The sequence below is a fragment of the Robertkochia marina genome (assembly GCF_004799345.1).
GTDB lineage: Bacteria > Bacteroidota > Bacteroidia > Flavobacteriales > Flavobacteriaceae > Robertkochia > Robertkochia marina.
The window spans coordinates 1,326,256-1,383,926 of the sequence record NZ_SSMC01000001.1 but is presented as its reverse complement, the minus strand read 5'-3'; the positions used below and the strand labels follow the sequence as shown (position 1 = coordinate 1,383,926).

The 57,671-nt window shown below is 45.3% G+C and carries 51 protein-coding genes (2 of these 51 only partly in view); 31 read left to right on the top strand and 20 right to left on the bottom strand.

Going from position 1 to position 57,671, the window contains the following annotated elements:
- Together E7Z59_RS05695 and E7Z59_RS05690 are read right to left on the bottom strand one after the other, a co-directional pair.
- Positions 1-415: the 5' portion of a sugar porter family MFS transporter gene (locus tag E7Z59_RS05695; RefSeq protein WP_136335309.1), read on the bottom strand. It extends 923 nt beyond the left edge of the window; the window shows 415 of its 1,338 coding nt (coding positions 1-415); its start codon is at positions 413-415; the stop codon falls past the left edge of the window.
- A gap of 10 nt (positions 416-425) precedes the next feature.
- Positions 426-1,964 (bottom strand): glycoside hydrolase family 32 protein, encoded by a 1,539-nt coding sequence (locus E7Z59_RS05690; RefSeq protein WP_242015603.1) that lies wholly within the window; start codon positions 1,962-1,964, stop codon positions 426-428.
- 235 nt (positions 1,965-2,199) lie between these two features.
- On the opposite strand from E7Z59_RS05690, the gene E7Z59_RS05685 reads away from it, so the two are divergent.
- The 13 genes from E7Z59_RS05685 to E7Z59_RS05625 all read left to right on the top strand — a co-directional run bounded on the left by E7Z59_RS05685 (position 2,200) and on the right by E7Z59_RS05625 (position 12,852).
- Positions 2,200-2,535 carry an arsenosugar biosynthesis-associated peroxidase-like protein gene (locus tag E7Z59_RS05685; RefSeq protein WP_136335308.1) on the top strand — a complete coding sequence of 112 codons (336 nt, stop codon included), beginning with the start codon at positions 2,200-2,202 and terminating at the stop codon, positions 2,533-2,535.
- An 18-nt stretch (positions 2,536-2,553) separates the two neighbouring features.
- Positions 2,554-3,609: an arsenosugar biosynthesis radical SAM (seleno)protein ArsS gene (gene arsS / locus E7Z59_RS05680; protein ID WP_136335307.1), complete on the top strand. Its 1,056-nt coding sequence runs from the start codon at positions 2,554-2,556 to the stop codon at positions 3,607-3,609.
- A gap of 9 nt (positions 3,610-3,618) precedes the next feature.
- On the top strand, positions 3,619-4,242 hold the full coding sequence (locus E7Z59_RS05675) for a TIGR04282 family arsenosugar biosynthesis glycosyltransferase (protein WP_136335306.1): 624 nt from the start codon (positions 3,619-3,621) through the stop codon (positions 4,240-4,242).
- Complete coding sequence (locus E7Z59_RS05670) at positions 4,205-5,041, top strand: purine-nucleoside phosphorylase (protein WP_394346649.1); 837 nt, start codon at positions 4,205-4,207, stop codon at positions 5,039-5,041. Before E7Z59_RS05675 ends, E7Z59_RS05670 begins: the two co-directional genes overlap by 38 nt.
- Positions 5,038-6,006, top strand: coding sequence for an arsenosugar biosynthesis arsenite methyltransferase ArsM (gene arsM / locus E7Z59_RS05665; RefSeq protein WP_136335305.1), 969 nt, complete (start codon positions 5,038-5,040; stop codon positions 6,004-6,006). Before E7Z59_RS05670 ends, arsM begins: the two co-directional genes overlap by 4 nt.
- A gap of 56 nt (positions 6,007-6,062) precedes the next feature.
- Positions 6,063-6,953 (top strand): sterol desaturase family protein, encoded by an 891-nt coding sequence (locus E7Z59_RS05660; protein ID WP_136335304.1) that lies wholly within the window; start codon positions 6,063-6,065, stop codon positions 6,951-6,953.
- 40 nt (positions 6,954-6,993) lie between these two features.
- Complete coding sequence (locus tag E7Z59_RS05655) at positions 6,994-7,647, top strand: DUF547 domain-containing protein (RefSeq protein ID WP_242015604.1); 654 nt, start codon at positions 6,994-6,996, stop codon at positions 7,645-7,647.
- Complete coding sequence (locus E7Z59_RS05650) at positions 7,637-8,347, top strand: TIGR04283 family arsenosugar biosynthesis glycosyltransferase (protein ID WP_136335302.1); 711 nt, start codon at positions 7,637-7,639, stop codon at positions 8,345-8,347. Before E7Z59_RS05655 ends, E7Z59_RS05650 begins: the two co-directional genes overlap by 11 nt.
- Before the next feature lie 93 nt (positions 8,348-8,440).
- Positions 8,441-9,316, top strand: coding sequence for an alpha/beta fold hydrolase (locus tag E7Z59_RS05645; protein ID WP_136335301.1), 876 nt, complete (start codon positions 8,441-8,443; stop codon positions 9,314-9,316).
- Positions 9,317-9,363: 47 nt separating this feature from the next.
- Positions 9,364-9,819 (top strand): DUF4440 domain-containing protein, encoded by a 456-nt coding sequence (locus E7Z59_RS05640; RefSeq protein WP_136335300.1) that lies wholly within the window; start codon positions 9,364-9,366, stop codon positions 9,817-9,819.
- 472 nt (positions 9,820-10,291) lie between these two features.
- Complete coding sequence (locus E7Z59_RS05635; protein ID WP_242015605.1) at positions 10,292-11,065, top strand: RMD1 family protein; 774 nt, start codon at positions 10,292-10,294, stop codon at positions 11,063-11,065.
- 6 nt (positions 11,066-11,071) lie between these two features.
- On the top strand, positions 11,072-12,385 hold the full coding sequence (locus E7Z59_RS05630) for a phosphoribosylamine--glycine ligase (protein WP_136335298.1): 1,314 nt from the start codon (positions 11,072-11,074) through the stop codon (positions 12,383-12,385).
- An 11-nt stretch (positions 12,386-12,396) separates the two neighbouring features.
- The gene (locus E7Z59_RS05625; RefSeq protein ID WP_136335297.1) at positions 12,397-12,852 is read left to right on the top strand and encodes a GNAT family N-acetyltransferase; all 456 of its coding nucleotides are present in this window, start codon (positions 12,397-12,399) and stop codon (positions 12,850-12,852) included.
- An 83-nt stretch (positions 12,853-12,935) separates the two neighbouring features.
- Here E7Z59_RS05625 and E7Z59_RS05620 read toward each other — a convergent pair whose 3' ends face one another.
- The 4 genes from E7Z59_RS05620 to E7Z59_RS05605 all read right to left on the bottom strand — a co-directional run bounded on the left by E7Z59_RS05620 (position 12,936) and on the right by E7Z59_RS05605 (position 19,453).
- Complete coding sequence (locus tag E7Z59_RS05620) at positions 12,936-13,820, bottom strand: dienelactone hydrolase family protein (protein ID WP_136335296.1); 885 nt, start codon at positions 13,818-13,820, stop codon at positions 12,936-12,938.
- Between the two features lie 562 nt (positions 13,821-14,382).
- Positions 14,383-16,626: a xanthine dehydrogenase family protein molybdopterin-binding subunit gene (locus E7Z59_RS05615; protein ID WP_136335295.1), complete on the bottom strand. Its 2,244-nt coding sequence runs from the start codon at positions 16,624-16,626 to the stop codon at positions 14,383-14,385.
- A gap of 37 nt (positions 16,627-16,663) precedes the next feature.
- Positions 16,664-17,131 (bottom strand): (2Fe-2S)-binding protein, encoded by a 468-nt coding sequence (locus tag E7Z59_RS05610; RefSeq protein ID WP_136335294.1) that lies wholly within the window; start codon positions 17,129-17,131, stop codon positions 16,664-16,666.
- Positions 17,132-17,644: 513 nt separating this feature from the next.
- Positions 17,645-19,453 (bottom strand): acyl-CoA dehydrogenase, encoded by a 1,809-nt coding sequence (locus E7Z59_RS05605; protein WP_242015606.1) that lies wholly within the window; start codon positions 19,451-19,453, stop codon positions 17,645-17,647.
- 384 nt (positions 19,454-19,837) lie between these two features.
- Between E7Z59_RS05605 and E7Z59_RS05600 the strand changes: the two genes are divergently transcribed.
- The 4 genes from E7Z59_RS05600 (at position 19,838) to E7Z59_RS05585 (ending at position 23,548) form a co-directional block, all read left to right on the top strand.
- Positions 19,838-20,122, top strand: a complete 285-nt coding sequence (locus tag E7Z59_RS05600) for a hypothetical protein (protein ID WP_136335292.1) — start codon at positions 19,838-19,840, stop codon at positions 20,120-20,122.
- A 42-nt stretch (positions 20,123-20,164) separates the two neighbouring features.
- Complete coding sequence (locus tag E7Z59_RS05595) at positions 20,165-20,599, top strand: cupin domain-containing protein (RefSeq protein ID WP_136335291.1); 435 nt, start codon at positions 20,165-20,167, stop codon at positions 20,597-20,599.
- Between the two features lie 276 nt (positions 20,600-20,875).
- Positions 20,876-21,985, top strand: a complete 1,110-nt coding sequence (locus tag E7Z59_RS05590; protein ID WP_136335290.1) for a lipid II:glycine glycyltransferase FemX — start codon at positions 20,876-20,878, stop codon at positions 21,983-21,985.
- A 144-nt stretch (positions 21,986-22,129) separates the two neighbouring features.
- The gene (locus E7Z59_RS05585) at positions 22,130-23,548 is read left to right on the top strand and encodes an amidohydrolase family protein (protein WP_136335289.1); all 1,419 of its coding nucleotides are present in this window, start codon (positions 22,130-22,132) and stop codon (positions 23,546-23,548) included.
- Positions 23,549-23,756: 208 nt separating this feature from the next.
- On the opposite strand, the gene E7Z59_RS05580 is transcribed toward E7Z59_RS05585, so the two are convergent.
- Both E7Z59_RS05580 and E7Z59_RS05575 read right to left on the bottom strand, forming a co-directional pair.
- On the bottom strand, positions 23,757-24,665 hold the full coding sequence (locus E7Z59_RS05580; protein ID WP_136335288.1) for a hypothetical protein: 909 nt from the start codon (positions 24,663-24,665) through the stop codon (positions 23,757-23,759).
- Positions 24,666-25,357: 692 nt separating this feature from the next.
- Positions 25,358-27,517 carry a penicillin acylase family protein gene (locus tag E7Z59_RS05575; RefSeq protein ID WP_136335287.1) on the bottom strand — a complete coding sequence of 720 codons (2,160 nt, stop codon included), beginning with the start codon at positions 27,515-27,517 and terminating at the stop codon, positions 25,358-25,360.
- A gap of 142 nt (positions 27,518-27,659) precedes the next feature.
- Between E7Z59_RS05575 and bla the strand changes: the two genes are divergently transcribed.
- The 6 genes from bla to E7Z59_RS05545 all read left to right on the top strand — a co-directional run bounded on the left by bla (position 27,660) and on the right by E7Z59_RS05545 (position 34,287).
- On the top strand, positions 27,660-28,406 hold the full coding sequence (bla, locus tag E7Z59_RS05570) for a subclass B1 metallo-beta-lactamase (protein ID WP_136335286.1): 747 nt from the start codon (positions 27,660-27,662) through the stop codon (positions 28,404-28,406).
- 75 nt (positions 28,407-28,481) lie between these two features.
- The gene (locus tag E7Z59_RS05565) at positions 28,482-29,024 is read left to right on the top strand and encodes a DUF4287 domain-containing protein (RefSeq protein ID WP_136335285.1); all 543 of its coding nucleotides are present in this window, start codon (positions 28,482-28,484) and stop codon (positions 29,022-29,024) included.
- Between the two features lie 196 nt (positions 29,025-29,220).
- Positions 29,221-30,000, top strand: a complete 780-nt coding sequence (locus tag E7Z59_RS05560) for a DUF6090 family protein (protein WP_242015607.1) — start codon at positions 29,221-29,223, stop codon at positions 29,998-30,000.
- 11 nt (positions 30,001-30,011) lie between these two features.
- Positions 30,012-31,034 carry a Kelch repeat-containing protein gene (locus tag E7Z59_RS05555; protein WP_136335284.1) on the top strand — a complete coding sequence of 341 codons (1,023 nt, stop codon included), beginning with the start codon at positions 30,012-30,014 and terminating at the stop codon, positions 31,032-31,034.
- Between the two features lie 334 nt (positions 31,035-31,368).
- Complete coding sequence (locus tag E7Z59_RS05550; RefSeq protein ID WP_136335283.1) at positions 31,369-31,710, top strand: zinc ribbon domain-containing protein YjdM; 342 nt, start codon at positions 31,369-31,371, stop codon at positions 31,708-31,710.
- A gap of 390 nt (positions 31,711-32,100) precedes the next feature.
- The gene (locus tag E7Z59_RS05545; RefSeq protein ID WP_136335282.1) at positions 32,101-34,287 is read left to right on the top strand and encodes an amino acid permease; all 2,187 of its coding nucleotides are present in this window, start codon (positions 32,101-32,103) and stop codon (positions 34,285-34,287) included.
- A 71-nt stretch (positions 34,288-34,358) separates the two neighbouring features.
- Here E7Z59_RS05545 and E7Z59_RS05540 read toward each other — a convergent pair whose 3' ends face one another.
- Positions 34,359-35,300: an aldo/keto reductase gene (locus E7Z59_RS05540; RefSeq protein WP_136335281.1), complete on the bottom strand. Its 942-nt coding sequence runs from the start codon at positions 35,298-35,300 to the stop codon at positions 34,359-34,361.
- A 91-nt stretch (positions 35,301-35,391) separates the two neighbouring features.
- Positions 35,392-36,024, bottom strand: a complete 633-nt coding sequence (locus tag E7Z59_RS05535) for a transglutaminase-like domain-containing protein (RefSeq protein WP_136335280.1) — start codon at positions 36,022-36,024, stop codon at positions 35,392-35,394.
- Between the two features lie 193 nt (positions 36,025-36,217).
- Here E7Z59_RS05535 and E7Z59_RS05530 point away from each other — a divergent pair, with 193 nt between their 5' ends.
- Entirely contained in the window at positions 36,218-36,760 is a 543-nt protein-coding gene (locus tag E7Z59_RS05530; protein ID WP_136335279.1) for a ClpP family protease, read from the top strand.
- A gap of 45 nt (positions 36,761-36,805) precedes the next feature.
- Here the strand turns inward: E7Z59_RS05530 and E7Z59_RS05525 are convergent, their stop codons facing one another.
- Positions 36,806-37,816: a glycoside hydrolase family 113 gene (locus E7Z59_RS05525; RefSeq protein WP_136335278.1), complete on the bottom strand. Its 1,011-nt coding sequence runs from the start codon at positions 37,814-37,816 to the stop codon at positions 36,806-36,808.
- A 118-nt stretch (positions 37,817-37,934) separates the two neighbouring features.
- Here E7Z59_RS05525 and E7Z59_RS05520 point away from each other — a divergent pair, with 118 nt between their 5' ends.
- The 5 genes from E7Z59_RS05520 to E7Z59_RS05500 are packed head-to-tail and all read left to right on the top strand — an operon-like array spanning position 37,935 to position 44,381.
- Entirely contained in the window at positions 37,935-39,230 is a 1,296-nt protein-coding gene (locus tag E7Z59_RS05520; RefSeq protein ID WP_136335277.1) for an NAD(P)/FAD-dependent oxidoreductase, read from the top strand.
- Between the two features lie 22 nt (positions 39,231-39,252).
- Complete coding sequence (locus E7Z59_RS05515; protein WP_242015608.1) at positions 39,253-40,833, top strand: 4Fe-4S binding protein; 1,581 nt, start codon at positions 39,253-39,255, stop codon at positions 40,831-40,833.
- A gap of 13 nt (positions 40,834-40,846) precedes the next feature.
- Entirely contained in the window at positions 40,847-41,539 is a 693-nt protein-coding gene (locus tag E7Z59_RS05510) for a glycosyltransferase family 2 protein (protein WP_136335275.1), read from the top strand.
- Entirely contained in the window at positions 41,536-43,020 is a 1,485-nt protein-coding gene (locus E7Z59_RS05505; RefSeq protein ID WP_136335274.1) for a cellulose synthase family protein, read from the top strand. The genes E7Z59_RS05510 and E7Z59_RS05505 overlap by 4 nt, the downstream gene beginning before the upstream one ends.
- The gene (locus tag E7Z59_RS05500) at positions 43,017-44,381 is read left to right on the top strand and encodes a glycosyltransferase 87 family protein (protein WP_136335273.1); all 1,365 of its coding nucleotides are present in this window, start codon (positions 43,017-43,019) and stop codon (positions 44,379-44,381) included. Before E7Z59_RS05505 ends, E7Z59_RS05500 begins: the two co-directional genes overlap by 4 nt.
- On the opposite strand, the gene E7Z59_RS05495 is transcribed toward E7Z59_RS05500, so the two are convergent.
- The 4 genes from E7Z59_RS05495 to E7Z59_RS05480 form a co-directional block, all read right to left on the bottom strand.
- Positions 44,368-45,243, bottom strand: a complete 876-nt coding sequence (locus E7Z59_RS05495; protein WP_136335272.1) for a pseudouridine synthase — start codon at positions 45,241-45,243, stop codon at positions 44,368-44,370. The two genes, E7Z59_RS05500 and E7Z59_RS05495, sit on opposite strands and share 14 nt — an antisense overlap.
- An 811-nt stretch (positions 45,244-46,054) precedes the next feature.
- The gene (locus E7Z59_RS05490) at positions 46,055-46,960 is read right to left on the bottom strand and encodes a geranylgeranylglycerol-phosphate geranylgeranyltransferase (RefSeq protein ID WP_136335271.1); all 906 of its coding nucleotides are present in this window, start codon (positions 46,958-46,960) and stop codon (positions 46,055-46,057) included.
- A gap of 19 nt (positions 46,961-46,979) precedes the next feature.
- A complete protein-coding gene (locus E7Z59_RS05485; protein WP_136335270.1) occupies positions 46,980-47,918 on the bottom strand; it encodes a mevalonate kinase family protein in 939 nt (312 codons plus the stop codon).
- A 131-nt stretch (positions 47,919-48,049) separates the two neighbouring features.
- Positions 48,050-49,123: a diphosphomevalonate/mevalonate 3,5-bisphosphate decarboxylase family protein gene (locus E7Z59_RS05480; RefSeq protein ID WP_136335269.1), complete on the bottom strand. Its 1,074-nt coding sequence runs from the start codon at positions 49,121-49,123 to the stop codon at positions 48,050-48,052.
- Between the two features lie 194 nt (positions 49,124-49,317).
- On the opposite strand from E7Z59_RS05480, the gene E7Z59_RS05475 reads away from it, so the two are divergent.
- The gene (locus E7Z59_RS05475; RefSeq protein WP_136335268.1) at positions 49,318-49,791 is read left to right on the top strand and encodes a TspO/MBR family protein; all 474 of its coding nucleotides are present in this window, start codon (positions 49,318-49,320) and stop codon (positions 49,789-49,791) included.
- Here the strand turns inward: E7Z59_RS05475 and E7Z59_RS05470 are convergent.
- Both E7Z59_RS05470 and E7Z59_RS05465 read right to left on the bottom strand, forming a co-directional pair.
- Positions 49,788-51,002 carry a BaiN/RdsA family NAD(P)/FAD-dependent oxidoreductase gene (locus tag E7Z59_RS05470; RefSeq protein ID WP_136335267.1) on the bottom strand — a complete coding sequence of 405 codons (1,215 nt, stop codon included), beginning with the start codon at positions 51,000-51,002 and terminating at the stop codon, positions 49,788-49,790. The genes E7Z59_RS05475 and E7Z59_RS05470 overlap by 4 nt on opposite strands.
- A gap of 4 nt (positions 51,003-51,006) precedes the next feature.
- Positions 51,007-51,747 carry a glycerophosphodiester phosphodiesterase gene (locus E7Z59_RS05465; RefSeq protein WP_394346648.1) on the bottom strand — a complete coding sequence of 247 codons (741 nt, stop codon included), beginning with the start codon at positions 51,745-51,747 and terminating at the stop codon, positions 51,007-51,009.
- Between the two features lie 164 nt (positions 51,748-51,911).
- Between E7Z59_RS05465 and E7Z59_RS05460 the strand changes: the two genes are divergently transcribed.
- Positions 51,912-52,340: a hypothetical protein gene (locus tag E7Z59_RS05460; RefSeq protein WP_136335265.1), complete on the top strand. Its 429-nt coding sequence runs from the start codon at positions 51,912-51,914 to the stop codon at positions 52,338-52,340.
- Positions 52,341-52,397: 57 nt separating this feature from the next.
- Here the strand turns inward: E7Z59_RS05460 and E7Z59_RS05455 are convergent, their stop codons facing one another.
- The 3 genes in view from E7Z59_RS05455 to E7Z59_RS05445 are tightly spaced (at most 7 nt apart) and all read right to left on the bottom strand, a layout consistent with a single transcriptional unit that may run on beyond the window.
- A complete protein-coding gene (locus tag E7Z59_RS05455; RefSeq protein ID WP_136335264.1) occupies positions 52,398-54,281 on the bottom strand; it encodes an alpha-amylase family glycosyl hydrolase in 1,884 nt (627 codons plus the stop codon).
- A gap of 5 nt (positions 54,282-54,286) precedes the next feature.
- Positions 54,287-56,578 (bottom strand): alpha-amylase family glycosyl hydrolase, encoded by a 2,292-nt coding sequence (locus E7Z59_RS05450; protein ID WP_136335263.1) that lies wholly within the window; start codon positions 56,576-56,578, stop codon positions 54,287-54,289.
- 7 nt (positions 56,579-56,585) lie between these two features.
- On the bottom strand, positions 56,586-57,671 hold the 3' portion of the coding sequence (locus E7Z59_RS05445; protein ID WP_136335262.1) for a glycoside hydrolase family 13 protein. 750 nt of this gene lie beyond the right edge of the window; 1,086 of the gene's 1,836 nt are visible here — the last part of the coding sequence; the start codon falls outside the window, past its right edge — the gene reads right to left on this strand; the stop codon is at positions 56,586-56,588.

The window sequence follows — 57,671 nt, the reverse complement described above, 5'->3', positions numbered from 1 at the left end:
TAAACTGGTAAAGGGCAACCAACCTTCCCCGGTCTTTGGCGGGGGCGATCTCTGACACATAGGCCGGAGCAGCAATGGTAGAGGCCCCTACCCCTAAACCTCCGAGAAATCGGAATACAGCGAATACATACGGATCGTTCGCCATGGCTGAACCCACAGCCGAAACAAAATAGAAGAGTCCGATCCATATCAATGTCTTCTTCCTTCCTAATTTATCAGTGGGAATACCTCCGAACATGGCACCGATCACAGTGCCCCAGAGCGCCATAGACATAACCACGATACCGTGAAAGGCATCTGAGGAGCCCCACAAAGCTTGTAATTTTTTATCGGCTCCGGAAATGACCACGGTATCGAATCCAAATAAAAATCCGGCAAGGGCCACGGTTATTGACCAGAAAAGTAATTTATTCATAGCAGGTGGTTTACCATACCCTTTCTACCTTGTTGATGATCACATCACCAGGGACAGAGGTTCCTTTCATGGAAAAACGGGTATAGGGATTATCAGGAAATAGTTGTTCTGTCATTACGTATTGGCCTTTATTGAGGAAGATCTCAACCGAGGATTCATCCAAAATAATACGCACCTCGAATTCGCTTCCGGGAAGATTCCCGATCGGGGTTGTGTGTACCTGATCGGCAAAAGATTCATGAAATTCGGTTTGTCCGCTGCGGGAACGGTCAATACTTAAGAGTTTCTTATCAGCATCAAGAATGATCAGCAATTCCTCTCCTTCCTCATTATAGAATCGCCATTCACTAGTCGAAAAACCGGTGGTGAATTTTATGTCGGCCGCATTAAAGTTTTCCGTCTTGTATTCGGCTTTTCCGGCCTCGACCTCCATTGATTCTGCCAAAGTGTCGAACGCTTCTATCGGATAGTTTTTCAATTCATACTCCCCATTGATCTTATGAAGAGACAGTTCTCTCGGAAGGGTCATTGCACTTCTCCAAACTTCTGTAGGCGTGTTGCGGGCATAGTTCCAATTGCTCATCCAACCTATAAAGACCCGCTCACCGTCCGGTACATTATTATAAGTAACCCCGGCATAATTATCCGCTCCCCAGTCTACCCACTTCTCTTCTTGCTGGTCTGAGGTAAAGGTGGTGCCATCAAATTCTCCTACGAAATACTGGGTCGCGGAGCCTCCGTTAGGTCCTCCCGGGTTTATAGAAATAAGCAAAACCCATTTTACCTCATCACTGCCCTCCACCTGAAGCGGGAACATATCAGGACACTCCCACACCCCACCGTGAGCCCCCTGCTCCTTTCCGAAATCACTAAGATAGGTCCAGTCGATCAGATTCTCAGAACTGTAGATCTGCAGATGATCGCCGGCCACCAACAACATCAGCCAACGGTTGCCATCGTCGTCCCAAAACACCTTAGGGTCTCTGAAATCAAGAAATTCATTATTATCGATAACCGGATTACCTTCATATTTTGTCCAGGTATCACCGTTATCAAGACTGTAGGCAATGCCCTGGGTCTGGTGGTCGTTATTACCGGAATTCTCCTTCTCGGGATCGTGATAGGTATAGATGGCTACCAGGGGAGGATTTTCTATACTCCCCAACCCACTGGAATTATTGGTATCCACCACGGCACTTCCTGAAAAGATATATCCCAATTCATCGGGGTAGAGAGCGATAGGTTTATGCTCCCAATGCAACAGATCTTTACTAACGGCATGCCCCCAGTGCATAGGCCCCCAGACAATATCATCGGGGTAATATTGATAGAAAAGGTGATATAACCCCTGGTGAAATACGAGACCATTAGGATCGTTCATCCACTTCTCAGCAGGACTGAAATGAAATTGAGGTCGGAACTTTTCGGTATACATAGCAGTTTCCATATTCGTTGTATCCTGCTCCGGCTCTTTGGTCTTATTCTCTTGCTTACAGGAATAAGAGACAAGTAACAGTGCAGGAAGCAGGTAATGTTTTAAACAGTTCACTTGTATTTGGTATTAATTCAAAGGGAGAAAAGGAATTTCATACAACCGATTTTCAGTAACTACCTGAGTAGTAACATCAACTCATCGAAAAATACTGTTCTATCGGCAATTATTATTCTTATACCTTTACTGCCCGGATTCCTAATTTACAATAATATATTAGGACAATTTGTAATGAAATTACAGCAAAACCGTCAAAAACCAAGACTAACCTAACAAAATCAAGATCAACAAAATGAGTAAATCATACTACGATCCCGCCGACCTGAGAAAATTCGGAAGCATTACCGAATGGAGTGAAGAATTAGGAGAAAAGTTTTTCGAATACTACAACAAGGTCTTTGAAGAAGGCAGCCTCAGCGCCAGAGAAAAGTCGTTGATCGCCCTTGCTGTGGCACATGTTCGACAATGTCCTTATTGCATCGACGCCTATACCAAAGACGGATTACAACGCGGCATTACCAAGGAAGAAATGATGGAAGCCGTTCATGTGGGAGCTGCCATAGAAAGCGGAGCCACCCTGGTACATGGGGTTCAAATGATGAATAAGTACAACAAACTTTCTATGTAGATCGTTGAAAAAATTGCTATGTCTGTACAATCTTTAAAAAAGAGAAATAATGCCCTGGCCGATCCGGTAAAGCAATTGGAATACCTGAGCAGTGGTATTTTTGCCAACGGGGAGCTGCCTACCTTTAAAGAGTCGCTAAAAAAACATAAGATCGAGACCCTCAGACCCACAGGACTTGAGATCCTGCAGATCAACCTTGGCTATATGTGTAACCAGGTTTGTGAGCACTGTCATGTAGATGCGGGCCCGGACCGAAAGGAGATCATGACGCGGGAGACCATGCAACACTGCCTGGAAGTGTTGCGCACTACAGGTGCCCATACGCTTGATCTAACCGGGGGTGCCCCCGAAATGAACCCACACTTTCGGTGGTTCGTTGAAGAGGCTTCGAAGATCGGAGTAAAAGATCTTATCGTGAGGAGTAACCTGACCATTCTTAATGCCAACAAGAAATATTACGACCTTCCTGATTTTTTCAAAGATCACGGGGTCCATGTGGTTTCGTCAATGCCTCACTGGACCAGGGGTAAAACCGACCGGCAACGGGGAGACGGGGTGTTTGACCGAAGCATCAAAGCCCTCAAAGCATTGAATGAAAGAGGGTACGGTATGCCCGGGAGCGACTTAAAGCTCGACCTGGTCTATAACCCGGCAGGGGCTTTTTTGCCTGCCAACCAGGACGATATGGAAAAGGATTTTAAAAAGGCGCTCAAGGAGGATTTTGATATCTCTTTCAACCAACTCTTTGCCATTACCAACCTGCCTATATCCCGGTTTTTGGAATACCTGATCGCCTCTGAGAATTACGAAGACTATATGTATAGCCTGGTGGAAGCTTTTAATCCGGCTGCAGCTCGTGGAGTTATGTGTACAAACACCATTTCGGTAAGCTGGGACGGCTTCCTCTATGACTGTGATTTTAATCAAATGCTCGACCTTAAGGTCAACCACCCTATTAAACACATCAGCGATTATCAGGAAAAAGAGTTACTGGAACGCGACATTATCCTTTCTCAACACTGTTATGGTTGTACCGCCGGTTCAGGAAGCAGTTGCCAGGGAACCGTTGCTTAATTACCGCTCATGGAAAAAGAACTATTGGTATTTGTAAAGAATCCTGTAGCAGGAAAGGTAAAAACCCGTCTGGCTAAAGATATTGGAAAGGAAAATGCCCTGAGTATTTACCGGAGTTTACTCCAGCATACCGCCTCCGTTTGCATCAAGGTAACTGCGCCTAAAAGCATCTATTTTTCTGAGAAGATCATCGAAAATCCGCTGTGGAATCACCCTACCTTTTCAAGGTACGTACAGGAAGGTGAAAACCTGGGAATTCGTATGGAAAATGCTTTCCGGGAAGCGTTTAAACGGGGGCGTAAAAAGGTGGTCATTATTGGTAGTGACCTGTATGATCTAAGAGAAGACCTGATAGAAGATGCCTTCTTAAAACTTGAGAATAACGATGTGGTTATAGGCCCCGCAGCAGATGGCGGTTACTACCTTTTAGGATTGAAGGAAGTGGTTCCGGGAATCTTCGACAACAAAACCTGGGGAAGCTCTTTAGTTTTAGAGGCTACTTTAGAAGATTTAAAGGGCTATAACGTAGCTTTGCTAAGGGAGCTTAATGATGTTGACAATTTAGATGATCTTAAGATGCATCCCGAATTAATGAATGAAATACATATTCAAAAAGATGGTAAAACAACTTGAAGAAACGGTAAACTACCTTAAAAACAAAGGTTTTGACAAGGCTGATGTAGGCATCGTTCTGGGTACCGGCCTGGGAAAGATCGTTGACGATATTGAAGACAGTATAACAGCTCACTATCACCATATTCCGCATTTCCCGCTTTCTACGGTAGAATTTCATAGCGGCAAGCTCATTTACGGAACTCTATATGGAAAAAAAGTAGTGGTGATGCAAGGGCGCTTTCATCATTATGAGGGCTATGACTTTTTTGAGATCACCTACCCCATAAGGGCCATGGCAGGTCTCGGAGTCAAGAACTTTTTTATTTCCAATGCTGCCGGAGCCATCAATACCTCCTACAATAAAGGCGAATTGATGATGCTTGATGATCATATCAATCTTCAAGGGGGCTCACCCCTGGCCTTTAAAGAGGTGTCGGCCTTCGGAGAGCGCTTTGTAGATATGTATCAGCCTTATGACCCTGAGCTCAGTAAAAAAGCCTTATCTGTTGCCGAAAACAAAGGCATCAAATTACATAAAGGCGTTTATGCGGCGGTGGTTGGGCCCCAACTGGAAACGAGAGCAGAGTATCGTTACCTGAAAATCATCGGTGCCGATGCTGTAGGCATGAGTACCATACCTGAAGTTATCGTAGCCAATCAGTTAAAAATTCCGGTACTGGCAATTTCCGTGCTTACCGATGAGTGCGATCCTGACAATCTGCAACCGGTAAGTGTTCAGGATATTATTGCCACTGCAGCGAAAGCTGAACCACAAATGATCACCCTTTTTGAAGAACTTATAAGAAATTTATCATGAGTTATCTTGATACCACCATTGATGTGTACAAAGAGGCAGCACTCCGCCCGGACGTTGGGCTATGCTGTACTACCAATCCTGTTTGGGAGCTTCCCGGGCTGAAGATCCCCACCATCATGCAGGAAATGAATTATGGCTGCGGAAGCACTGTTAATGCACGCGACCTGGTCAATAACCCCAGAATTCTCTATGTAGGTGTTGGCGGAGGTATGGAACTCCTGCAATTCGCTTATTTCTCCAGACAAAAGGGAGGAGTTATCGGGGTTGACGTTGTAGACGAAATGCTGGAAGCCTCCAAAAAGAATTTCCTGGAAGCAGAAGCACAAAATCCGTGGTTCAAAAGCGAGTTTGTTGACCTTAAAAAAGGGAATGCCCTTGCACTTCCGGTAGCAGATGAATCTGTAGATGTTGCCGCCCAGAACTGCCTTTTTAATATTTTTAAGGAAGAAGAACTGAAGCAGGCTATAAAGGAAATGTACAGGGTATTGAAACCCCATGGACGCCTGGTAATGAGTGACCCTGTTTGTGAGCAGGAAATGAACGAATCTCTTCGGGAAGATGAACGCCTTAGAGCACTTTGCCTCAGCGGAAGCCTGCCCTTAAATGACTATGTGAAAATGCTTACCGATGCCGGGTTCGGAACTATTGAGATCCGGGCAAAACGCCCATACAGGGTACTTGCACCGGGGCAATACGACACCGATGAATTGATCTATATTGAATCTGTAGAGGTTTGTGCCATTAAAGATCCGATGCCTGAAGACGGCCCCTGTGTGTTTACCGGGAAGGCTGCCATCTACTTTGGAGAAGAAGAGTACTTCGATGATAAAAATGGACATGTATTGCTTAAAAATCAGCCCCTGGCGGTTTGCGATAAAACAGCCGGAGCCCTGGAAAGCCTGGACAGAAATGATATCTTTATCTCAGAGTCGACCTATCATTACGACGGGGGCGGATGCTGCTGAAAATGAAAGGAATGCCTCGATATTCCGACCATTAAAGACAGAAAACCACATTTATTATGCATGAATATCTGGAGATCATAAAGAATGCCTACACCGGGTATTTTGGCTACCTCATTGATGAGATCACCCGGTTTCACTGGTCGAACTATTTCTACGGACTGATCATTATTTCTCTCCTGGTTTGGGGGCTTGAACTGTTATTCCCCTGGAGGAAAGATCAGAAAATGTTTCGCAAGGACTTCTTTTTAGACACCTTCTATATGTTCTTCAACTTCTTCCTGCTCAACCTGATCGTGTTGATCGCCTTGAGTGAGGTGGCAGCGAAGTTTTTAAATGATATTCTGGGTGTAGTGGGTCTTGAATTAAGTGATCTGCAGCTCGTTGATGTCTCCAGTATGCCCATGTGGGCAGGACTGCTGATCTTTTTCCTGGTTTCCGATTTCGTGCAGTGGAACACCCATCGATTACTGCATCGGGTGCCTTTCCTCTGGAACTTCCACAAAGTACATCACTCTGTAAAGGAAATGGGCTTTGCCGCCCACCTGCGCTATCACTGGATGGAGCCTGTGGTATACAAAAGTCTTTTGTACATTCCTATTGCCCTGATCGGAGGATTTGCCGTGGAACAAGTTGCCATTGTGCACTTTACCGCTATTTCCATAGGCCATCTCAACCATGCTAATCTTGGGTGGGATTACGGTCCTTTCAAATACATCTTCAACAACCCAAAGATGCATATCTGGCATCACGGGAAAGAGTTACCTAATCGTTACGGGGTGAATTTCGGAATCAGCCTGAGCCTTTGGGATTACCTCTTTAAAACCGACTACATCCCACACAGCGGAAAAGACCTGGAGCTCGGATTTGAAGGCGATGAAGATTTCCCGGAAGATTTCCTCGGACAGGAACTTTACCCCCTGGATATTCATAAAAAAGATGCTTCCTGAGATGCGATTCCTTTTGTTTTTTCTAATCTTCTCAGCCGCCATGGCACAAAAGCCGAACCATGATCTTTTTACCCCGGTATTGCAGGAAGTGGTTGGTGAAGCAGGAATGGTTGATTACGAGAAACTCGTATCAAACCGGGAACCTCTCAGGAATTATCTCAATGAACTGATCACCCACCCTCCGAAAGAAGACTGGAAGAAGGAAGAGGTGCTGGCGTACTGGATCAACACCTATAATGCGTTCACCCTGAAACTTATTGCCGATAACTATCCGGTGAAAAGCATCAGAGACATCAAATCGCCCTGGGAGCAGAAGATCATTCCATACAAGGGGCAAAATATCAGCCTGAATCATGTGGAACACCAGATCCTGAGAACCATGAACGAACCCAGGATCCATTTTGCCATTAATTGTGCCTCGATCTCCTGCCCTGTTCTTGCAGACGAGGCTTACCTTGCCGAAAACCTGAATGAGCAACTGGATAATGCAACAAGGAATTTCCTGAACGACACCTCAAGAAACCTGATCAGCAAGAATAGCCTGCAACTATCAAAGATCTTCAAATGGTTCAAAAAGGATTTTACCGCCAAAGGAGATCTCACTGATTTTTTAAATACCTATACAGAGATCGTTCTCACCCCTGACACCCCTATCAAGTACCTTGAATATAATTGGGACCTCAATGAACAATAAGATCTCTGTCATCATCCCGGTATTGAACGAAGCAGAAGGTATCGCCTCCCTGCTGAAACACCTTGACGACTGTATTACAGGAAACCATATCGCCGAAGTGATCATCGCCGACGGAGGCAGTTCAGATGGCACCCCGGCGTTTGCAGGCAAGTTCCGGGCAAGACATTTTGAGATGAAGGTCGTTCACGCACCCAAAGGAAGGGCTGCTCAACAGAACCATGGTGCCAAAAGGGCCATGGGAGATATCTTATACTTTCTGCATGCCGACTCTTTTCCTCCTGAGGGTTTTGACCAAAAGATCATCCATGCAGTCCATTCCGGTTACCGGGCAGGGTGTTTTCGCATGGAATTTGATGATGATCATGTACTATTAAAATGTTCACAGTGGTTCACCCAATTCAATTTTCCTCTATGCCGCGGTGGCGACCAGTCCCTATTTATCAAAAAGGATCTTTTCGAATCGCTAAACGGGTTTAATGAAGCCTATGTGATCTACGAAGACGGGGAGTTTCATAGCCGCCTGTATAAACAAGGCATACCCTTTAAGATATTAAAACCTGCCATTACCACCTCAGCACGGCGTTACCGAAAAAACGGTTTTTGGAGGTTGCAATATCATTTTACCCGGGTCCATCTGATGCACCGTTTGGGGCATGGACCGGAGGCTTTGAAAAATTATTATAGCAAACATATTGCCTGAATCCCCTGAAGGCTTTTACGTACTCTTTCTATTATAAATTAATAGTTTAGCCATATAATTCCTTAAATTAATAGGATATAAATTCATTTTACAATGAAAACCATCCTATACAGCTTTCTATTGCTTTTTTCGACTTTCGTCTCTGCACAGGAATTGTCGCAGGTTACCCTAAACAATGCCACCCTGAATTACACAGTTACCGGAGAGGGCGAAAAGATCGTCTTTGTTCACGGGCTACAGGAAGACTATCGGGTCTTTCTTACCACCCTGGACCTGCTGGATGAGAACTTCCTGGGCGTTTCTTACAGCCGGCGGTATAATTATCCGAACAATAACCGGATCGTTCCCGGGTATGGCGTGGAGTCTGAGGCAAAAGATCTAAGTGAATTTCTCAGATCTCTGGGTGGAAAAACCCACCTGGTGGGTCATAGTTACGGAGGACAGATCGTTTTGGAAGTAGCCCTGAGTAACCCCGAACTGGTCGCTTCACTGACACTTTCTGAGCCTGCTATGATCAATTGGTTAAAAAATATTCCTGATTGTCGGTCTTACTATGACACTGTCCAAAAAGATCTGATGGAAGATACCAGGAAAGCTTTCCGTACTAACGACACCACACTGGTTATGAAAGAACTTTTTGAATTCTTTGCAGGTGAGGATATACAGGACCAGGTGCCCCCGGAGGTTTTAAGATCCTACAAACAAAACCTGAGGGAGGTTGAAGCCATGGTCAACAGCAAAAATGCCTGGACTGAGATCGGACCGGAAGAACTTAAAAATTTATCCATGCCGGTAATGATACTTACCGCAGAGAACACCATGCCCATGCTTGCTTGTATCAATAAAAAATTGGCCACTGCCCTGCCTGAAGCCATTCATCATCATTTAGAGGATGCAGGGCATGAGTTGTGGTATACCCACCAGGAACAACTGGCTGATTACCTGGAAGCATTTATCTCCGGAAAATAAAACTACCATTCATTAGTAAACACCAACCATCCAAATCATACAGTTTTATGAAAACAATCATCCCCATTTTGGTCTCTCTTATGTTTATCGGAAGTACCCAAAGCCTATTCGCCCAAGATGCCTCCCTGGAGAAAGCAAGACAGGAAGTTCAGAAATTAACCGAAAAAGAACAACAAGCATTCTCAAACGGTAATTGTGAGGTGGTACTGGATCTCATGTCTGAAAATATTACCTTCTACGCCAACGGCAATCCTTCCCCTCCACGGGAGATGATCAGGAAGTTTTGCGAGAAAGTCCCCCGCCCCTTTAAAACGCCGGAACAGGAAACCCTGAAGTACTATCCGTTAAACTCAGAAACGGTTTATGTGGTCAGAACCATGGAATATACCAAGAACGCCAATACCCGGATAAAAGAGATCGTTACCAAGATCTGGAATATGGAAAACGGGGCATGGAAAATTGTTCATCTTCATTCCACTGTAAAGGAGATCCCGTTAGGGTGACTAATGCTGACGGAATAAATGAAGCTCTGGTTCTTATAATTAGCTCCGCGAGGTCTGTGACTTCGTGGAACTACTGTTCTGGTCGCCTGACCAGGTTAAATCTGATTTTACAGGTATGGAGACCTGACTTACATAGTAGCTGATTCCAGGTATTTTTAATACTCCGAAGTCACAGACTTCGGAGAGCATTAGGTAAGTCATCACCCTTATAACACCATTTTACCTGTTAAAGCCCCCCATTTCTGCATCGCTGTATACTAAAGATTCCACGGTAAATATTTCTATTCCGGGACCTGTTATTTTTTAAAAAGCAATCTGTTTTTACACTACATTTACCCGTTTAATTTTTGTATCTGAACTATTCGCAAGAAGCACAATTTATTCCACTAAGGTTTGGGAACCAAAGGACAACCAAATCTCAAAGACTGCCCTGCTACACATTAAATAAATAAATACTTATCAGATAATATCCATGAAAGCGTCGGTGATCAGGATCGCGCAAAATATAAATTTACGATCCTGTAAAGAAGTGATGACAGGAACCCTAAAGGTTCAGGATGGTGATAAATTATTTTATGATTCCGGAGAAGGCCGTTTCGTTTGTCTTTTTCGCTACGGAGTCATAGGTTTTTTTAACATGCCCTTCGGGGAAGAAGAGAACTACATTCAAAAGATACTGCCCTATTGTCAACAGGCTGATAAAGCACCCTTTCGAGAAGAAATGTCTCTGAATTTGAACGGGGAGCAAGACCAGGTAGAATTTAACAGAATAAGTTTAAAAAATAGTGATATAGGTGCTGTTAAGATCGTTATGATCAACCTCGCGCATTCGGTGGTTTTAGATGATTTCACCCAAACCGCGGAAAACCTGCTTGAAGACACTAACCATCATACCAGGTATCTGGAAGAGAAAGGTAAAATAAGCCTGAAAGGCAAAAAACTCATTCGTTATATAGCAAGGGTGATGAACATCAAAAACAGGATCGCTGAGAACACGAATATCCTTGATAATTCAGACATTACCTGGGAAAATGAACGTTTGTATCGACTGGATATGGAACTCAAGATCAATTTTGATATCAACGACCGTCATCGGTACATGGAAGACCAGCTGGCTACGGTTAAAGAGAACCTCGAGTTGTTCAAAGATATTATGCAACACCGGGAAAGTACTATATTAGAGTGGATCATTATTATTTTGATCCTGATCGAGGTAATCGATACTTTTTGGCTCAAATTTTATTAAAACTGCATGACACCAAAGAATAAGCTCCGGTCAAAACAACCGGATTCAAAGAATTTTCTATTTGTTTCACGTTACGGAGAATCACTTGACATTGCCTTCGCCGTACAAAATGAGGGCCATAAAGTAAGGATGTATATTGAAGAATCCGGTTGCCGGGAGATCGGCCTCGGATTCATTAAGCGCACCACCAACTGGGAAAAACATACCGATTGGGCCGACATCATCGTTTTTGACTACACCGGTTACGGAGAGGAAAGCAAAGCACTAAAAGACTCCGGAAAGCTCGTATTTGGTGGTAACACCTACACCGACAACCTGGAGCTGGACCGTAACTTCGGACAGGAAGAGCTAAAAAGGCACGGCATTAAAATTCTGCCTTCGCGCGAATTCCAGACCTTTGAAGAAGCCATACAATTTATTCGTAAACACCCTGATTGCTATGTGATGAAACCTTCAGGCGAAACACAGGAACTCAAACAGCTGCTCTTCGTGGGGCAGGATGATGAAGGGGCCGATGTGATCAGGATCCTCCAGGCCTATGAACGCAGCTGGGGTAATGACTTTGGCACCTTTCAATTGCAGAAAAAAGTAAAAGGAGTAGAGATCTCCGTTTCGGGTTATTTTAACGGGAAGGATTTTATAAAACCGCTGAATATAACTTTCGAGCATAAAAAACTATTCCCGAAGGAGCTTGGAGTTTCTACCGGAGAAATGGGTTCCAGCATGTTCTGGACCAAAGATTCTCCGATCTTTGATGCGACCCTCGCTAAATTTACTCCTACCCTTCGTGAACACGGATTTATAGGGCATATCGACCTGAACTGTATCGTGAATGGCAATGGTATTTATCCGCTGGAATTTACTTCCCGCTTCGGTTTTCCTCAGGTGTTTATTCAGCGAGCCGGCATCAATGAGGAATTCGGACAGTTCCTGCTCAAAGTGGCCCGCGGGGAGAACTTCACCATAAATGTCAAAAAAGGATTCCAGGTAGGGGCTTTTATTGTAGTGCCCCCCTTTCCGTATGAAGACAAAAAGACCTTCCGCCTGTTCTCCAAGGATGCCGTGGTCGTATTCAAAAAGGATAAAAAAGAAGGAGTACACCCCATGCACGTAAAACGTATCAATAACGAATGGTTGATCACAGGCGACACCGGTATTGCCGTGCTGGTAACCGGAACCGGGGTTACCATGAAAGATGCCCAGCGTATGATGCAGAACCGAATCAGCAATGTGATCGTGAACAACGGGTATTACCGCACCGATATAGGCGACCGCTGGCATGAAGACTCTGACCGCCTCTGGTCGTGGGGCTTGTTATAATAACTAAGTCAATGGAATCATTAGAATTCAGGAAGCTTACCAAGACAGAGGAAATCGCCGAGGTATTTTCCCTCTACCCTGACGACTGGAAAGAAGTCCTGCTCCCGGTTTGGTCGAACTACGCCGAAAATAGTGAAGTCTACGTCCTGTTAAAGGAAGATGATATTACTACACTTGGCATCCTTTTTCATAATGGAGCTCCGGAGATGGAAGCCTTTGCAGAAACTGCCACCCTGCTTTTCATGGAAAGGAAACCCTATATCGGATTTATCTACACCCTGCCCAACTTTCGTGGCCGGGGCTTTGCATCCTTATGGTTAAAAGAACTTAAAAATGCACTTCCTGAAAAGACGTTTTGGCTTACCGTGGAAGACCCGAAACTGATCACCTTTTATGAATCAAACGGCTTTTCTCTTCAAGACAAGAGCCCGGTTCAAGAGGAATGGTTACTCTTGACATCACAATGAGGGAAGAAAGACTATCTCCAAAAATAAACCCCGGAACTCTACTCACCGGGGTATGATTATGTCATGTGGATAAGCACCTGAACTTACTTCAAATGCTTCTCAAAGAATTCCATGGTTCTTCCCCAGGCCAGTTCTGCTGCTGCCTCGTCGTAACGCGGCGTTGACGTGTTATGGAAGCCGTGATTAACATCGGGATACATAAAGGCTTCATATTCCTTGCCGTTGGCCTTCAGGGCTTCTTCATAAGCCGGCCATCCGGCATTGACCCTTTCGTCAAGCCCTGCAAATTGCAGCATCAGGGGAGCGTTGATCTTGTCAATATCTTCTTTGGGCTGCCCGCCATAAAAGGGTACCGCAGCCGCAAGGTCAGGCACTTTTACCGCCATCATATTGGAGATCCAGCCTCCAAAACAGAAGCCAACCACCCCTACCTTGCCATTGCAATCCTCATGGTTTTTGAGGTACTCAAAGGCGGCAATAAAATCCTCCAGCATTTCCATACGATCCCGCTGCCGCTGCATGGTACGGCCTTCATCGTCATTCCCGGGATAGCCCCCAAGGGGCGACAACGCATCAGGTGCCAGGGTAATAAAACCCTGTAGAGCGGCACGTCTGGCCGTATCCTCCACATATGGATTGAGTCCGCGGTTTTCATGAACCACTACGATCCCTCCAAGCTTCCCTTCAAAATTTGAAGGCTTAGACAATAGTCCTTTAATCTCCCCTCCTCCCTTCTCGGAATTATAGGTGATGAATTTTGAATCCAATTCAGGATCCTGCGCACTGGTGAGCTGGGTATTGATATAGTCCGGCATCAGGAAACTCATCAGGGAACCCACAGTGAGTCCGCCTACGGCATATAAGCCCAGTTTTTCAACAAAATCCCTGCGCGATAAACGGTTATGCGCATAGGCGTCGTAGAGGTCAAACACTTCCTGTTTGATGTCTTCTTTTTTGAGTTTTTTCATTGTAGTAGTTATCAGTTTTCGGTTATCGGTTAACAGTTTGCAGTTTGCATTATACAGTTTGTGAGCATGCCTGAATAGGGTTGCCCTATTTCTAGTTAATAGTATTGGCTCCCCGCCCTGGTCAGAGGGCCGAACGTTAAGAAAACAGCCGTTGGCTGTTTTTAGTGAAGGAGCCAGCCGGCGCGAGGGCAATCGAGGCAAAGCCTCGAGACGGGGTGGGTTGTCATTTTAAACCCGTCAACCCCTTCCGACCCCGCTTACAGCGTGACTCCCTCGCGCCACCTGGCTCCTCACTATGAAAGGTTCACTGCACCTTTCACTACCGTTCAGCCCTCCCTAACCAGGGGAAGGTGCCCTTTGCTAATATTACCCTCGTACCTTCGTACGCTGCACTGGGAGACCTGTCTGCCGTAGCATGCCAGGCAGGTTGCCACGGTATGCCTTGCAAATCTAATGCTGACAGAATAGAATTCTTTACTAGTTTTAGGGAGATCGCCACAACCTGCGTAGCAGGTCTCGCGAAGACGAATCATCCATCATCAATAATTCATAATCCGTCCAATCATCCCTTCAAAGCTCTTTCACCCATAAACGGCTGGTGATAATGCCGTTGTCCGGTGGCGCGGTACAAGGCGTTGGCCACGGCCCCCATGATCGGAGGGAATGGCGGTTCTCCCAACCCTGTCGGGTCGATCTCGTTTTCTACAAAATGAACATCGATGGCCTTCGGCGCTTCATTATGTCTTATAAGCCTGTATCGGTCAAAATTACTTTGCTGGGGTTCTCCCTCCTTAAAGGTCATTTCGCTGTACATGGCATGTCCGATTCCGTCTACGATTCCTCCCTCGGCCATATTCACTGCAGCATCGGGGTTTACCACGATCCCACAATCAATGGCACAGGTTACCTTATCGATCACCGGCTTTCCGCTTTGCATGCTCATATCCAGCACCTGGGCTACATAGGAGTTATGGCAATAATAGGCCGATACCCCGCGATGCTGTCCAGATTGATCTCCACTCCAGTTTGACTTTTCCTTGACGAGTTTCAGTACCCCGGCATACCGTGACGCATCGTAATCGTTCTTCTCGCCTACCGGGTTATTGGCCGCTTTCCCCAACCATTCCAGTCGCATATCGATAGGATCTTTTCCCATTTCCTCAGCCACTTCATCCAGGAAGGCCTGCTCGGCACCTGCAATAAAGTTAGAACGGGGTGCCCTGAAGGCTCCGGTACTGATATTAGAGCCCACCTCCCATGATTCTGCCAGGTAGTTATCGATGGCCCCGGCTGGAAAACGGTTCTCATAGATTGGACTCTCAGGAATACCTCCTGCTCTTACATGAAAGGCGGTCAGATTATTGTTTTCATCAAAAGCTGCCTTGTAGGTAGCTACATAGGTCGGACGGTACACTCCATAAGACATATCATCCTCCCTGGTATATACGAGTTTTACCGGGGCATTCATCTTTTTAGAGATCACTGCTGCTTCTACCAGGAAATGTCCGTAAAGCCGTCTACCGAATCCACCTCCCTGCCGGGTCATCTGTATATCGATCTTTTCCAACGGCAACCCCAATCGCTGAGAAACTGATTTCTCCATGAATTCAGGAGTCTGGATAGGCCCAACCAGTTTTGCATCGTTATCGGTCACATGAGCAAAGAAATTCATGGGCTCCATGGTATTGTGTGCCAGATACGGACAAGTATAGGTGCGCTCCAACACTTTGGCTGCATTTTTAAAGGCTGCCTCCGGATCACCGTCCTTGCGTACTACCTTGGCCAGTTTGGCTCCCATGGTTTCGAGCTTGTTATAGTGCTCAGTAGTATTTTCAAGTCCTGCAGGAACCACTTGTTCTCTGCCTTCATAAGCATCTTTATACTCGCCAAAAGGCTCCCATTGTGCTTTCAGGGCTTTTTTGGCATTCATTACCTCCCAGGTCGAAGTTCCCACTACCACCACCAGCTCGTCAAATACCGTGGCATCAGACCAGATCTTTGTATAATCATCAGGATACACCTCCATGCTAAAGACATCCTTGATACCGGGCATGGCTTTTACCGCTTCACCATCAAAGGATTTAAGCTTCATACCAAAGGCAGGCGGGTGCTCGATCATGGCAATCAGCATTCCTTCTTCATGATAATCCAGGCCATAAAGTGGCTGCCCGGTCACGATCTTTGGTCCATCCACATTCTTCCTGGACGTTCCAATGATCTTAAATTCTGAAACCTCTTTAAGCTTAACTTCTTCCGGCACCTCAACATTGACCGCTGCAGCAGCCATCTCCCCGTATCCGGCAGTTTTTCCGCTACCCTCGTGTTTAAGCTGCCCGGCATTGGTGGTGATCACTTCTGCAGGTACCCCCCAGGCCTGGGCTGCCGCTCCTATAAGCATTTGCCTGGCCGTGGCTCCGGCCATCCGCAGACTTTGCCATCCTTGACGAATAGACTGGCTTCCACCAGCCAGCTGTCGGGTAAACACCTCAGTGTTTAAAGGAGCCTGTTCTACGATCACATTATTCCAGTCTACATCGAGCTCTTCGGCTACGATCATGGGCATAGACGTTTTCACGTTTTGTCCGATCTCCGGGTTGGGCGACATGATGGTGACCACCCCATTATCGCCGATCTTTAAAAATCCGTTGATCTCAAACCACTCATCCGGCATCTGAAGAATAGCCTCGGCCTCTGCTTCCGTTTTACACGCAGCCAACCAGCTGAATCCCAGCATGAGTCCACCCCCGGCCAGGGCCGAACTTTTAATGAATGATCTTCTTCCTATTTTAGTTCTTATAAGTGTCATTTTTCGTTGCTTTTGAAGTTATTGGATAGGATCCCTATCAGGAATTTTGTGACTTTTCCGCGGCAAGGCGAATGGCTTTCCTGATACGGGTATAAGTACCGCAACGACAGATATTGCCGCTCATGGTGGCTTCGATCTCTTCGTCTGAAGGATTCGGGTTGTTCTTCAACAGGGCCGATGCCTGCATGATCTGTCCGGCCTGGCAATACCCGCACTGGTAAACATCTACTTCCATCCAGGCCTGTTGTACCGGATGATCTCCGTTCTCTGATAATCCTTCTATGGTCGTGATGGGTTGTTCTCCGACAGATGACACGGGGATCTGACAGGACCGTACCGCACCGTCACCAATATGAACAGTGCAGGCCCCACATTGGGCAATACCGCATCCGTATTTCGTTCCTACGAGTTTTAAATGATCCCGTAACACCCAAAGCAAAGGGGTGGCCGGATCAACATCTACCTGGGCTGATTTCCCATTGATGTTCAGGTTGTAAGTTGCCATGATCTTTAAAGTTTTGTTGAATTTACAAAAATCTCGCGTAGAGAGTGTTAGGATTAGAATTATAAATTGTAGATGGTAGATTATAGATTGTCTTCGCGAGTGAACAAAATGAACGTGGCGATCTGCTGAATAAGGTTACGGGGTACGGGGTACGGGGTACGTGTTACAGGATTACGAATTATTTACGTTCAATTTGAATGATGAATAGGTGTCTTCGCAAGGTTCTTGAAATCCGGAATTCTTTCGTAGAACACTGACAGATTGGATCGCAGACGTCACCTCGAGTGATCCTGCTATGCAGGATCGTATCGAGAGGCTGTTGATCCTGTATTGTTCTCGATACACCACGCTTTCAGCGTGGCACCTGCCTACCGCAGGAATTCCTCCCGAAGGGATGGCAGGCTCGAACTGACAGTGCGGGCTACCTTGGGTGCAAATTTAAAACCCGTCAGTGGTAGTGAACATAGTGAACGTGGCGATCTGCGGAGAACTGAAAACTGAAAACCGAACTATTTAGAACAACACATTGAGATCGTTCTCCATGGTGGTCATATCACCATTTTTAAGGGTTTCTGCCAGCCCGGGCAAGGCAGTCATTTCATATTTGAAGAAGAATTTCATGGTGTTTACCTTGCTCTTGTAGAAATCTTCACTAAAACTGCTTTCCGTACTGTTCATTTTTTCAGAGGAACTGACAGCCATATCTAACCATAACCACCCCATCACCAGGGTACCGAAGAATTCCATAAACACGGTGGCATCGGCCAGGAATCTCCTGTAATTTCCTTCTTTCGCAAACCCTGTCAGGTAGGTGGTGATCTCTGTATTCAGATCGAGTGCTCCTTTTAATTGTTGAGCATAAGGTTCCAATTCAGCATGCTTTTCTGCCCTTGCAAGCGTAGCATTTATCTGACCATACAAGGCACAAGCGGCTTCTCCATTTTTCATGGTGATCTTTCTGCCTAACAGGTCCAGCGACTGTATCCCGGTAGTACCTTCATAGATAGAGTAGATCCTGATATCTCTGAAATACTGCTGCAAGATAAAATCCTGGCAATACCCGTAGCCTCCAAAAACCTGCAGCCCGTTACTCACTGAAGTCATTCCTTTTTCGGCAGGATAGGTTTTCGTGATCGGGGTTAACAAGCCCAGGAGTGAACTATACTTTTGCCTTTCTTCCGGATCCGAATGATACATGGAGAGGTCGTAATATTTTGACGATAATAAGACCAGGTAGAGCGATCCCTCGGAGATGGCTTTTTGATATTGCAGCATTCTTTTTACATCCGGATGATTGATGATCAGGGTCTGTTCTTTCTGCACATCCTTATTACCGCCATCTTCTACAGGCCGGCCCTGCGGCCGCTCTTTGGCGTATTGAAGCGATGCTTTACTTGCTGCCATCGCAATGCCGGCTGCTCCCCTGCCCACGGCGATCCGCGCCTCATTCATCATCATGAACATATATTTCAACCCCTGATGAGGCTCTCCTACCAGCCACCCGCGGCAATCATTCTGATCGCCAAATGAAAGGTGGGTGGTACAATACCCCCGCTGTCCCATTTTCTGGTAATCGCCGATAACATTGACATCATTAAAGGTAGCGTCACCCCCTTCTTCAGGGCGGTATTTGGGCACCACAAATAGTGAGATACCCCGGGTTCCGGCCGGGGCTCCCTCGATCCTGGCCAGGAGAAGATGAACTATATTTTCAGATCCCTTAAAATCGCCTCCTGAAATAAAGATCTTCTGACCTTTGATCAGGTAATGATCTCCCGAAGGAGTGGCCGTTGATACGATATCAGAAAGAGAGCTTCCTGCCTGGGGTTCCGTAAGACACATGGTGCCCGTCCACTCTCCGGTAAGCATTCTTGGAAAATAGGTATTCTTTAAATGATCATTTCCAAAATGATCGATCAGGTTGGCTGCTGCCTGGGTGAGTCCGGAATAATTCGGTAAATGATTGTTGGCACACTCCTGTATCCATGCCACGGCACTCACCAACACCTGGGGCAATTGCATCCCTCCTTCTTCATATCCGAACGGAGCTGCTATCAAACCCAGTTCACCGCTTTTAGCGATGTATTCCTTCACCTGAGGATGTACAATGATCTCCCCGTCCCGGTAATGTGCAGGGGCTTCATCCATCTCCCTGAAAAACGGATATAGCTCCTTATCAGAAAGATCCTTTACAGAATTGATCAGCATCAGGGCCGATTCTTTATCGTGATCGGCATAGCGATCCAGTTCCAACACTTCCTTGAATCCAAGTACTTCAAAAAGGATAAATTGCAGGGTTTTAATATCGGTGTATGTACTCATAATTATTGAAGCTTACTTAATACTTTACCAGGAGTTTCATTAAAGCTCAGGCCATTCATCTCCCTCGATAAATCACATAAAATGAATTATTTAAGATACCTTTTTCTGATGATCAAATTGAAATCCTTCGATAATTAACATATAATATCCTACACCCGAACCCCCGATTTAAAAACCAACAGGAAATTCATCCTTTTGCAAGCACCTAAACCTGTTCATTACTTAAAGTTGATCCTAAGAAATACCACTATTATCAGGTACTTAAAAGCACTTTGACATTCATTTGAATGATGGCGTTATCCACTAATAATCAGGCTTCTATTTTCTATGTGCAAATAAATTAAGTTATCTTTATATAGGACGAACCTTTCAAATACCCTTCCAATGAGATCCATTAGAATTTTCCCCATCCTGTTAATAACCACTGTTCTGTTACTCATTCCTTTTATTGCCATGCAATTTACCGCTGAGGTAAACTGGTCGGGCTTTGATTTTATGATCATGGCCATATTACTTACCGGCTGCGGCCTGACTATTGAAGTCATCCGGGTAAAAACCTCCGGGGGCCAAAAGCGTGTCCTGTTAACGCTGTTGGCTATTCTCCTTTTCTTACTTCTTTGGGCAGAATTGGCAATTGGCGTATTCAACAGCCCGATCGCGGGGTCCTGATCACAACTCCTGCTGTGCAGATACCATTAAATTTATACACAAATGAAAGTAAAGATCCTAAAGGCCTCTAAAGGCAAAAGACTCAACGTTCTTGGGGATAACCAGCTCATCCTGCTAACCGGAAAAGATACCAACGGGCAACTTACCTCGCTGATCGAGGACAATGAACCCGGAATGCAACTGCCCATGCATGTTCATGAAAATGAAGACGAATTTTTTAAGGTCATAAAAGGAGAAGTAGAGTTCACCGCTGATGGAAAATCACAGGTATTAAAGGCCGGAGATTCCATTTTTCTTCCCAGGGGTATTCCCCATGGATGGACCGTGGTAGGTGATACCAATGCAGTAATGCACCTGGATATCTATCCCGCCGGTCTCGAAAATATGTTCGAGGAATTAAGCGCTCTTCCCCCCGGACCTCCCGACCTGGAGAAAGTAGCCGGGATCTGCGGAAAGTACGGAGTGAAGTTTGTTTAGGAGTGGAAGTTCGAGACACGAGTTTGAATTATGAATGATGGATAACAGATGGTTTCATAGCAAGTCCCGAAATGAAGCCGTAGGTAACTCCAGGTGGGGCGCCCTGAGATGAATTCCGATTTCATATTTTTTAAACAAAACCCACCGATCTTTGAATATTTTTCAAGAGTTAAGAGGGCATTTTAAACATAACATTCTGATTTTCAAAAACCACAAAATCCAGCTTTATTCCTGTTTGGTCTTTTTAATTTTGCAGGCCAAAATCAGGTAAAGCGTATGATCTGTAAACTGAAGCCAAAAGGTATTGAAGAGTTAAATGCAACAAACATCCTTCCCCAAACCCCTTTCTGGGGCAGGATCAAAAAAGATCAGGGATTCATTCCTACGGCATTTGAACTTACCGTTTCCCGGAATCTGTTGCAGGGAGATGCTGAATCGTTATCAAAAGAAGGAGAAGACCTGCTTGTCCTTATCAGGTACATCAACCACGATACCTGCTACGCCTATGTGCCCTACGGTCCGAAACTCGAGCCTGATTTCGAGAACCAGGGCTTGTTCCTGGAGCAGATCTCTGAAACCATAAAACCCCACCTCCCTACCAATTGCATCTTTATACGATACGATCTGATCTGGCAAAATCAATGGTCAGCAGAAAAAGAATATTTTGATCAAAATGGCAATTGGATAGGACCACCACAAAGCAACACCCAGGAGTTTCGGGTAAACTACAAAACCTATAACTGGAACCTAAAAAAAAGTAGTAGTGATATCCTGCCTAAGAACACCTTTTTCCTCGATCTCACCCGTAGCGAAGAGGATTTAATGAGCAATATGCGTTACAATACCCGGTACAATGTTCGCAAAGCCTTAAAGAACGGTATACAGGTAAGGGAATACGGCCTGGAGCAGATTGGTTCATGGTACACCCTGTACCGTGATACGGCACTGCGCCATGGCATGCCTTTGCAGGATGAAAGTTATTTTTCTTCCATCCTGAAAAATCAGGACAACCATAAAAGAGGGGTCACTATCAAAATGTTGATGGCTGAGAAAGATGGAGAGATCTTAGCTTCCATGTTTCTCGTACTTTCAGGCCAAAGAGCCACTTATCTCTACGGAGCATCGTCCAGCGGGCGCGGTAATATGGTGGCCAGCTATGCCCTGCAATGGGAATCGATTCGAGTGGCCAAACAATGGGGATGCACCGAATACGACATGTTCGGTTCTGCACCCAACCTGAATCCCAATCATCCGCTTCACGGGGTGCATATCTACAAGAAAGGATTCGGAGGCGATCTCTTTCACCGTATGGGCTGCTGGGATTACCCTTATCAGCACGAGCTATACAACCAATTCAGGTTCCAGGAGCTGAACATGATGAATTAATGCTCACTCAACTCTTGCCTCGGTTAATACTCTTTTGCCCGGGCTCCAAAACTGGCCTTACTACTTACCCTGACTCAAATCTAAAAAGTAACAAACACACTTAGAGGCAATTGTAGTATATTGAAGACATAATCACATACTTCTATGAGCTTTAAATACTTAATCACTGTTTCTTTTGCTTTATTCTGGATCCTGACCCTCCATGCACAATCTTATACCGAACAGGTAAAGCGCTTCATCGCTGTTGATACCAACTCGGTGGCCATCACCGACGTTAAGATCATTGACGGTACGGGGAATGCTCCCCTCTCCGGTCAAACCGTGTTATTTTCTGAGGGTGTGATCACCGAAATTGGAGAAAACATTAAAATACCGGAAGAAACCCTGATTATTGATGGTACAGGAAAAACCCTGATACCGGGATTTGTGATGATGCATGAGCATATATTTTATTCCATGCCCTTTGAAAACTGGTTCAGCGTAGGGCAAATGAGTTTCACCTTTCCCAGACTTTATCTTGCAGGGGGAGTAACCTCCATGAGAACAGCAGGGAGTATTGAACCCGAAACCGATCTGAACCTGAAAAAATGGATCGAGGCGGGAAAAATGACCGGACCACGGATGGATGTCACCAGTCCTTTTATTGAGCGGGAAGGGTACGATATAGCAGAGTTAGGCTTTGTAAGCAGTCCGGAAGAAGTGCGCAAGATGGTTCAGTTCTGGGCCGATCGGGGCGTAACCTCCTTCAAGGTGTACAATCATATAACCCGCGAAGACCTGAAGGTATGCGTAGAAGAAGCTCATAAACTCGGGCTCAAAGTTACCGGTCACCTCTGCTCTGTTACCTATCAGGAGGCCTCAGAAATCGGGATAGACAACCTGGAGCATGGCTTTATGGTATCCAGTGATTTTCTCGAAGATAAGCAGGTCGATTTTTGCGACCCTTTTCGCTCCCGGGAAGCTATTCGCGCCCTGGAAGAAGACAGTCCTGAAATGAAATCCCTGATCGATCTGCTCATAAAAAATCAAACGGCCATTACCACCACTCCGGTAGTTTTTGAGCCCTATACTGACCACGAAATGATTCCCGGAGGTGGCGAGGAAGCACTGGCCACCCAGGTATTGGAAAGGATCAAAAGTCAATACGACCGTATGCAGGGAAGAGATTCTTCCGTGCATGTCCAGTTCAAAAAAGACCTTAAATGGCTAAAGCAATTTCACGATAAGGGCGGACACCTGATGGCAGGGACCGACCCTACCGGGGCAGGAAGAACGGTAGCCGGTTATGCCAACCAACGCACCCTTGAGATCCTGGTAGAAAACGGGTTTAGTTTGGGAGAAGCCATAAAAATATGCAGCCTGAACGGGGCCATCTACCTCGGTATGGAGGAGAATACCGGCAGCCTGGAGAAGGGAAAATGGGCCGATATGATCCTCATTGATGGCGACCTGGAAGACGATATTCGCAATATCCGCAAAACTGAGATCGTATTCAAAAAAGGCACCGGCTTTGATTCTGCAAAGCTGTTTGAGTCTGTAAAGGGCAAGGTGGGGTTGAACTAAACAGGGACGAGTTTCAGGAACGAGTTTGAGTTTGAAATTAATCGTCTTTGCAGGGCCGAGCGTTCGGAAATGGTTCAGCGAACCATTTTAGCGATGGAGCCAGCTGGCGCGCGGGATAAAACAGGCTGTGGCAATCTCCCGAATATAGAGAAGAGCCCACCTACCAGCCTACCTGTCTACCAGCTTACCTATCTACCCGTCTACCCAACTACTGCTTAAAATAACTCTCCTTATACTGCAGCCCTACCTCCTGCTCCATGAGTAATACCTCAGGTTTATCTTTTCGCAACCCTACCTGCCAATTATTATAGATCTCCCAGTCGTTATTTACAAAAACAGGTTCTCCGAATTGCGCCAGCAAGGCTTCACGAATGCGTTCCTCCTCTTCTTTTCCGGTAAGGATCCAAACCACATTGAGCTTATTATCTCCAAAGCGGGCTTCTACCTTCCTGGGAAATCCGAGATAATCCACCCCGAAACAATTTACCTGCACCTGTGCATTAGGGTCTGATCCGTCCAGTTCCTCCTTATAAGTAAAAAGGCTGTTTTCTTCCATGGGGCCTGCCATGGATTCCAGTCTGGCTCCCATAGCCAGGAATTCCGGAATGGTTGTAGCCTCAGAAATACTTTCTTGATCCTTCGAGTCATCCAGCAAGGGATTCTCCCAGGTAAACAGGTTGGCGTGAATAGCTCCGGGCGACAGGATCCAGGCGATATCTTTCTTTCTGTTTAGGAATAATCCATCGTCAAAGTAAACCGAATAGTCCATATAGGCCTCTGCAGTATCGGTGCGTCCTTCGGTGAATACCCGCCACACATTGCCCCGGGCCACCACATATTTCAATTGGTTATCGCCAAAAGTGAAAACCATTCTGTCTATGGTTCCTCTTGGCGTTTTCACTTCCTTACAGATCAGATGGTCTTCCTTATTCTCCGCCAGGGGAAAGACAGGCTTGTCTATGGCTATTAATTCTACTGACCCTGCCATAGATTCCAGTTTTCCCATACATGCTTCAAGGGGATCATTGATGGCTATTTCGTTAAAAACCTTTACAGATTGAGCTGTTGACAGTAAAGGCAACATAGTAACCAGGAGTACAAAAAAGTATGTTTTCATATTATAATTTTAGTGAAAAGTAACAGGTAACCATGCCTGCGGCTTGGCAGGCAGGTAACAGGTAACACGAGATAGGGAATGATAGGTTGAGCTCAAAACAAAAAACTATATGTTTGAATCATGAATCATAACTCCCTGCGAACTCAAACCTGCCTGCGGAAGGCAGGCTCGTACCTCGAACTATAAACTGTATACCGCAAACCGCTAACTGCTAACTGCTAACTGCAATCTGCAAACCGCAAACTGTATCATAAAGACTCAACATCACCCCTTGTGTTACACACTTGAAATATTCTTATCTTTACTTTAACTCCGAATCTCCTGACAACCAACCTGTTTAGGCTCTAAAATCTAACAGTTATGGGAAATTGTGTCTGTACAGATTGCGACTGCAAAAAGTGTAACTGCAGAGATTGCAGTAAATATGAATGCCCTTGCGACGTTTGCGAATGCAATAAATGCGAATGTTGCCGGGATGTAGCCTATACGAGGAGCGATTTTTAGTTTGAGGGACGAGCCTGCCTTCCGCAGGCAGGTTTCAGGGACGAGTTTGGTTGCCAGTAGACAGGTTTGACAAAGTACGGAGTGACTAGTTTGGAATTCGGAATTTGAACATTATTCCATCTCCCCTTCTACCTGCCTACCTGTTTACCGATCTACCCGTTTACCGATACTACTACATCGCTATATCCCTACATTCCCACATCCCTATCCAACGGATGATACTTCCGCTCTGCCTGCTTTTCAAGGGCTGCCCTGGTAAATGGAACATCTCGTAATTCATGTTTTACGAATTTCTCCATTTGGTCATTGTAGTGTTCAGAGTTTTCAATACTGCTGGCCGATCCGTATTGGTGAATGGCCTTAGAGCTTTTTAACCCGGTACTATCCCAGGCTACGAACATGGTAAAGCCATCTCCCGCCTTTGCCAGCATGTTCCCATTTTCGTTCAGCCCATCAGTATATACAGCTCTCAGAATATCCGGTCCTCCTGAAATGGGCAGGGACCGCTCTCCCCTTTTTAGTCTTTGAACCTCGCCCAGCTTGATCCTTGTTGTACCATACCTTTTAATCAAAGCATCGACGGCTGAGGTAAAGACATCATTTAAACCAGCGGCTGACATGTCAGGCTCTTTAATGATCGGATCTAAAGTAAGGATTCCTAAAAGGGCCGTTTCATTGTCTCTTCCGGTGCTTAAGTTCCATTCCCTGAGTTGCTGTCGGGCCTCCCGGTATTCAGGCTTCATCATGACATCAAGGTCCCCCTGGGCCAGCCATTGATACAATCGTTTAACAGGAGGATAATCAATATGGTATTTAAGATCGTATTTGATAGTATACAAGGCTTCCCCGCTAATTAAACTGTCACCTTTTGCCATGGCTTCAATTCTCATAGATCGGTTGGTTTCCTGCTGTTCCAGTCCCATAAATTCCGGGTACTCGTTCTTTTGTGCATCATCATCTCCATCGGTAGCAGAGAATGGGGTGTTGTTGGCATTGTATACCAGTCCGCTTTTCGGATTCACGGTTTTCGGCATCATCTCAAAAGGAAGGTATTTGCTCCAGATCAGGGTAGCATCTGTACCGGGTACTTCCTCCTTCCATGCAACTCCATCCAGGCGTTTCGGGAACATGGCATTGTAGTAATGACCAATATTCCCTTCGGTATCGGCATAGATGTAATTGATGCTTGGCATGGCATTCATTTGAAGTGCACTTTCAAAATCTTCCTTATTGCCGGCCTTGTTCAAACGAAAGAGGAATTCCAGGGTTCTTACTTCGCCCATACCTGCCCATTTGGTCGCAAACCATCCGTGATCGGTTTCCAGCACCGGCCCATGTTCAGAGATCAGAATTCGCTTGTCAAAGGTCCACCGCACAGGGCCGAGAAAACTCACGAGGATTTTTGCTGTTTTTTCCTTAAAATCCACCCATCTCCCATCCAGCTCATATTGCATTTCGTTCTCAGGATTCACTTTGAGTTTGTAAAAGTCTACCAGGTCGGGCTTATTGACCGTATTGGCCCATCCCAGCTTATCGTTATGACCGTGAATGATCAGGGGCGAACCGGGAAAGGTACCCCCGGCCATATTCCAACCTTCCTCCGAATGCAACCGGGCCTCATACCAAGCCACCGGACCTTCCAGGGGTTGATGTGAATTAACCAGCAGTCTGGTCATACCATCTTCCGAACGATGAGGGGCTATGGCTATCCCCTGGCTCCCCAAAGGCACTTTAGGGGTGTTATTCCATAATAGTGCGGTCTCCCCCGTCGTTTCCATACTCTCCGGCTCCCGGGGTTCCAGCATCTTACCCAGGGCTTTGTCAAAGCCGTAAAACATGGGCGTTTTAAAGGTGAAGCCCGCCACAATATCCTTTCCGGTCACAGGAAATAAATAGCGTGACCATTCTCCGGGATGTTGAGACGCATATAAATTTACCCCATCGGCATAGGCCTCTGCGATCACCTTCACCGAATCAGGCACCTCTACCTCATACTTCTTATCGACGGCATCCCAAACGCCCATAAAGTTAACTACGAAATCAGTTTTAGCTGCTGTATACCCATATTTGGAAGCAATAAGTCCCCTGGTGGCAAGAAGCACATCCTGCAGGGTTTGAAAATCATCTTCACTTTGGGCATATCCCAATCCGAAGGCCACATCGGCATCCTTTACCCCATAAATGTGAGGCACCCCCAAGCTGTCTCTAAGGATCTCCACCTCGTACGCAGAAGCCTTATTAACATAAGACGAAAGATCCGGCCTGGATGGTTGAGTTATTAGGGCAGTGAAATAAATGATCAAAAATACGATCAGTATGAACAAAAAAGGGTAGCGAAGTTTTCTCATGACAAGTGCTAAGGAAAAATTGCCGGAAATATAAAAAATAAATTAACGTTGCCCTTGAAATATGTATTTTCGAATGGGTTAACCCTCCCATATAAATCCAAATAACAGGAACCGTGGTTTCCCCTATTGAACAGATAGATCTATGAACATTATCTCAGCACTTTCGATAACGATTTTATGCACCTTACGCATTTGGGCACAACCTAATTCGAATATAATTTACAGCTCTGATGAATTGGTTATCGAACAAATTGCACAAAATCTTTATAAACACATTTCAACCATTGAGATTCCCGGTTCAGGTAAATTTCCGTGTAATGGGGTGATCTACTTTTCCGAAGGGGAGGCTGTAATCCTTGACACCTCGGTAGGTGACAAGGCTTCCATCGAACTTATCAATTGGATCCAGGACCTACAGGAACATCAGATCAGAGGAGTAATTGTTAATCATTATCACGATGATTGTCTTGGAGGCTTGAATGTCTTCCATTCCAGGAATATCCCGTCTTATGCGAATAAGCATACAATAATCCTTGCCAGAGAACATGGGAATCCTGTACCCCAAAATGGATTTTCAGGATCATTTGATCTTGAAGTGGGAAATACCGAGGTCGTTACATCCTTTATCGGTGAAGGACACACCTCCGACAATGTGGTCAGCTACCTTCCTAAAGTAAATGCCCTCTTTGGAGGTTGTCTGATAAAAGCTTTAAAGGCCGACAAAGGAAACCTAAATGATGCCAATCTGGAGCAATGGCCTGTAACCGTTGAAGAGATCATACGCTTGTACCCCGAAGTTCAAATCGTTATACCGGGACATGGAAAGGAAGGTGGAAAGGAGCTACTGGATTACACCATTCAATTATTCGAGTTCACTACCAGGGAATAAAATTTTGACTATCACTGAATTGATTATCTTTAAGAAAGATTCCTTTTGTTCAGAAAATAAAAAACATATCCCCTTATGGACAAAGCACTTCAAACTATGATAGCCAATATGCCTGAAAAAACAGGCCGTTCTTTGGAAGAGTGGAAGCAATTGCTTCACGAGATGAAATTTGACAAGCACGCTGCTGCAGTGAAATTCCTCAAACAGGAGCACGGGGTTACCCATGGTTTTGCCAATACCATTGTAACCCTCTGCAAACAGGAAGTCACTTCAGATCTGGAGCTCCTGGCCAATCAATACAAGGGACGGGAGTCCTTATACCCTATCTATGAAAAGATCGTTGAATATGTAAAAGGTCTGGGTGACGACGTGACCATTTCAGTAAAGAAAACCGGGGTAAGTGTCATCAGAAAACGACAGTTCATTCTGATCAAACCGGCTACTAAAACACGGATCGACCTGGGGTTTAAACTCAAGGATCATCCTATAGGGGAACGCCTGGAAGATTCCGGACCTTTTGGCACCATGTGCACCCACCGGGTACGCCTGAGCGAGGTGAATGATGTAGACAAAGAATTAAAAGGATGGATCAAAGAAGCTTATGAGGAGTCGGTATGAGTATGAGTATGAGTTTGAGTTTGAGCCTGCCTGCCATCCCTCTGCCTGCGTCAGATAAATTCGGGAGGAAATCCTGCCGCATTTATCTGCCGTACGGCAGAGGTAGGTTTGAGGGACGATCGCGGCCTTCGTTATTAATGAAAATATTTATGAAACGCCTTCCTTAAAGAGAGCATATCTACCTGAAATTACTGCCATGCTGCTATTTTTTAAAAACCTAAGAAAACAACTCCTGTCACAGAATAAATTAAAAAACTACCTGCTTTACGCTTTGGGCGAGCTGGTCCTGGTGGTAGCAGGAATCCTTATCGCCCTTGCTATCAATAATTCACGGGAGGAACAGATCTTAATGCAGAAGGAAGAGGTTTATCTTCTGGGGCTGCAAAACGAATTTGAAATAAGCAAGATCAAACTTGAAGAATTAGTCAGGGTCAATAGGTCTAATTACGAAAAAGCCACCTTGATCCTGAAACATGCTTCTGATACGGTTAATTCCCTGGACGAAATTACCTTTTCCAATCTTTTAAATGATGCCTTTTCAAGAGACATTTCTTTTAATCCAAACACTTCCCTGATCCAGGAAATGATAAGCTCGGGGAGTCTTAAGGACCTTTCGGATAATGAACTCCGTATTCAGCTCACGAACTGGCTGGCTACCCTGGAGGATATTGCAGGACAGGAAAGAGACCAGGAAATACGCCGGCAGGAAGTCATGAAATTATTCGAAACTGACAAGGCGAGTGTCCGCACCATTACCGACCAAACCGGAGTTACCCAAAGCATTATAGGGTTAGACGCTTTAGAAGAAAATTACAGCAATCTTCCTCTCCTCGATGACCGAAGTTTTGAAAACAATCTCCTGATGTTCATTCTCAGCGCCCGATCTACAGAAACGAATCACTACCTGCCTCTCATTGCTGACCTCGATACCATACTCGAATTGATCAGTCTAAACCTCAGTGCGCTGCAAACTTAAAAAACACCAATATGACAGATCGTCGAACCTTTATAAAAAACACTGCCCTCACCGGGGTATTCCTTACCGCCTGTGATAGCCTTTTCGCTTTTCATGAGTTGTCTGATGATTGGACCCCCAGGGCTTCCTTACCTATCAACGTTCAGGAGATCTATTGTGCTGTCTTAAATAATAAGATTCATATGGCAGGCGGATTTGTTTTCTCACCGGGTACAACTGCAGTATCAGACCAACACTTGGTCTATGATCCGGTCAAGGATACCTGGACGCAACTCAGTACGCTGCCTCAACCCAGGCATCACCTCCAGCTTGCCGTTCATGGAAATAAATTATACGGTATGGGAGGTTTCCTGGCCGGCAGTGCAGATGCAACCTGGCAAATGCAGGATCAAACCTGGATCTGGGATCCGGCCACCGGAAAATGGACTGAAGGGTCAAACGCCCCTGCGCTGCACGGAGAAACGGTGGCGGCAACCCTGGGAGATCGCATCCACATCGTGGGCGGCCGAAAGCCGCAAGGCAGCTCCAACGCTACCTGGAACGACCATACCGACACCAACCATCATCTGATCTATTTGCCTGCAGAAGACCGTTGGGAAGAAGGGGCTCCGGCACCTACCTCCAGGAACAGTGCCGCAGGAGCTGTCATTAACGGGGAATTATATATAACCGGCGGACGAACGGTTTCGGGAGGCAATGTGAACTCCCTTGAAGTTTATGACCCTAAAGAGGATCAATGGCGCACCGCTTCCCCCATGCCACAAGCACAAGGAGGCCTGGCAGCAGCTTCGGTTAATGGTAAACTTTATGCTTTCGGAGGTGAATACTTTAACAATGGCGGTGGAGTATACCCGGAATGCTGGGTTTATGACCCAAATAAAGACGAGTGGACCAAAGGCCCTGATATGCGTACCCCCAGGCACGGCTTGGCCGGAGCTTCCATGGGAAATACGATCTATGCTATTGCCGGAGCAAAGAAGGCCGGAGGCAATGAGACTTCCAATATTCTGGAGAGTTTTACGGTGGGAGATTGAGGGATAAGCCTGCCTGCTGCAGGCGAGGTTTGAGGTACGAGTTTGAGATTTGAGTGTTACAGTCCTGATAAGATTAGAAAAAGTTCGTCTTCGCGAGGCGGCCCTTTGGGCCAACGTGGCGATCTCCCAAAATCTGGAAGGAGCTTGAAAGGTGAGCCTGCCTGCCGCAGGCAAGGTTTGAGGTACGAGTTTGAGGTGCGAGCCTACCCGCATACCTGCTTACCTGCTTACCCGCTTACCCCTCTACCCCAGCTTATTTTAATACCTTTGCAACGTTTAAAGAACCCTCCCTCTTAAAGCAACTCTGTTACATTCAATAAAAAAACAACCGGCCATGTCTGATGAAATGAAACCCTGCCCCCAATGCGAGTCACCCTACGGGTATTTAAAAACACAAAGCCTTTATGCCTGCCCGGAGTGCGGACATGAATGGGACCCCGCCAATATTCCAGATGAGGATGAAATGGTGGTAGTTGACTCCAATGGCAACCGCCTGGAAGAAGGCGATTCGGTGATCGTTATCAAAGACCTCCCTGTAAAAGGTGCTAAAGGCCCTGTGAAAGCAGGAACCAAGGTGAAGAATATCCGCCTGGTGGAAGGCGATCATAATATCAGCTGCAAGATCGATGGTTTCGGGGCCATGGGCTTGAAATCGGAGTTTGTGCGTAAAGCGTGAGTTAGTTTGAGGAACGAGTTTGAGTTTGAGACTGCCAGCCACCGCCCCTGCTGGCCCCATCGCTAAAAATGTCCACCGGACATTTTTTCAACGCTCGGTCCTCCTTCGCTCCTTAGCCTATTCACCTATTTGCCCATTTGCCGATTTACTCCTTCACTTCTTTGCTTCTTTGCTTGTCACCGCGCAACCTGGCCTCTTCACTAAAAATGTCCACCAGACATTTTTATACGCTCGGTCCTCCTTTGCTTCTTCGCCCCCCTGCCTTCGGCAGGCAGGTTCGCTTCTTTGCCTCTTCGCCCTTTGGGAATTTGAAAACTTGATTTATCCCCTGATATTCAACACCATCTGACTAAAATTTAGCTAACTTGTATAGAGCATTCAAGGTAGTCTGTGGCAACGAATTCCAATCATAACCAATTCAATACTGTTCAGGGGGTATTTGTACCCACCTTACTTACCATTCTTGGGATCATCCTGTTTTTAAGGTTACCCTGGGTAGTTGGTAATGCCGGGGTGGGCGGAGCCATACTTATCATTCTTATTTCCGTTTCCATCACCCTGCTCACCAGCCTGTCGCTTTCGTCGGTGATCACCAATATACGTATCGGATTTGGAGGAGCTTTTGCTATTATATCAAGATCGCTCGGTTTAGAGATCGGAGGCAGTATAGGAATTCCTCTATACCTCTCACAGGCCATAGCGGTGGCCATGTATATTTTTGGTTTCAGGGAAGGCTGGTTATGGATCTTTCCCGACCATTATCCCTTGCTGGTAGACCTTACTGTGTTCTTATTGGTATTCGGCATTGCCTATACCAGTACCAAGCTGGCCTTTAAGATCCAATATGTTATCCTGGCTTTGATCATCGTTGCCATTACCTCCATTGTTCTTGGATTTTTACAGTTGGAAAACTTTGAGCAGCCAAAGATCATAGGCGATTTTGTACAGGCCAGTGAAGGAGAACTTATAGGCGCAAATTTCTGGTTGGTTTTCGCGGTATTTTTTCCTGCAGTTACCGGCATCATGGCCGGGTTGAACATGTCGGGAGATCTTAAGAATCCGAGGAAAAGCATCCCCAAAGGTACCCTGCTCGCTGTTGCCATTACCACCCTTATTTATATTGCCCTGGCTATTATTGCGGCCTATATGGGCGAGGTGAAAGAGCTGGTTGACAATTACACCTTCTTTATAGATCATGCCTATATGCCTGCCCTGGTATTAGCCGGACTGGCCGGAGCAACTTTTTCCTCTGCCCTCACCTCCTTTATAGGAGCCCCAAGGGTGCTTGAAGCCATTGCCAGGAATAACATTCTTCCCTTCTCTGACAAGCTAAGCAAACGTAATAATAGAGGTGAACCTGCCGGAGCTATTTTGTTTACAGGGATCATTGTTCTTGCTGCTCTTTTACTTCGAGAGCTTAATCTCATAGCACCCCTGATCACGCTTTTCTTTCTTATCACCTACGTCATGATCAACCTGGTGGTACTCATAGAACAAAGCCTGTCATTACCCAGTTTTCGACCCACCTTCAGCATTCCTATTTTTATACCCCTGGCAGGAACCCTGCTCTGTCTTCTGGCCATGTTCGTGGTCAGTCCGTTATTCTCCCTGGTTTCTATTATTACGGTATTTTTTGTTTATGCCTACCTCATGCGCAAACACCTAAACTATACCGGTGGTTATGCCCGAAGTGGTTTATTCACTGCCCTGGCCAAATGGGCTACAGAGCGTTCAGCCTCCCTCTCACAGCACAATGAGCCCAGGTCATGGCAGCCCGACCTGCTGGTTGCTGTAGAGCAACCCCGTGATCTGCGATCTTCCTTTCGGTTGATCTATGCTATTGTTCATCCCAAAGGCTCTCTTAAAGTACTTGGTATTGGAACAGGGGATGCCCTGGAACTGCTCAAAAAAGAAATACCTCTGCTTGTTTCCAAAATGAAACGCTCGGGAGATTCCATTACCTATTCTTTTATTGAAAGTGAGTACTTTGATCAAAGCGTTCAGGTGGGTATACAGGCTCTGGACGCCGCCTATTTTAAACCGAACTCTGTTTTTCTCAGGATCGATTCCAGAACCCGTGGCTTTGATTCCTATGAATTGTTGATCCGTAAGCAAATTAATGCCAATAGAGGCGTACTGCTCTACATTCCCTTTGCCCAGGTAGGACTGGGATTGGAAAAGAGCATCAATCTCTGGTTGGCAGATATTCCTGAAAATTGGGAAACCAAAAGAGAATTAGGAAATAACGATCTGGCCATACTGATGGGGCTTCTTCTTGAAGAAAACTGGGATGCACGCCTTAATATCATCCTAGAGCTCAACCCGGAGCAAACTACCGGTGAGGGCCAAATATTCTTAAAACGGTTAAAAGAAAGTGCAAGGCTACCTAAGAACGTAGGATTCCATTTGGTAAGAAAAGACACTCCTGAACTCTGGAACAAGGTGCCTCCGGCAGATCTCAGTATTGCATCTTTTGATGCCGATTCTCCTCTAACCGATCTCCTGGTGGTGGTACAAAACCATCGTTCTTCCTTTCTTTTCACAGCCGATTCAGGCAGGGAGAACGCACAATTCTGATCCTGGCACCCCACCTTCTGCGGACTGTGATTTCAAAATTGTTTTTTCCTTAAAATCAACATTCTCTTGTCTTACCAGGGTAACTTCAAAGCTTCGACTTCTTCCTTATAAAATGATTCGAGCGCTTCCACCATGGTTTGCGGAAGTTGTTGTTCAGCACTCTCCAGGTTTCCTCTTAACTGATCCCGGGAAATATTTCCGGGAATCACCGTGCTTACGGCCTCATGAGCCAGGCAAAAAGCTATGGCAGTTTTGGCCATATCCCGCCCGGGACCGATGATCGCTCTCACACGTTCCACCAGCCTGCCCCTGGTGATGATATCTTCCTTACTCCACCGCTCCCGAATATCCGTAAAAGTGCTTTCTTCCGTGTATTTTCCGGTAAGCCACCCGGAATCCAGGGGGATTTTTACGATGATTCCCACCTCTTTCTCCAAAGCCATAGGAAAAGCTCTGGCCGCATCCTGGTGAAAGATGTTAAAAAAGGCCTCAATAACCCCGGCTCCGGTAGTCTCCATCAGAAGTTTCATTTCCTCAAAAGTATCCAAGGAAGCTCCATAGGCTTTGATCTTGCCTTCTGCCTTCAGGTCTTCGAGAATAGCATAATGGTCGTTCGTTCGTCCGTCCAGATGACTCATTGGAGGGTTGTGAATGATCAGGGAGTCCACATAATCCATTTGCAACCTTTGCAAGCTTCCCTCCAGTGATGTCCTAATATAGGAGGCGTCATAATTGGTAGTTCCGGTATCGGTATGACCGAATTTCGTATTCACTACGATCTTATCCCGATCTGCTCCCTTTAAGGCCTTTCCCAATCGCAGCTCGCTGCTTCCATGACCATAATTAGGAGCGGTGTCGAAAAAATTAACTCCCGAATCTAAGGCATAGGCAACCATATCTATAGCTTCCTTTTCCGACATACCTTTCCAGCCGGAGTTTACTCCCAACTGCCAGGCACCCAGCCCGATCTCAGATACAGCAGGAACTCCTGTTATGAACTTATTATATTTCATCTTTAAAAATTTTTATAAGAAACCGGGAGTCAATGACCACCTTTACCAATGAGCTACTCCCCAATTGTAAGACTGACTATACGCTAAAGGTTTAAAAGCGAACCCTGCCCTGATCTTTATAAGCAGCATACATCTCAGGGTAATTCTCTTTAAAGGTGTTCAATATAAATTCATAGGGGACGTCCTCGAAATGCCCGTAATCTTCCAGGTATTCCATGAAGACCTCTCCCCTGGCGTCATAAGGTTGTAATAATGCATCGGCACTGCCGTCAAAATCTACGGGATCTACCCCAAACTTATCGCAAAGCTCCTTGTTAAAAGTGGGCGAAGCCTTCAACCAGGCACCTTTATGGTATACATCTACCATTCCGTGAGGGGCCAGCTCATCAGATCCAAGTTTTTCGATAAGACGATCCACTGCCATATGGTTGGTTACCTTGGCCAGGTGAAGCCTTGACGGAATGCCCACCCCCCTTAGCATGGCCACCATTAAGATCGCCTTATCAATACAGTGCCCATCCTGCCGTTCAGCAATCGTACTTGCTCTGAAGTCTTCCCTTTGAAAACTTATATGGTAGGGGTTGTACCTCCATCCGTCTCTAACCATAAGATAAACCTGTCGGATCTTTTCCTGATCAGTATCCAGATCTTTAAGTGGATCAATAAATTTCCGGATCTGAGCATGATCAAAGTCAAAACTATCTGTTCTTTCGATGTATTTCATAGGTATCCACCAGGCTTTTTAGTTTTCCATTATCCTTATTAAAGAAAAGTATGGAAATTCCACCGTTTTCCCATGTTTCTTCATTGATTTTTGCCCTCGACAACATCTCTTGGTATTGATGAAAATAGTTAGAAGAATAAACCTGCGCTCTTCTCTCAAAAGTTTTATATTTGAGTAGACAAAAAATGAAACAATGGCAGAAAAGAAAATTCAAGATAAAATAGACGCTGCCTTGCTTGACCAACGCAAGGTATTTTTATGGGGACAGGTGGATGACAAATCTGCAAAACATGTGATCGATCGACTGATGTACCTGGATTCTCTGAGCAACGATGAGATCCAACTCATCATCAACAGTCCCGGAGGGTATGTAACCTCAGGAATGGCTATACACGATACCATGAAGGCTATTAAAAGCCCCGTATCTACCATTTGTACCGGACTGGCTGCTTCTATGGGGTCTATCTTGCTATCTGCAGGAGAAAAGGGAAGACGTTTTGTGTACCCTTATGCCAGGGTAATGATCCATCAGCCCAGTGGAGGGGCTCAAGGTCAGGCTTCAAATATTGAGATCCAGGCCAGAGAGATCATCAAGACCAAAGAGATCGGCGCCAAGATCCTGGCCGAGAACTGCGGACAGTCTGTAGAAAAGATCATGAAAGATTTTAACCGTGATTACTGGATGAATGCAGAAGAATCTCTTGAATACGGTATCGTTGACGGAATCATGGAATAAGATCTCGTTTCCTTATTAAAAGAAAATACAAAAGTGAGCTTCGGTTCACTTTTGTATTTTATACACCTCCCGTATAAGGGCTTCGGCAGGTTTATTTTGAATGGTAAAACGATTATCATCCTTCCCTCCCGCTTTTTGATGAAAAGGAAACCATTTCCAAAGAAATCCGCCGGCAAACCAATCTTCTTCCCAGATCACTTCTGCCATGGCCCGCAAGGCATTGACCTGGGCCTGAAGGTTCACTGAAACCTCCTTTCGGGAACTGTCCCAGGGAGCTTTGGTATTATAGTCTGTACTTCTATAACCATACTCTGCAAAAAGAATGGGCTTTTCATATTTTAAGGCACAAGCCTCAAGAGCATCTTTATGCCGTTCCCACTCCTCCAAAAGCTCATCTACTTCGGGCGTTTTGCTCGCGGTTAAGGGAAAATAGGCGTCGACTCCGATCAGATCAAGCTCACCCCAGAAAGAGATATTTTGGTATTGGTCCCAATTCTCTGCATAGGTCAGCTCCCCTGAGAACACCTTCCTCACTTCCCTAATGAGATCCCGAAAAAACTCCGGTCGCTCTATGGCAAAACTGTGAAGTTCAGTCCCAATACAAAAAAGCTCCGCACCTTCTTCTTCTGCCAGTTTTGCATAAAAAAGTATATAAGATCTGTAAGAGTCTTGTAGGTGTTTCCAATCCTGTTCATTCTCCATGGTGAGATCGCCGGTAAAAAAACCTCTTCCTATCCATAAATGAGGCTTCACCATAACCCTGATATTCATTTTATGAAGTTCCCTAATGTATTGTCTTACCCCCTCTTCCCGCTCTCCAAACCATTGCCTGGGAGTATTGTAAATCACCTCCGAACTTCCGGAATCCCTCAGGAAACCATAGGGCATTACCGAAGCGTGGTCGGCATTCAAGGCCTGAAGCGGCTTCACCTCTTCCGGGCCAATGGTATCTCTTACCGCAACATAGCTAACCCCCCTGATCTTTTTTCTTACGTCAAGATCGGTTGCACAGGAAGCAAACATAACGCATAGCAGGAGGATCCAAAATTTTCCCATTTCTTGAAGGATTTTCACCTGTAAATTACAAATTCAACCCATTTAAAATGGCGAAAAAACATTTTAAATGATAAGTTCTTATCTTGCCTTACGACTACCTAACCACCAACTTCATTGCATGAAAAATATTGTGATCATAGGAAACGGTATCGCGGGTATTACTGCTGCCCGTCATATCAGAAAACTAAGTCAGCATCGAATTACGGTAATTTCTTCAGAAACCAGGTATTTTTTTTCGCGAACAGCCCTGATGTATGTCTATATGGGGCATATGAAATTTGAGCATACCCAACCTTATGAAAATTGGTTCTGGGAGAAGAACAATATCGATCTTGTTGAAGATCATGTGGTCAAGGTAAACGGACAAAACAAAACCATCCAACTACGCTCCGGACAACATCACTCCTTTGATATCCTGATCATAGCCAGCGGTTCGGTATCCAATAAATTCGGATGGCCCGGACAGGACCTGCGCGGTGTACAGGGCTTGTATTCAAAACAAGACCTGGACCTGCTGGAACAATATGCCCCAAACAACAAGGAATGCAGACAGGCTGTGATCGTTGGTGGAGGATTGATCGGTATCGAATTGGCCGAAATGCTGCAAAGCAGAAACATCCCCGTTACCTTTCTGGTCAGGGAGAAAAGTTTTTGGAGTAATGTACTCCCCGAAGGAGAATCGGCGATGATCACCCGGCACATAAAAGAACACGGTATCGACCTTCGCCTTAACACCAACCTGAAAGAGATTTTGAGTAACAACCAGGGACGCGTGCGTGGTGTGGTAACTGAAGATAATGTTGAGATACCCTGTGACCTTTGTGGTCTCACCCCTGGAGTCTCCCCCAACATTTCCTACCTTGAGGGTTCAGATATTGAAACAGACCGCGGAATTCTGGTCGATGAATACCTGCAAACCAACATTGAAAATGTTTATGCCATCGGAGACTGTGCCCAGTTGCGAACGCCAACACAAGGCAGGAAAGCCATTGAAGCTGTTTGGTATGCCGGGAGAATGATGGGAGAAACCCTGGCCTGGCATTTGTGTGAGAAGCCCAGGAAATACCGACCCGGGCCTTGGTTCAATTCGGCCAAATTCATGGATATTGAATACCAGACCTATGGTAATGTATCTAATACTCCTTCTGAAAGAGAACGACATCTGTACTGGGAAAACCGGAACGATAATAAAGCGATCAATATAGCCTACGACCCTGTAACGGGTAAATTCCTAGGCATTAACACCCTTGGGATACGGTTAAAACACGAATATTTTGATCAATGTCTGCGCTCAGAAATCCCTGTTGAAACCGTGATCGAGCACCTCGAAAAGGCCAATTTTGACCCTGAGTTTTATCGCAATTATTTTCAGGATATTAAAGAATCCATCAACCAACAAATAAGCATTGCATAGCCCTATGAAAACAAACCCATCCATGTCTATAGCGTCGGCACCACCATCAAACGCAACCGTATTACAGCGCGTATGGGCTATATTTGGTGTTGCAGCTTTAGGTATACTTTTGCTGGCGGCCTTTAATGTCGATTTCCCCAATAAAACCTGGTGGTTCACGGGTAGTCTCATTACGCTGACCCTGAGTATTATCCTATACAGCTACGAAGCGTATCGTCATCATCCTCCGGGTATCAAGAACAATCAAGTCTGGCAAAAAAGCCTTACCAACAGAGGACTGTGGGGGTGGTTACTGGGAATCGGGATCACATTTTTTTATATTATTCTGTATTTTTATCCTCAATTTTTAGGTCTGAACAATGAAGGAGAGAACACCGGGATCATAGGATTCTTTGATCCCTTAAGTCAAATCCTGAGCGGTAATCCGGCCAGTCAATGGTTTGTTTACGGCACCCTGTATACAATAGCTATCCTGGCTTTTGGTATAAAATTTCTATGGAAATACAGGCACAACCCCTATGAAAGGATCAGAACTTTCAGTGTGATGTTTTTCCAGACCGGGTTTGCTTTTCTGATCCCGGAACTTATGGCACGTCTTAACTCAGACAGCTTTTCACTCCCCTACTACGACCTGAAAAATATCTGGCCACTTAATTATTACAACTTTGAGCAATACAGGGTAGACAGCTTTATCAGTGCGGGCGATATCGGGATCGCACTTTTAGTGTTCGGCATTATTTCTATTCTCGTTATCACCCCCATATTAACCTATTACTACGGTAAAAGATGGTATTGCAGTTGGGTGTGTGGTTGCGGAGGACTAGCCGAAACGGCCGGAGACCCTTTCCGCCAGCTGTCAGACAACAGCCTTTTTGCCTGGAAGGTTGAACGGTGGGTAGTGCACAGTGTCCTCGTATTTTCTGTGTTGATGACCACGGCGGTCATCCATTCCTACCTGGGATATGATGCTGAAAAATATTGGCTGAATAAAGACGTGTTCCTCCTCCTGGTAGCCGGATTATTAACCCTGGTGTTTGCCCTTGTATGGATCTTTAAAAAACAGGAATTAAAAAAGGATGCCCGCTACGGAGCTATTGGCTATTTCTCTATTATTTCAGGACTAATTGTGCTGCATTATTTAACGGGAAGCAATGTTTTTCTATTCCAGGCAGAAAGCCTGAGAAGCTGGTATGCTTTCCTGATCGGAGCGGTGTTTTCGGGGGTGATCGGCACCGGATTTTACCCTATCTTTGGCAACCGCGTATGGTGCAGGTTTGGATGCCCAATGGCGGCCATTCTCGGTTTACAGCAGCGACTGTTCTCCCGGTTCAGAATTACCACCAACGGCGGACAGTGTATTAGTTGTGGTAACTGCTCTACCTATTGTGAAATGGGCATCGATGTTAGAGCTTATGCCCAGAAAGGAGAGAACATTGTAAGAGCTTCCTGCGTGGGTTGCGGTATTTGCAGTGCTGTTTGCCCGCGAGGAGTACTAAAGCTGGAAAATGGCCCGTTGGAGGGTCGCATTAACAGTGATGCTGTTTTAACCGGAAATGACCTGGACCTGCTTGATTTGATAAAGGAAGAAAAGACCTCAGAATAAAGCCCCGGAATTGATGAATGTGATCAAGGTGATCATCCCTGCCTACAATGAAGAACGATCAATATCCTCCGTGATAAAGGATATCCCCGAATTAGTGAACGAGGTCATCGTGGTTGACAATGGCTCTACCGATAAGACGGCAGAACAGGCTAAAAAAGCCGGAGCAACCGTTCTGAGCGAGCAAAGAAAAGGTTACGGCTATGCCTGCCTTAAAGGCATTGAACATATAACAAAATCCGAGGAGAAGGCAGACATTGTGGTCTTTCTGGACGGAGATTATTCAGACTACCCTGAAGAATTGGTCAAGGTTATACAACCCATCCAAAAAGAGGGTATGGATTTGGTGATAGGCGCCAGAGTTAAAGAAAAAAGAGAAGCGGGAGCAATGACTCCGCAACAAATTTTCGGTAATGCCCTGGCATGCACCCTGATGAAATGGTTTTATGGGGCCCGATATACCGACCTGGGACCCTTCCGAGCCATAAAGTATGATATACTGATGGCATTGAATATGGAGGATAAGACCTATGGCTGGACGGTGGAAATGCAGTTAAAGGCTTTAAAAAGCAACCTTAGCTACACCGAGGTTCCCGTAAAATACAGGAATCGCATAGGGGTCTCTAAGGTGTCAGGAACGGTAAAAGGCACCTTCATGGCCGGCTATAAAATACTGGGATGGATCTTTAAATACGGAATGAGAAAATGACAGAGGTATTTGCACATATAGCAATTGGGATCTACAGCCTGGCGTTGCTGTTGATATTTTTTTACAGCCTGGCACAGCTGAATCTTCTTTTTAATTACCTGAAGTACCGCAAAGAACAGGCCAACCGGCCCCGTTTTAATTCCTTTGACACTTCCGGGGCACCTATGGTAACCGTTCAATTACCCATCTATAACGAATTATATGTCGTAGAGCGGTTACTGGACAATATTGCTCAACTGGAATACCCTAAAAACAAACTGGAGATCCAGGTACTTGACGACTCAACCGATGAAACCGTTAGCCTGATCAGTAAAAAGGTTCGGGAATTACAGGAAGCAGGTATTGACATAAAACACCTTCACCGTACCGACCGTACCGGTTTTAAGGCCGGGGCACTGAAAGAAGGGCTTGCCACCGCCAAAGGGGAGTTGATCGCCATCTTTGATGCTGATTTCCTGCCGGAAAAAGACTGGCTAAAACAAACGGTACCCTATTTCAGAGACTCTGAAACAGGAGTCGTACAGACCCGTTGGGGGCATCTGAACCGTAACTACTCCATTCTTACCAAAATACAGGCTTTTGCCCTGGATGCGCATTTTACCATTGAACAGGGAGGCAGAAATGCCAGAGGACATTTTATCAACTTTAATGGTACGGCGGGTATCTGGCGAAAAAGCTGTATCCTGGATGCCGGAAACTGGGAAGGTGACACCCTTACCGAAGATCTTGACCTGAGTTACCGGGCCCAGTTAAAGAACTGGAAGTTCAAATACCTTGAACATGTGGAAACCCCTGCTGAGTTACCCATTATCATTTCGGCGGCGCGTTCCCAACAGTTTCGATGGAATAAAGGAGGGGCAGAGAATTTCAGGAAATCAGTACAACGGGTCATCAATACCCGGGGTTTATCTTTATCTACGAAATTACATGGCATTATTCACCTGCTTAACAGCTCGATGTTTCTCTTTGCCTTTATTGCCGCAGTATTCAGTTTGCCGGTCATGATGGTCAAACACTACGTACCTGAATTGGGCTTTTGGTTTGACTTCAGTGGTATTTTCATGGTAAGTACGGTCATTCTTTTTATCTGTTACTGGTTCACCTATAAAAATCTGCAGAAAGGGGGCATTGATGGTTTTCTGTCGTTCGTGCCTATGTTCTTTACCTTTTTTGCCGTAGCTCTTGGCTTTTCTCTCCACAATAGTTTTGCAGTGATCGAAGGCCATCTCGGTAAGAAGAGTGAATTTATCAGAACTCCGAAATTCAATATCAATGAATTTACCGGAGTCAGGATCTCTAACAAATACCTCAACAAAAAACTGTCTCGCAATACGGTTCTGGAAGTCTTGTTAACACTATACTTTATTGCCGGATTGATCCTTGCCTGGCAGCTTCGCGACTATGCTTTTTTAATGTTTATGGGGATGCTGGCCTTCGGATTCGGCTATGTGAGCTATAACTCCATTACCTCAAATTCATGAACCCGGCCAACCTACGTAGTTATTTACCACTGATATTAGCTGTTCTTTTAAGCTTTCTTGGCTATTTTGAGTTCACCCAGCATTTAGACCGTACTGACTTTCCAAAACTAATAGCACTGTATACAGCGCTGTTCCTATTCTTTTGGATGATGTACAGAAACGGTAAACAACTGTTTTGGCCATTGGCGGTCGCAGCGTTTCTGTTCAGGATCCTTACGCTTTGGGAACCTCCTAATTTATCACAGGATTTTTACCGGTTTATCTGGGACGGAGAGCTGATCCTGTTAGGGTATGACCCCTATTTTGAAAATCCTGAAGCACTCTATAAAGGCTTACGGGAAGTCTTACCGAATGCCGAAGTCCTGCTTTCCGGCATGGGAGAGCTCAGCGCCTCCCACTACAGCAATTACCCGCCATTAAATCAGCTATTCTTTACCCTGGCAGCCTTGCTAGGCGGAGCATCACTTTCGGGTAAGATATTAGCATTAAAATTAATGCTGCTGGTTGCCGATGTCGGTATCCTGTTCTATGGCCGAAAACTGCTGGGATTCCTGCAACTACCCAAGCATCTCATTTTACTATACCTCTTAAACCCTTTCGTGATCATTGAATTAGGACATAACCTTCATTTTGAAGGTATGATGATGTTTTTCTTCCTGGGTGGCTTGTGGTTTCTTTTTAACAAAAAATGGCTGTGGTCGGCACTATTTATAGCGGCCTCGATAAGCATAAAACTGATCCCTTTAATGTTTCTACCCTTGATCTTTATGTTCATTTGCGAAAGAGAGATCAACCTGAGGTCACGAAAATTTATCACTGCCGTCATTTATTCCTGCTGTGTACTGATGCTCTTTTCCCTGAGCTTCACCCCATTTTTCTCTCTAGGAAACTTAGAGCACTTCAGAGCCTCTGTGAATTTATGGTTCTCCACCTTTGAATTCAATGCCGGTATCTATTACCTGATCCGGGAGGCAGGTTACCTGGTCAAGGGGTATAATATTATTGGCAGCGTGGCACCCTGGATTCCGTATATCACCATAGCCACCGTTTTGATTCTTGCCTTCAGAAAGAGCATTAAAACCCCGGAGGGACTCATAACATCAATGTTATGGGCCATCGTGATCTACCTCTTAATATCAACAACAGTGCATCCCTGGTACCTGATTACTCCCCTGTTGCTTTCTATCCTGGCAGGAAAACAATTCGTGCTTATCTGGACCGGCCTCATCATGCTGAGCTATTACACCTATTCCAGCGAACCCTATGCAGAGTCTGCCCTACTGCTATTCTTACAGTACGGCATTATCTACTTTTTATTTATTAAGGAAATGGTCTTGGGTGAGACGATCAGAGCATTTTGAGGTTGATAACTTCCTGCTTGCCCAGTTTTCTCCAGGAGCCTCTTGGAATGTCTTTTTTGGTAAGTCCGCCAAACACCACCCTGTCAAGCATAACGATCTCATATCCGAGCGATTCAAAGATTCGTTTAACCACTCCATCTTTATTACCGAAGATCTTGATGCCAATTTCTTTTTTATTGCCACCTTCTGTATAGGTTACCTCTTCTACTTCAACCACTCCTTCTTCCAGGCGGATACCCTTGGCGATCTTTTTCAGGTCCTGGTCTTTCAAAGGCTTATTAAGTCCCACATGGTAGATCTGACGAAGAGGGGTCTTGCTATTATTCAACCTTTTGATAAGATCACTATCGTTGGTGAATAATAAAAGGCCGGTAGCTGCCCGCCCCAGGCGACCTACGGCTTCAATCTTCGCAGAGGTTGCTTTTCTGACCAGGTCATAAACAGTGGCCTTTCCCTTATCTGAAGGAGCTACTGAGAAGGCTTTTGGTTTATTAAGTAGTATGTATTCCTTTTTCTCGGCCTTGATGAGTCGACCATCAAACTTTACCTCGTCACGTTCCGGGTTAACCTTATACCCCATTTCGGTGATCACTTCTCCATTTACCTGCACATTACCCGATTGGATATAAATATCGGCCTCACGGCGAGAACACACACCACTGTTAGAAATATATTTATTTAACCGCATCTCGTTGGCCGCGAGTTGCTGTGATTTGTTTTGCGGCTGATTTTTCAAAGGAGAATTTCCTCTCGAATGACTGGCCTTACTGAATTTACCACCCTGTCTTCCTGAATAGCGTCCTTTTTCTCCACCCTGACGTCCAGATGATTTTCCGCTTTTTCCCCTTTGCTGTCTGCTCATGTTCTTTGTATTTATTGCAAAGATATATTAAACACCTGCAAAGGCCATTTTTTCTTTCAGGGAATTCGGATCAGAGTTCGAGGGACGAGTTAAATTACAATCGTCTTTGCGAGCTTTATGAAATAAAGCGTGGCAATCTCTCAAATCAGGTACATTAGCCTATTTATAACTATTATACCAGGACTGCATCTATGTAAAATAAAGTCCTGAGCACTGCCTTAAAAGGCGAAGAAACCTATGATGTTACTTTGGTTCCTATTAGAATTTTTCTTCTTTAAGGCTGCAGTGATGTGATTAGGAGATCGCCACAACCTGCTCTGGCCAACGCGCCTGCTGGCGCCTTCACTAAAATAGTTCACTGAACCATTTTTTTACGCTCGGCCCTTACCACTGACGGATTTAAAATCTCTATTGAAATAGTTTATAAAATGTGGCTCCCCACCTTGGACAGGGAGGGGTGGCTCAGGGTGCAACCCTGAGACGGGGCGGGTTGATTTAGGTTGAAATATCATACAACCCCTTCCGACCCCGACTCTTCGATGGTTATCGAGAGCCAGCGCCACCTTCCCCTAACCAGGGGAAGGAGCCCGTTGTTGTTTTAATTTTCAATCAGTCATCATCCTCCACAAGAAATCAAATTTCAGCGGTCTCGCGAAGACGAACCATCTATAATTTACAGTTGTGCTAAATATGAACCCTTTGCTTCTTAGCTATTTCGCTCCTTTGCATGGACCACCATTATCCTCCACAAAAACTCAAATTTAAAAGGCCCTGCGAAGACGTGCTACCGCTAACTGCAAACTGCAAACTGCTAAAAAAACCGGTTGAGCACCAAATCAATATCAATAAGAAGAATACTGAACACTCCTGTTACAATAACAAACTTGAGAATATTGTGAAGCAGGAGGTAATCAACTTTGGATACGGAACGCCAAAGCACGATGAGAAAAAGAAGCAGGATAATAATAGCGGCATAGAAGTAATAATACATATGCCCGATCTCAAACTGCCTGATCAGCAGCCATGCTGCGGCAATGGTTAAAAGACTTAACCCGGTGATCATACTTTTCGAAGCCCTTTCTCCGTAGATCACGGGAACCGTCTTGTAGTCATATACCAAATCGCCCTTCATATTTTCAAGGTCTTTGATCATTTCACGGTTCAGGATCAATAAGAACAGGAAAATGGCATGGATAAAAATAACAAGGTCAAAGTTTTTGTAGTAAATAAACACCGCAAAAAATGGTGTAATGGCCAGCAGGGCCGAAATGATATTCCCTATAAAAGCACGACGTTTCAGTTTATGCGAATAGAACCAGATTCCGAAGATATAGGCAGCGAAGAAAAGCACGGCTTTAAAGGAAACATAGCTGGCAAATACCACCGAAATAAAATTCAGAATGAAATAGGTTGACAGTTTAAAACGCTGACTTACCTGCCTGTCGAGAATCGACTTGCGGGGTCTGTTGATCAGGTCTTTTTCTGCATCGTAAAAATTATTGATAATGTACCCCGAGGCAATAGCCAGGGCCGAAGCTGCCACCAGGGCAAACAGGTTAGGATCAAAAAGCACTTCTCTGACAGGAATGTCAGGAGCCATGATATAAATGGAGGCCAGGTATTGTGCAATGACGATCACCAGCACATTATAGCCTCTTACCACTGAAAACAAACTCAGGATTTTAAGTAGGATCACACGTTGTTTTCGGGTTAGCATTCAGGGAAATCAAAAAATATTAAAAGTGATATACCACCTCAAGTTTGTAGTCTTTGAGGGCTTCCCTTGCTTTGTCAATATCTTCGGTAAACCCGAGGATATATCCACCACCTCCTGAACCGCAAAGTTTCAGGTAATAGTCGTTAGTCTTGATACCCTGTTCCCAAAGCTTGTGAAACTGTGCCGGGATCATCGGTTTAAAGTGATCAAGAACAACGTGAGACAGCTTTTTAATATTGCTGAAGAGGGAAGAAACGTCGCCATTAAGGAAATCGTCAACACAGGCATCGGTGTGCTTTATGAATTGGTCTTTGATCATTTTACGGAATCCTTCCTGCTTCATATTCTCCATGAAGATCTGGACCATCGGAGCGGTTTCCCCTACAATTCCACTATCTAAAAGAAAAACTGCGCCTTTTCCGTTCTCCGTTTGCGAAGGTATCCCGGTTGGCTCTATATTATCCTTGCTGTTGATCAAAATAGGCAGACTCAGATAACTGTTTAAAGGGTCCAGTCCGGATGATTTCCCATGGAAAAAACTTTCCATGGCTCCGAAAATATTTTTAAGACTGATCAGTTTATCGCGGGTAAGGTTTTCAAGCACGGTGATCTTGTCCTGGGCATACTTATCGTAAATGGCTGCTACCAGGGCACCACTGCTGCCTACGCCATACCCCTGAGGAATACTGCTGTCAAAATACATGCCTTGGGCCACATCCTCCCGCATACGCTTCAAATCGAAGGTAACGAGTTCAGGCTGCTCCTGCTCCAACTTCTCCAGGTAATCGGCAAAACGCTTGAGGCCCTGATTTGATCTTGAGGCTTCTTCGCTCAGCTCCTTTTCCACCTTTAAGGCACCGTTGTAAAAATTATACGGAATGGAGAGTCCTTTAGAATCTTTAATGATACCGTACTCACCAAACAAGAGAATCTTAGAATAGAATAATGGACCTTTCATAGCATTATTGCCCTTAACAAATTCCTTTTCCGGGCATGTTTTAACAATTAAATATAAGCAATATCCCTGCTCAATTCAAAAAACAGCAGGCAAATGGCCTTGTATTTATGATTAATTTAGGCTTTTGTCGACTATCGTCTTTTTGCGCCTTCACCAATTCGGTCGCAAATATACTGCCCTTGTTCACAATAATCAACTAACTCGTCCTCAATAAATTTCATCACTTCATCAGCCTCCGAACCGGGATATAAAAGATGAACATTTGCTCCCGCATCGAGGGTAAAACAAAGTGCAGAACCGGTCTTCTCTCTAAAGTCCCACACCTTATTGATGATCTCCAGTGTATTTGGCTTCATCAGGATAAAATACGGATTAGAACTCATCATCATGGCATGAAGGGTGAGGGCTTCACTTTCAACGATCCTGATAAAGGCCCGGCTATCTCCATTCTGAAGCACTTCCAGCAATTCTGCCAAATTACGATGTGCCTGCTCAAAACGGGCCTCAGCGTAAGGGTGTCCATGCATCAATCCATGTCCTACGGTACTGCTTACCTGCTTTTGTCCTTTATCCACCAAAAGGATGGTATCGCGATAGTCAAGAAAAGTCTTATGCAATTGACCTCTGTACGGCGTACCATACAGGTCTGAACTTCCGGAGATATGCTCATGTTGCCCCCAGCTTACCAAAGGACCTTCAAGGCTTCTGCAGGCACTTCCCGAACCAAGACGGGCCAGGAAAGACGCCTTTTTATAAAAGTTGGCATCCTCTTCAGCTCCCGACAAGGCAGCCTCCAGACTCATCAGGCAAAGTGCCAACGCACTCATACCACTGGCAGAAGAGGCGATTCCGCTGGAATGTGGAAAACTGTTGGAGGTATCGATCTCGAGATGATAGCCTTCCAGGAATTCCATATAGGGCAGAATACGGTCTATAAATTGTTGGATCTTCGGCTTGAAAGATGGTTTTGGCTCTCCTTCAAAAAGCAGGTCGAAGGAGATTCCCGGAGTCTCTTTTCTGGTAAACTTCACCCGGGTAGTGGTAGCGCAATGATCCAGGGTAAAACTTATGGAAGGATTGGCAGGGATCTGACCTTCCTTCTTCCCCCAGTATTTTACCAGGGCTATATTACTGGGTGAACTCCATGTACTTTCAAATGTATCCGGAAGGATCTCAGGGCTTTGGGCAATAAATTCTTTGACCATTTTTGATGATTGATCTTTGTGCAAATATAGAGGAAAATGGGTTATGCAGTTATGCGGTTATGCGGTTATGCCGTTAAACAGTTATACAATCATTTAAGGATGATTTCAGCTAACAGGCACTGTATAACCGCATAACTGTATAACGGTATAACTTCACAAAAAAATGTTTATTTTCGTGAATACACCAACCCGCTATGTCAAAAACGATTACCCGTATTAGTATCGCAGTAGTGATCTGCCTTTTGGTAGGCTTCCTTTCGAGCTTTGCTACCCAAAGCTCTATCGACACCTGGTATGTTACCTTAAATAAGCCGGATTTCAATCCGCCTAACTGGGTTTTTGCGCCGGTTTGGACACTGCTGTATATTGCTATGGGAGTAGCTGCCGGCTTGGTTTGGGCAAGAGGATTTTATCATAAGTGGGTGCAAACAGCCTTGTATCACTTTGGCTTTCAGCTTATGTTTAACGCCCTTTGGAGTGTGGTATTCTTCGGCTTCCAAAAACCCTTCTGGGCCTTAATGGTTATTCTCACCCTCCTGATCCTGATCATTCTCACCATTAAGTGGTTCAGGGTGGTAAGCAAACCTGCCGCCTGGCTTATGGTACCCTACCTGTTATGGGTAAGTTTTGCCACAGTGCTGAACTTTAGTATCTGGTGGCTTAATTAGGTGCCTTCAACTATAGCTTTTGCGGCTATATAAGCTCCGGTCCAGGCATTCTGAAAATTAAAACCTCCGGTTATTGCATCGATATTCAATATTTCTCCCGCAAAGAAAAGTCCGGGATATTTTTTACACTCAAAGGTTTTAAAGTTGACTTCCTTAAGATCTACGCCTCCGGCTGTAACAAACTCTTCCTTAAAGGTGCTTTTTCCGTTCACAAGTAGTTGGCATTGCGTAAGCTGAATAGCTATTTCCCTGAGCTTACTTCTGCTCAGATCAGCCCAGTTCTCTTGCTGTGTAACTCCGGCGGCTTCCAGCAATGACTGCCATAAACGCTTCGGTACATCAAAATCTTTGCTGGCCATTGGTGAACGTTTCGGATGCATCTCCACCGCTTCCAGGAGCAGCTCCATACAGGTATCAACCGTTTCCGGGTACATCCAGTTCACCACCACGGGAAACTGATAATTGGCCCTGTGAAGATCTCTTGCACCCCATGCCGATAAACGTAAAACCGCCGGACCACTTAAACCCCAATGGGTAATAAGAACGGGGCCCTCGGCTTCAAGACCGGCTTCAGGTATTTGCACCTGGGCATCACAGCTTAATCCCTGCAGGCCTTTAATGCGATCATCCTTGATATTAAAAGTGAACAAAGAAGGTACGGGTTCAACGATCTGTATGCCCATATTACTGAGCATTCGCCATACCTTCGGACTACTCCCGGTAGCCATTAACAACTTCCTGGTTCTAAAGGTGCCTCCGGTGGTATCCAATTCCCAGTATTTTTCGAGTCGCAACAGCTGCTTTACCCCGTGATTAGTTAACACCTCAACTCCAAGTCGTTTACACTCTTCTCTAAAGCAGTCAATGATTGTTTCTGAAGAATCGGTTACAGGAAACATTCTGCCATCATCTTCAACTTTCAAGGGCACTCCCCTTTTTTCGAAGAAATCTACGGTGTCTCCACTACAGAAGGTATGAAAGGGTCCCCGCAATTCCTTTTCTCCGCGAGGATAATTCCTGGCAAGTTCATTAGGAATAAATTCAGCATGGGTTACGTTACAGCGTCCACCTCCTGAGATCCTGACTTTATTCAAGACATCCTTCCCTTTTTCCAGGATCACCAAATGCAATGACGGATCTTGTTGAGCGATCTGGATCGCGGCAAAAAAACCTGCAGCGCCTCCTCCTGTTATGATCACATCATAGGTCATAGGCTTAGTCGTTTACTCGGTCAGGATAATCGGTTATAACAGCTTCTACCTTGAGCTCGAACATACGCTCAAGATCAGGCATGCGGTTTACTGTCCAGCACCAGATCTGCAAGCCTGCCTTTCTTATTTCCCCGGCGGTTTCTTCTGTCAACAAATGATGATCGGCATTAACAGCCACCGCATTCAGGCTTTTAGCCATGGCTATGGCAGGGCTGATCTCCTTCTCGGTAAGCACCCCTATCGGCATTTTCTTATCCAGCGTTCGGTAAGACTCTAATTCTTCCCACTTAAAACTTGAGATCAGCAAATTATCATGAGTCCAGCCTGACTTACCCAGGTAACGCTCCAGGGTATGATATACCGGCGCAGCAGTTCCTGAGCCTTTAAGTTCTATATTTAATAAGACTCTCCCGTCTAGGTAATGCAGCACCTCTTCCAGGGTTGGTATACGGTAATTGCCTTTTACCCTGACCTTTTGGAGTTCTTCCAAAGTCAGATCTTCAATTTTTCCGGTTTGGTCGGTTAAACGACCCAGGTAATCATCATGAAAAACTACTACCTCTCCGCTTCTGATACGAAATACATCGATCTCAATACCATCCACTCCGAGCTCAAGGGCTTTAGCTATCGATGCCATTGTATTTTCAGCAACGTGCCCCTTAGCGCCCCTATGTCCAATCACCATAGGCTTTTCAGTATCAACGTTTAAGGCCGCAAAACTAAGAAAGAAAATACAGATTTGCATTACCCTTATGAGCATACACTATTAAATTTTTGTTACGTCAATCATTATTAGCACCAATGAAATAAAAATACTACATAATGTATTGATGTGCAGGTTAAAACAGCAATTTTTAGGGTATAAATCACATATTTTCATTACATTCAATAGATTTAAAACCAACTATTATGATCAATAAAGCAAACCTGCTGGCCACTTTGGTCGGTACCATCGTCATGTTTTTCCTGGGCTACCTGATCTGGGGAATGCTTACTGTAGAATTTTTCACCCAACACAGCCTTGCAGATCTCACAAAGGAACCCAACATTATGTACATCTTTGCCGGCAACCTGGTAATGACCTTTGTGATCAGCAGTTTATACGGCAAGTGGGCAGACGGCAATTATTCTGCGGCCTCCGGGTTTAAGTTCGGAGCCATGGTAGGCCTCTTTGTAGGCGTAGGCATGGGGCTCCTCTGGTTCGGTTCTGCCAATATGATGACCCTTACCGGGCATATTGCAGAAGCAGGGCTTGACATCCTGTTTTATGCGGTTATTGGAGCCGTTGTAGGCTTCGTATACCAAAAGGCAACCAAGCCTGCCCTGGCCTTAAACTAAACACAAAAAAAGGCATGAAGAACTTCTTCATGCCTTTTTTTAATTCAGTTGTTTATTTTACTTCAATTCGATCACCGCCGATTGAAGGGGCGCTAAACTAACATTCACGCTTCCCGAATTCTCATCTACCTCCAGGGTAAATGCACGATCGTTCAGCAGGTCTTTTACTGTATCATTTCCCGAATTCAAACTCCATTTCGAAATTAGCTCTGCAGGGATTCTCAGACGGAAATCTTTTTGATTACCGGCATCAAAATTAGAAACTACCACTACCGCTTTTTCATCAGTAGAACGGGAGAAAGCGTATAAGCCGTCATCATAACCCTCGTCTTGTTTTTCCAGGTTGAACAGGTGAAGGTCATCATAGGCTCCTGTGAACGCCTTATGATCAATACTCAGGTTGAGCAGAGTTTTATAAAAGTCCCTTAGTTCCTTCTCCTCTTCAGAAAGCTGTCCTCCGTCAAAGGCACCCTCATTCATCCACCGCTGGTGATGCGGCACTCCGATATAATCGAAAATTGAGGTACGTGTCGGATCTCCGAAACCTGCATCTTCTGCTCCGGGTTCTCCTACCTCCTGCCCAAAATAGATCATGGTAGGGGCCGTACTGATCAGGGCTGAAACCACCATAGCAGGACGTCCTTTTTGAGCGTCTCCAGCAAAATCAGGACTTGCAATACGCTGCTCGTCGTGATTTTCAAGGAAATGAAGCATATGATGTTCAATATCCTTCAGCCCTTCCTGGATAGGCGGTATATGTTTTGTAAGGCCACGGTCCTGCAGGATGTTTTTAAGGGTGTCGTATAATTCAACCTTATCATAGAGATAATCCATTTTACCCTTGTGAATATACTCCCTATACAAATGGGGCTGGTAAACCTCCGCCAATAAAAAGGCATCGGCATTTGCATTTTTGATATGAGAATTCAGGTAACTCCAAAACTCTACCGGCACCATCTCTGCCATATCGAAACGAAAACCATCAACCCCCATCTCGGTCCAGTATAGCGCTATATCACGAAACTTCTTCCATGAATCCGGCACCTCCTTACCTTGCCAAAACTCGTAATGAGCTTTGTGATCCTTGCTGTCAAAACCTTCGGGAAGGGTATCAAAATCCTTTTGTCCGTCGGGACTCACTCCATAATTGATCTTAACGGTTTCATACCAGTCATTCATGCCGGGTTGGGCCAGTCGTGATCCGTTCCCTGTCCATTTTGCAGGATTTTCATCAAAGGCACCATCGGCCAGTGGGTGGGCTTCACCTCCCAATGGCTGATAACCATTTTCCCACTCCGGCACCTTAAAGGCTTCTCCCGGAATATAGTAGAAATTATTATTCTTAGCATAAGCTACCGAGGTATCGTCATTGGCACCGAAGTCTTCCACCCCTTCAGGATTGGTCTTTCCTTCATAATTACGGGCCACGTGATTAGGGACGATATCTATGATAAGCTTTAAACCATTCTTATGTGTTCGCTCTATAAGCGCCTGAAATTCTTCCAGTCTTCTCGCGGGGTCTTTGGCCAGATCAGGATTTACATTGTAATAATCCTTTACCGCATAGGGTGATCCCGCTCTCCCTTTCACCACATCGGGGTCATCATTTGAGATTCCGTATTGGGTATAATCGGTGATCAGGGCATGATGGGGCACCCCTGTATACCAAATATAAGTTACTCCAAGATCCTTGATCTCCTGAAGAGCCTTATCGGTAAAATCGTCAAATTTACCAACCCCATTCTCCTCCGGGGTTCCCCATGGTTTGTTAGTGGTATTGGTATTACCGAACAAACGGGTAAATACCTGGTATACTACCTCTTTTTGTTTTTCGGGCTTCATAGCTTCTTCCTGTTTTACCTCTTCAGCCGGTGCTGCCTCCTTACATCCTGCAAGGCTTACCGCAGCCCCCGCCATGAGGGTATAAATCATCTTTTTCATTGTACTTAATTCTTTATGATCACCGTATAATCACCCGCCGGCACTTCAACTGTTGTTCCAAATACCTCTCCGGAAAAGGGTTCCTGAGTTTTATTGAACACTGCAACCACCTCATCATTAAGGTAGCTTCTCTTTATAGCCATCACCTTCTCTTCAGGCAATGCCACCTGGGTGGTACCATAAAGTAAGGCCATATTTCCGGTTCTCATCTTTACCAGTTCGCTTACCTTATTTCGTAAAGCAGCTTCTTTTTCATTGAGATCTTCAAATTTCATCTGCCGTCTGTTATCAGGGTCATTCCCTCCCGGAACTCCATATTCATCAGCATAATAAATACATGGCACTCCGGGTATCATAAGGTTGAAAGCATGGAGCATCTCCAATTTTTTATAGGCTGTAGAATCAGAGATCTCAATGTCTCTTGTCCATCCTGCCGCCTTGGCATCTTCATCAAAACGCACATCTCCTGAGGCATAACTAATGAAACGGGCCCGGTCCTGGTTCCCGGTGATATTACCCATCAGGTGATGACTTCCAAAATATTCCATCCCCTGCTCCACAGCACGTGCAAGTCCGCCAAAACCGGCTTCAGGCTGGGCGAATGCAGCTACCGATGCATCGTAAAGATTAAAATCAAATTGGGCATCGAGCATTCCGGTATTGATATAACTTCTTATCAGGTCATAACTTCCGTAAGTCTCCCCGATCTGATAGATCGGGCGGTCTGTTCTTTCCCTCACTTTTCGGGTCAGGGTTCTCCAGAATTCTTCCTGAATATGCTTAGTGGCATCATGTCTGAAACCATCCAACTCAAAATTGGTTACCCAGTACGCAGCAGAATCTGTCATTTTCTCAACCACTTCAGGCTGTGAAAAGTCAAGGGTAGGCAGGTGGGTGTCAAACCAGGTAGTTAACCGATGATCATCCCATCTTTCGGTGTTCATGGTACCATCCGGCAGATATAGGTCTGTAGCCCATTCCGGGTGTTCCTTGTAAAGCGGATGTTCTTTATGCACATGATTGGCAACATAATCAAGAATAACATTCATTCCCTGATCATGGGCCTTATCGATAAGGGCTTTTAAAACCGCCTCATCTCCAAAGCGGTGATCGATCTTGGTATTCGAGACAGGCCAATAACCATGGTACCCTGAAAATCGGGTATAAGGGTCTTTCCATAAGCCGTAGGCACCCTCTGTATTCTGGGTGATCGGTGACAGCCAAATGGTGTTGATACCAAGACTTTGAAAATAACCGTCGTCGATCTTATCTACAACCCCCTGAAGGTCTCCCCCGTAATAATTGGCTATGGGTAAAATGGTGTCGTTATCCACCTTTTTAGTGTTGGTGGTATCTCCATCTCTGAATCGGTCTACCATTAGAAAGTACATAACCTGGGTATGCATATCGTTTCGGTTCAGTACCCCGGCATCAGTAACCACCTCTCCATTTTCCAGGGGAATCAACAAATCATTGCCGCTTCCCTTGGTATCAAAGGGATAGATCCTTATAAAACTTCTGCCTTCAGTTACACGGCCTGGTAATTTTACACCGATCTTGGTTCCGTTAACACTTACCATGTCCGCCGGAAGTAACTGGTTATCCAGGTAAACCAATGCCCCCTCCAGGCTCTTATCTGAAGACAGGATCAGGTTATTTTCCTGGATCGCCTCCATGTTTACCATGGGTTTGCTGCCTGATTCTCCCACCTCAAGAATGGAGTTGAACCCTCCAAAACCATTAGATTGTTTTATGGGGTTGTCCGGATCTGTCATTTCCTGACCGTCAACCACAAAGAGGTACTGATGATTACCGGGGTAGAATACCGCCTTATAATGCCAGGCTCCATCCTGATACTCCATCACTGACCTTTCAGGAACCCAACCGTTAAAAGCACCTTTTAGCATTACCTCCCTGTACTTTTTTTCCTGATCATCGAGCTTAAAACTCACCTCTTCAGCAGTACTCTTAAAAACAGGAATATCATTAACGACCCCTCCGGCAGTATAAATCCTTAAATTCTCGACCGGCTTCATCCCATCCATAGGGTTTAGTGACAATACCTGCTCATCCTCACTCAGTACCACTTCGAAACCGGCACTTTTACCGATGGAATCAACTACTGATGGGTCAGGAAAATAATCCTGAAGAACAATACCGTTGTTATCGGGAGCCAGGTAAACCGGACTTGCCAAAGGATCTATTACAGACCCGGGCTCTTGGCTTTGTTCCTGCTTACATGAGGTCAGAAGCGCCCCAAAGCATAAGGCAGTGGCTGCCAAAAACATATTTTTCATAGTCCGCTTATTTTAGTTCGATGATCATTGGGGTTTTTGCGGCTACTTTAAGTTGACCTGAATTAAGGTCAACCGCCGACTCGCTGAGGATCTCCATTCCGTTGTCATTAGTACTGAGCACCTCAGAAAAACGATCAAGATCAAGATTCACCTCATTCTCATTATTATTTAAAACCACCATTACCCTGGCATCGTCAAGGATACGGAAATACACGTAAACCTCATCCCGGGGTACAAAATGAATGGTTTTCCCTTTATGAATAACCTCGGCCTGCTTGCGCCAGTTAAACAGCTTCTTACTGAAATCAAAATACCGGCCCTGTTCAGCGGTACGTCCTTCTGCGCTAAATGCAATTAGCTCGTCATCTTCCCATCCTCCGGGAAAATCTCTTCGGATATCAGCATCGCCCTTGCCTTTATCTCCCCGCATTCCTATTTCAGAACCATAGTATACCTGTGGGATGCCCCTAACGGTAGATAAAAGTGTCATGACAAGTCGGTAGTCGTTGAACTCCGGATAGAATTCATTGATCCGCATGGTATCGTGATTCTCCGTAAACACCAGAATGTTATTGATATCGGGGTACAGGAAATCGTTTACAAAATTTTCATATATCCTGATAAGCCCTTTGTTCCAGGAAGGCTCTTCTCTGAAAGCCTCCATCACGGCGTTGTGAAGGGTAAAGTCCATTACTGAAGGTAAATGAGAATTAAACCCTTGTATGGCTCCCAGTTTACTGTCTTTCTGCCAATAGGCATTTTGCGCCTGGTCGTGCATCCATACCTCTCCAACAATATTGAAATTCGGGTATTCATCCATAATGGCCTTGGTCCATGCCGTCATGCCCTCTTTGTTTCCGTACGAGTAGGTATCTACCCTGAATCCGTCAAGATCGGCGTATTCTACCCACCAGATGGCATTCTGAATCAGGTAGTTGAGCACTTTTGGATGTCGCTGGTTAAGATCCGGCATACTCCGCACGAACCACCCATCTTCATTGTGACGGGTATCAATGGCAGAGGCATTGGGATCCATCTGAGTGGTCATCCTGTAGTTGGTTTGTCCATATCCGGGAAACTGATGTATCCAATC

What these genes read in the sequence shown, in the direction of transcription:
- E7Z59_RS05615 (WP_136335295.1), bottom strand. Translation starts at nt 16,626, where the DNA reads ATGACACTTATAAGAACTAAAATAGGAAGAAGATCATTCATTAAAAGT.
- E7Z59_RS05580 (WP_136335288.1), bottom strand. Translation starts at nt 24,665, where the DNA reads ATGAAAACATACTTTTTTGTACTCCTGGTTACTATGTTGCCTTTACTG.
- E7Z59_RS05550 (WP_136335283.1), top strand. Translation starts at nt 31,369, where the DNA reads ATGTCTGATGAAATGAAACCCTGCCCCCAATGCGAGTCACCCTACGGG.
- E7Z59_RS05595 (WP_136335291.1), top strand. Translation starts at nt 20,165, where the DNA reads ATGAAAGTAAAGATCCTAAAGGCCTCTAAAGGCAAAAGACTCAACGTT.
- E7Z59_RS05515 (WP_242015608.1), top strand. Translation starts at nt 39,253, where the DNA reads ATGTCTATAGCGTCGGCACCACCATCAAACGCAACCGTATTACAGCGC.
- E7Z59_RS05535 (WP_136335280.1), bottom strand. Translation starts at nt 36,024, where the DNA reads ATGAAATACATCGAAAGAACAGATAGTTTTGACTTTGATCATGCTCAG.
- E7Z59_RS05605 (WP_242015606.1), bottom strand. Translation starts at nt 19,453, where the DNA reads ATGAGTACATACACCGATATTAAAACCCTGCAATTTATCCTTTTTGAA.
- E7Z59_RS05470 (WP_136335267.1), bottom strand. Translation starts at nt 51,002, where the DNA reads ATGACCTATGATGTGATCATAACAGGAGGAGGCGCTGCAGGTTTTTTT.
- E7Z59_RS05500 (WP_136335273.1), top strand. Translation starts at nt 43,017, where the DNA reads ATGAACCCGGCCAACCTACGTAGTTATTTACCACTGATATTAGCTGTT.
- E7Z59_RS05455 (WP_136335264.1), bottom strand. Translation starts at nt 54,281, where the DNA reads ATGAAAAAGATGATTTATACCCTCATGGCGGGGGCTGCGGTAAGCCTT.
- E7Z59_RS05530 (WP_136335279.1), top strand. Translation starts at nt 36,218, where the DNA reads ATGGCAGAAAAGAAAATTCAAGATAAAATAGACGCTGCCTTGCTTGAC.
- E7Z59_RS05585 (WP_136335289.1), top strand. Translation starts at nt 22,130, where the DNA reads ATGAGCTTTAAATACTTAATCACTGTTTCTTTTGCTTTATTCTGGATC.
- E7Z59_RS05510 (WP_136335275.1), top strand. Translation starts at nt 40,847, where the DNA reads ATGAATGTGATCAAGGTGATCATCCCTGCCTACAATGAAGAACGATCA.
- E7Z59_RS05600 (WP_136335292.1), top strand. Translation starts at nt 19,838, where the DNA reads ATGAGATCCATTAGAATTTTCCCCATCCTGTTAATAACCACTGTTCTG.
- E7Z59_RS05685 (WP_136335308.1), top strand. Translation starts at nt 2,200, where the DNA reads ATGAGTAAATCATACTACGATCCCGCCGACCTGAGAAAATTCGGAAGC.
- E7Z59_RS05590 (WP_136335290.1), top strand. Translation starts at nt 20,876, where the DNA reads ATGATCTGTAAACTGAAGCCAAAAGGTATTGAAGAGTTAAATGCAACA.
- E7Z59_RS05670 (WP_394346649.1), top strand. Translation starts at nt 4,205, where the DNA reads ATGAAATACATATTCAAAAAGATGGTAAAACAACTTGAAGAAACGGTA.
- E7Z59_RS05480 (WP_136335269.1), bottom strand. Translation starts at nt 49,123, where the DNA reads ATGGTCAAAGAATTTATTGCCCAAAGCCCTGAGATCCTTCCGGATACA.
- arsS (WP_136335307.1), top strand. Translation starts at nt 2,554, where the DNA reads ATGTCTGTACAATCTTTAAAAAAGAGAAATAATGCCCTGGCCGATCCG.
- E7Z59_RS05620 (WP_136335296.1), bottom strand. Translation starts at nt 13,820, where the DNA reads ATGAAAAAACTCAAAAAAGAAGACATCAAACAGGAAGTGTTTGACCTC.
- E7Z59_RS05575 (WP_136335287.1), bottom strand. Translation starts at nt 27,517, where the DNA reads ATGAGAAAACTTCGCTACCCTTTTTTGTTCATACTGATCGTATTTTTG.
- E7Z59_RS05635 (WP_242015605.1), top strand. Translation starts at nt 10,292, where the DNA reads ATGAAAGCGTCGGTGATCAGGATCGCGCAAAATATAAATTTACGATCC.
- E7Z59_RS05485 (WP_136335270.1), bottom strand. Translation starts at nt 47,918, where the DNA reads ATGAAAGGTCCATTATTCTATTCTAAGATTCTCTTGTTTGGTGAGTAC.
- E7Z59_RS05610 (WP_136335294.1), bottom strand. Translation starts at nt 17,131, where the DNA reads ATGGCAACTTACAACCTGAACATCAATGGGAAATCAGCCCAGGTAGAT.
- E7Z59_RS05450 (WP_136335263.1), bottom strand. Translation starts at nt 56,578, where the DNA reads ATGAAAAATATGTTTTTGGCAGCCACTGCCTTATGCTTTGGGGCGCTT.
- E7Z59_RS05555 (WP_136335284.1), top strand. Translation starts at nt 30,012, where the DNA reads ATGACAGATCGTCGAACCTTTATAAAAAACACTGCCCTCACCGGGGTA.
- E7Z59_RS05465 (WP_394346648.1), bottom strand. Translation starts at nt 51,747, where the DNA reads ATGCAAATCTGTATTTTCTTTCTTAGTTTTGCGGCCTTAAACGTTGAT.
- bla (WP_136335286.1), top strand. Translation starts at nt 27,660, where the DNA reads ATGAACATTATCTCAGCACTTTCGATAACGATTTTATGCACCTTACGC.
- arsM (WP_136335305.1), top strand. Translation starts at nt 5,038, where the DNA reads ATGAGTTATCTTGATACCACCATTGATGTGTACAAAGAGGCAGCACTC.
- E7Z59_RS05625 (WP_136335297.1), top strand. Translation starts at nt 12,397, where the DNA reads ATGGAATCATTAGAATTCAGGAAGCTTACCAAGACAGAGGAAATCGCC.
- E7Z59_RS05525 (WP_136335278.1), bottom strand. Translation starts at nt 37,816, where the DNA reads ATGGGAAAATTTTGGATCCTCCTGCTATGCGTTATGTTTGCTTCCTGT.
- E7Z59_RS05505 (WP_136335274.1), top strand. Translation starts at nt 41,536, where the DNA reads ATGACAGAGGTATTTGCACATATAGCAATTGGGATCTACAGCCTGGCG.
- E7Z59_RS05640 (WP_136335300.1), top strand. Translation starts at nt 9,364, where the DNA reads ATGAAAACAATCATCCCCATTTTGGTCTCTCTTATGTTTATCGGAAGT.
- E7Z59_RS05560 (WP_242015607.1), top strand. Translation starts at nt 29,221, where the DNA reads ATGCTGCTATTTTTTAAAAACCTAAGAAAACAACTCCTGTCACAGAAT.
- E7Z59_RS05650 (WP_136335302.1), top strand. Translation starts at nt 7,637, where the DNA reads ATGAACAATAAGATCTCTGTCATCATCCCGGTATTGAACGAAGCAGAA.
- E7Z59_RS05655 (WP_242015604.1), top strand. Translation starts at nt 6,994, where the DNA reads ATGGCACAAAAGCCGAACCATGATCTTTTTACCCCGGTATTGCAGGAA.
- E7Z59_RS05565 (WP_136335285.1), top strand. Translation starts at nt 28,482, where the DNA reads ATGGACAAAGCACTTCAAACTATGATAGCCAATATGCCTGAAAAAACA.
- E7Z59_RS05475 (WP_136335268.1), top strand. Translation starts at nt 49,318, where the DNA reads ATGTCAAAAACGATTACCCGTATTAGTATCGCAGTAGTGATCTGCCTT.
- E7Z59_RS05490 (WP_136335271.1), bottom strand. Translation starts at nt 46,960, where the DNA reads ATGCTAACCCGAAAACAACGTGTGATCCTACTTAAAATCCTGAGTTTG.
- E7Z59_RS05495 (WP_136335272.1), bottom strand. Translation starts at nt 45,243, where the DNA reads ATGAGCAGACAGCAAAGGGGAAAAAGCGGAAAATCATCTGGACGTCAG.
- E7Z59_RS05660 (WP_136335304.1), top strand. Translation starts at nt 6,063, where the DNA reads ATGCATGAATATCTGGAGATCATAAAGAATGCCTACACCGGGTATTTT.
- E7Z59_RS05675 (WP_136335306.1), top strand. Translation starts at nt 3,619, where the DNA reads ATGGAAAAAGAACTATTGGTATTTGTAAAGAATCCTGTAGCAGGAAAG.
- E7Z59_RS05520 (WP_136335277.1), top strand. Translation starts at nt 37,935, where the DNA reads ATGAAAAATATTGTGATCATAGGAAACGGTATCGCGGGTATTACTGCT.
- E7Z59_RS05630 (WP_136335298.1), top strand. Translation starts at nt 11,072, where the DNA reads ATGACACCAAAGAATAAGCTCCGGTCAAAACAACCGGATTCAAAGAAT.
- E7Z59_RS05460 (WP_136335265.1), top strand. Translation starts at nt 51,912, where the DNA reads ATGATCAATAAAGCAAACCTGCTGGCCACTTTGGTCGGTACCATCGTC.
- E7Z59_RS05540 (WP_136335281.1), bottom strand. Translation starts at nt 35,300, where the DNA reads ATGAAATATAATAAGTTCATAACAGGAGTTCCTGCTGTATCTGAGATC.
- E7Z59_RS05645 (WP_136335301.1), top strand. Translation starts at nt 8,441, where the DNA reads ATGAAAACCATCCTATACAGCTTTCTATTGCTTTTTTCGACTTTCGTC.